Annotated in this window: 50 protein-coding genes and 1 pseudogene (1 of these 51 running past the window's edge); 35 read left to right on the top strand and 16 right to left on the bottom strand. The window is 71.6% G+C overall.

The window, feature by feature from the left end; genetic code table 11:
* The 5 genes from ACFXHB_RS12575 to ACFXHB_RS12555 form a co-directional block, all read left to right on the top strand.
* Positions 1-691 carry the 3' portion of a serine/threonine-protein kinase gene (locus ACFXHB_RS12575; protein ID WP_380573992.1) on the top strand. 1,085 nt of this gene lie to the left of the window's left edge, so only the last 691 of its 1,776 coding nucleotides appear in the window; its start codon lies off the left edge, out of view; it ends in the stop codon at positions 689-691.
* 153 nt (positions 692-844) lie between these two features.
* A complete protein-coding gene (gene mqnC / locus ACFXHB_RS12570; protein WP_380573991.1) occupies positions 845-2,068 on the top strand; it encodes a cyclic dehypoxanthinyl futalosine synthase in 1,224 nt (407 codons plus the stop codon).
* Positions 2,069-2,198: 130 nt separating this feature from the next.
* Entirely contained in the window at positions 2,199-2,951 is a 753-nt protein-coding gene (locus tag ACFXHB_RS12565; protein WP_380573989.1) for a hypothetical protein, read from the top strand.
* A 231-nt stretch (positions 2,952-3,182) separates the two neighbouring features.
* Positions 3,183-3,770, top strand: a complete 588-nt coding sequence (locus tag ACFXHB_RS12560; RefSeq protein WP_380573988.1) for a hypothetical protein — start codon at positions 3,183-3,185, stop codon at positions 3,768-3,770.
* Between the two features lie 214 nt (positions 3,771-3,984).
* Positions 3,985-4,680 (top strand): demethylmenaquinone methyltransferase, encoded by a 696-nt coding sequence (locus tag ACFXHB_RS12555; RefSeq protein ID WP_380573986.1) that lies wholly within the window; start codon positions 3,985-3,987, stop codon positions 4,678-4,680.
* A gap of 99 nt (positions 4,681-4,779) precedes the next feature.
* On the opposite strand, the gene ACFXHB_RS12550 is transcribed toward ACFXHB_RS12555, so the two are convergent.
* A complete protein-coding gene (locus ACFXHB_RS12550) occupies positions 4,780-5,190 on the bottom strand; it encodes a MarR family winged helix-turn-helix transcriptional regulator (RefSeq protein ID WP_380574005.1) in 411 nt (136 codons plus the stop codon).
* Between the two features lie 151 nt (positions 5,191-5,341).
* On the opposite strand from ACFXHB_RS12550, the gene ACFXHB_RS12545 reads away from it, so the two are divergent.
* On the top strand, positions 5,342-7,042 hold the full coding sequence (locus ACFXHB_RS12545; protein WP_380573985.1) for an MFS transporter: 1,701 nt from the start codon (positions 5,342-5,344) through the stop codon (positions 7,040-7,042).
* A 132-nt stretch (positions 7,043-7,174) separates the two neighbouring features.
* Positions 7,175-8,464, top strand: a complete 1,290-nt coding sequence (locus ACFXHB_RS12540) for a geranylgeranyl reductase family protein (protein ID WP_380574003.1) — start codon at positions 7,175-7,177, stop codon at positions 8,462-8,464.
* 141 nt (positions 8,465-8,605) lie between these two features.
* Here the strand turns inward: ACFXHB_RS12540 and ACFXHB_RS12535 are convergent, their stop codons facing one another.
* From ACFXHB_RS12535 to ACFXHB_RS12525, 3 genes are all read right to left on the bottom strand, one after another.
* Entirely contained in the window at positions 8,606-8,935 is a 330-nt protein-coding gene (locus ACFXHB_RS12535) for a MazG-like family protein (protein WP_380573984.1), read from the bottom strand.
* A gap of 61 nt (positions 8,936-8,996) precedes the next feature.
* Positions 8,997-9,713 (bottom strand): peptidylprolyl isomerase, encoded by a 717-nt coding sequence (locus ACFXHB_RS12530; protein ID WP_380573982.1) that lies wholly within the window; start codon positions 9,711-9,713, stop codon positions 8,997-8,999.
* Positions 9,714-9,954: 241 nt separating this feature from the next.
* On the bottom strand, positions 9,955-10,575 hold the full coding sequence (locus ACFXHB_RS12525) for a TetR/AcrR family transcriptional regulator (protein ID WP_380573981.1): 621 nt from the start codon (positions 10,573-10,575) through the stop codon (positions 9,955-9,957).
* Positions 10,576-10,830: 255 nt separating this feature from the next.
* Here ACFXHB_RS12525 and ACFXHB_RS12520 point away from each other — a divergent pair, with 255 nt between their 5' ends.
* The gene (locus ACFXHB_RS12520; RefSeq protein ID WP_380573980.1) at positions 10,831-11,766 is read left to right on the top strand and encodes a DMT family transporter; all 936 of its coding nucleotides are present in this window, start codon (positions 10,831-10,833) and stop codon (positions 11,764-11,766) included.
* A 13-nt stretch (positions 11,767-11,779) separates the two neighbouring features.
* Here the strand turns inward: ACFXHB_RS12520 and ACFXHB_RS12515 are convergent, their stop codons facing one another.
* On the bottom strand, positions 11,780-12,400 hold the full coding sequence (locus tag ACFXHB_RS12515; protein ID WP_380573978.1) for a hypothetical protein: 621 nt from the start codon (positions 12,398-12,400) through the stop codon (positions 11,780-11,782).
* Positions 12,401-12,588: 188 nt separating this feature from the next.
* Between ACFXHB_RS12515 and ACFXHB_RS12510 the strand changes: the two genes are divergently transcribed.
* The 20 genes and pseudogenes from ACFXHB_RS12510 to ACFXHB_RS12415 all read left to right on the top strand — a co-directional run bounded on the left by ACFXHB_RS12510 (position 12,589) and on the right by ACFXHB_RS12415 (position 37,141).
* Entirely contained in the window at positions 12,589-13,674 is a 1,086-nt protein-coding gene (locus ACFXHB_RS12510) for a sensor histidine kinase (RefSeq protein WP_380573976.1), read from the top strand.
* Positions 13,671-14,414, top strand: coding sequence for a response regulator (locus tag ACFXHB_RS12505; protein ID WP_380573974.1), 744 nt, complete (start codon positions 13,671-13,673; stop codon positions 14,412-14,414). The genes ACFXHB_RS12510 and ACFXHB_RS12505 overlap by 4 nt, the downstream gene beginning before the upstream one ends.
* A 731-nt stretch (positions 14,415-15,145) precedes the next feature.
* Positions 15,146-15,505 (top strand): NADH-quinone oxidoreductase subunit A, encoded by a 360-nt coding sequence (locus tag ACFXHB_RS12500; RefSeq protein WP_014137597.1) that lies wholly within the window; start codon positions 15,146-15,148, stop codon positions 15,503-15,505.
* A gap of 116 nt (positions 15,506-15,621) precedes the next feature.
* Entirely contained in the window at positions 15,622-16,176 is a 555-nt protein-coding gene (locus tag ACFXHB_RS12495; RefSeq protein ID WP_380573973.1) for a NuoB/complex I 20 kDa subunit family protein, read from the top strand.
* A complete protein-coding gene (locus ACFXHB_RS12490; RefSeq protein ID WP_380573972.1) occupies positions 16,173-16,892 on the top strand; it encodes an NADH-quinone oxidoreductase subunit C in 720 nt (239 codons plus the stop codon). The genes ACFXHB_RS12495 and ACFXHB_RS12490 overlap by 4 nt, the downstream gene beginning before the upstream one ends.
* Positions 16,892-18,247, top strand: coding sequence for an NADH-quinone oxidoreductase subunit D (locus tag ACFXHB_RS12485; RefSeq protein ID WP_380573971.1), 1,356 nt, complete (start codon positions 16,892-16,894; stop codon positions 18,245-18,247). The genes ACFXHB_RS12490 and ACFXHB_RS12485 overlap by 1 nt, the downstream gene beginning before the upstream one ends.
* A gap of 17 nt (positions 18,248-18,264) precedes the next feature.
* Positions 18,265-18,984: an NADH-quinone oxidoreductase subunit NuoE gene (gene nuoE, locus ACFXHB_RS12480; protein WP_380574002.1), complete on the top strand. Its 720-nt coding sequence runs from the start codon at positions 18,265-18,267 to the stop codon at positions 18,982-18,984.
* Positions 18,984-20,345 (top strand): NADH-quinone oxidoreductase subunit NuoF, encoded by a 1,362-nt coding sequence (gene nuoF, locus ACFXHB_RS12475; RefSeq protein ID WP_380573970.1) that lies wholly within the window; start codon positions 18,984-18,986, stop codon positions 20,343-20,345. The genes nuoE and nuoF overlap by 1 nt, the downstream gene beginning before the upstream one ends.
* Positions 20,342-22,972, top strand: a complete 2,631-nt coding sequence (locus ACFXHB_RS12470; protein WP_380573968.1) for an NADH-quinone oxidoreductase subunit G — start codon at positions 20,342-20,344, stop codon at positions 22,970-22,972. The genes nuoF and ACFXHB_RS12470 overlap by 4 nt, the downstream gene beginning before the upstream one ends.
* Entirely contained in the window at positions 22,969-24,312 is a 1,344-nt protein-coding gene (nuoH, locus tag ACFXHB_RS12465; protein WP_380573967.1) for an NADH-quinone oxidoreductase subunit NuoH, read from the top strand. Before ACFXHB_RS12470 ends, nuoH begins: the two co-directional genes overlap by 4 nt.
* Before the next feature lie 5 nt (positions 24,313-24,317).
* A complete protein-coding gene (nuoI, locus tag ACFXHB_RS12460) occupies positions 24,318-24,911 on the top strand; it encodes an NADH-quinone oxidoreductase subunit NuoI (RefSeq protein ID WP_380573966.1) in 594 nt (197 codons plus the stop codon).
* Positions 24,908-25,831: an NADH-quinone oxidoreductase subunit J gene (locus ACFXHB_RS12455; protein WP_380573964.1), complete on the top strand. Its 924-nt coding sequence runs from the start codon at positions 24,908-24,910 to the stop codon at positions 25,829-25,831. Before nuoI ends, ACFXHB_RS12455 begins: the two co-directional genes overlap by 4 nt.
* Positions 25,828-26,127, top strand: coding sequence for an NADH-quinone oxidoreductase subunit NuoK (nuoK, locus tag ACFXHB_RS12450; RefSeq protein ID WP_209412994.1), 300 nt, complete (start codon positions 25,828-25,830; stop codon positions 26,125-26,127). Before ACFXHB_RS12455 ends, nuoK begins: the two co-directional genes overlap by 4 nt.
* Positions 26,128-26,141: 14 nt before the next feature.
* Positions 26,142-28,055, top strand: coding sequence for an NADH-quinone oxidoreductase subunit L (gene nuoL / locus ACFXHB_RS12445; protein WP_380573962.1), 1,914 nt, complete (start codon positions 26,142-26,144; stop codon positions 28,053-28,055).
* Between the two features lie 37 nt (positions 28,056-28,092).
* Positions 28,093-29,775, top strand: coding sequence for an NADH-quinone oxidoreductase subunit M (locus tag ACFXHB_RS12440; RefSeq protein ID WP_380573961.1), 1,683 nt, complete (start codon positions 28,093-28,095; stop codon positions 29,773-29,775).
* A complete protein-coding gene (gene nuoN / locus ACFXHB_RS12435) occupies positions 29,772-31,409 on the top strand; it encodes an NADH-quinone oxidoreductase subunit NuoN (RefSeq protein ID WP_380573960.1) in 1,638 nt (545 codons plus the stop codon). Before ACFXHB_RS12440 ends, nuoN begins: the two co-directional genes overlap by 4 nt.
* A gap of 357 nt (positions 31,410-31,766) precedes the next feature.
* Positions 31,767-32,777, top strand: coding sequence for a polyprenyl synthetase family protein (locus ACFXHB_RS12430; RefSeq protein WP_380573959.1), 1,011 nt, complete (start codon positions 31,767-31,769; stop codon positions 32,775-32,777).
* 261 nt (positions 32,778-33,038) lie between these two features.
* Entirely contained in the window at positions 33,039-33,701 is a 663-nt protein-coding gene (locus tag ACFXHB_RS12425) for a LuxR C-terminal-related transcriptional regulator (RefSeq protein ID WP_380573958.1), read from the top strand.
* 279 nt (positions 33,702-33,980) lie between these two features.
* A pseudogene (locus ACFXHB_RS12420) lies at positions 33,981-35,930 on the top strand (2-oxoacid:acceptor oxidoreductase subunit alpha); the annotation flags it as partial.
* A 158-nt stretch (positions 35,931-36,088) separates the two neighbouring features.
* Positions 36,089-37,141, top strand: coding sequence for a 2-oxoacid:ferredoxin oxidoreductase subunit beta (locus ACFXHB_RS12415; RefSeq protein WP_380573957.1), 1,053 nt, complete (start codon positions 36,089-36,091; stop codon positions 37,139-37,141).
* 80 nt (positions 37,142-37,221) lie between these two features.
* On the opposite strand, the gene ACFXHB_RS12410 is transcribed toward ACFXHB_RS12415, so the two are convergent.
* On the bottom strand, positions 37,222-37,602 hold the full coding sequence (locus tag ACFXHB_RS12410; RefSeq protein WP_380573956.1) for a VOC family protein: 381 nt from the start codon (positions 37,600-37,602) through the stop codon (positions 37,222-37,224).
* Between the two features lie 278 nt (positions 37,603-37,880).
* Entirely contained in the window at positions 37,881-38,129 is a 249-nt protein-coding gene (locus tag ACFXHB_RS12405; protein WP_380573955.1) for a DUF6011 domain-containing protein, read from the bottom strand.
* Positions 38,130-38,172: 43 nt separating this feature from the next.
* Between ACFXHB_RS12405 and ACFXHB_RS12400 the strand changes: the two genes are divergently transcribed.
* A complete protein-coding gene (locus tag ACFXHB_RS12400; protein ID WP_380573954.1) occupies positions 38,173-38,946 on the top strand; it encodes a TetR/AcrR family transcriptional regulator C-terminal domain-containing protein in 774 nt (257 codons plus the stop codon).
* Between the two features lie 239 nt (positions 38,947-39,185).
* On the opposite strand, the gene ACFXHB_RS12395 is transcribed toward ACFXHB_RS12400, so the two are convergent.
* Entirely contained in the window at positions 39,186-39,521 is a 336-nt protein-coding gene (locus ACFXHB_RS12395) for a winged helix-turn-helix transcriptional regulator (RefSeq protein ID WP_380574001.1), read from the bottom strand.
* 207 nt (positions 39,522-39,728) lie between these two features.
* Between ACFXHB_RS12395 and ACFXHB_RS12390 the strand changes: the two genes are divergently transcribed.
* Positions 39,729-40,589: an SDR family oxidoreductase gene (locus ACFXHB_RS12390; protein WP_380573953.1), complete on the top strand. Its 861-nt coding sequence runs from the start codon at positions 39,729-39,731 to the stop codon at positions 40,587-40,589.
* Positions 40,590-40,756: 167 nt separating this feature from the next.
* Complete coding sequence (rarD, locus tag ACFXHB_RS12385; RefSeq protein WP_380573951.1) at positions 40,757-41,761, top strand: EamA family transporter RarD; 1,005 nt, start codon at positions 40,757-40,759, stop codon at positions 41,759-41,761.
* A gap of 165 nt (positions 41,762-41,926) precedes the next feature.
* On the opposite strand, the gene ACFXHB_RS12380 is transcribed toward rarD, so the two are convergent.
* From ACFXHB_RS12380 to ACFXHB_RS12365, 4 genes are all read right to left on the bottom strand, one after another.
* Positions 41,927-42,937: an ABC transporter permease gene (locus ACFXHB_RS12380; protein ID WP_380573950.1), complete on the bottom strand. Its 1,011-nt coding sequence runs from the start codon at positions 42,935-42,937 to the stop codon at positions 41,927-41,929.
* On the bottom strand, positions 42,924-43,883 hold the full coding sequence (locus ACFXHB_RS12375; protein WP_380574000.1) for an ABC transporter ATP-binding protein: 960 nt from the start codon (positions 43,881-43,883) through the stop codon (positions 42,924-42,926). The genes ACFXHB_RS12380 and ACFXHB_RS12375 overlap by 14 nt, the downstream gene beginning before the upstream one ends.
* Positions 43,853-44,008, bottom strand: a complete 156-nt coding sequence (locus ACFXHB_RS12370; RefSeq protein ID WP_380573949.1) for a hypothetical protein — start codon at positions 44,006-44,008, stop codon at positions 43,853-43,855. The genes ACFXHB_RS12375 and ACFXHB_RS12370 overlap by 31 nt, the downstream gene beginning before the upstream one ends.
* A gap of 118 nt (positions 44,009-44,126) precedes the next feature.
* Positions 44,127-45,485: an outer membrane lipoprotein carrier protein LolA gene (locus ACFXHB_RS12365; protein ID WP_380573948.1), complete on the bottom strand. Its 1,359-nt coding sequence runs from the start codon at positions 45,483-45,485 to the stop codon at positions 44,127-44,129.
* A 178-nt stretch (positions 45,486-45,663) separates the two neighbouring features.
* Between ACFXHB_RS12365 and ACFXHB_RS12360 the strand changes: the two genes are divergently transcribed.
* Positions 45,664-48,270 carry a bifunctional FO biosynthesis protein CofGH gene (locus tag ACFXHB_RS12360; RefSeq protein WP_380573947.1) on the top strand — a complete coding sequence of 869 codons (2,607 nt, stop codon included), beginning with the start codon at positions 45,664-45,666 and terminating at the stop codon, positions 48,268-48,270.
* Positions 48,271-48,405: 135 nt separating this feature from the next.
* Positions 48,406-48,822 carry a hypothetical protein gene (locus ACFXHB_RS12355; RefSeq protein WP_380573946.1) on the top strand — a complete coding sequence of 139 codons (417 nt, stop codon included), beginning with the start codon at positions 48,406-48,408 and terminating at the stop codon, positions 48,820-48,822.
* A 48-nt stretch (positions 48,823-48,870) separates the two neighbouring features.
* On the opposite strand, the gene ACFXHB_RS12350 is transcribed toward ACFXHB_RS12355, so the two are convergent.
* The gene (locus tag ACFXHB_RS12350) at positions 48,871-49,983 is read right to left on the bottom strand and encodes a tyrosine-protein phosphatase (protein WP_380573945.1); all 1,113 of its coding nucleotides are present in this window, start codon (positions 49,981-49,983) and stop codon (positions 48,871-48,873) included.
* 189 nt (positions 49,984-50,172) lie between these two features.
* Here ACFXHB_RS12350 and ACFXHB_RS12345 point away from each other — a divergent pair, with 189 nt between their 5' ends.
* Positions 50,173-51,288: an ADP-ribosylglycohydrolase family protein gene (locus ACFXHB_RS12345; protein WP_380573944.1), complete on the top strand. Its 1,116-nt coding sequence runs from the start codon at positions 50,173-50,175 to the stop codon at positions 51,286-51,288.
* 159 nt (positions 51,289-51,447) lie between these two features.
* On the opposite strand, the gene ACFXHB_RS12340 is transcribed toward ACFXHB_RS12345, so the two are convergent.
* The 3 genes from ACFXHB_RS12340 to ACFXHB_RS12330 all read right to left on the bottom strand — a co-directional run bounded on the left by ACFXHB_RS12340 (position 51,448) and on the right by ACFXHB_RS12330 (position 53,936).
* The gene (locus tag ACFXHB_RS12340) at positions 51,448-51,657 is read right to left on the bottom strand and encodes a DUF397 domain-containing protein (protein ID WP_380573943.1); all 210 of its coding nucleotides are present in this window, start codon (positions 51,655-51,657) and stop codon (positions 51,448-51,450) included.
* Positions 51,654-52,517 (bottom strand): helix-turn-helix transcriptional regulator, encoded by an 864-nt coding sequence (locus ACFXHB_RS12335; RefSeq protein ID WP_380573942.1) that lies wholly within the window; start codon positions 52,515-52,517, stop codon positions 51,654-51,656. Before ACFXHB_RS12335 ends, ACFXHB_RS12340 begins: the two co-directional genes overlap by 4 nt.
* Before the next feature lie 663 nt (positions 52,518-53,180).
* The gene (locus tag ACFXHB_RS12330; RefSeq protein ID WP_380573941.1) at positions 53,181-53,936 is read right to left on the bottom strand and encodes a GPP34 family phosphoprotein; all 756 of its coding nucleotides are present in this window, start codon (positions 53,934-53,936) and stop codon (positions 53,181-53,183) included.
* Between the two features lie 298 nt (positions 53,937-54,234).
* On the opposite strand from ACFXHB_RS12330, the gene ACFXHB_RS12325 reads away from it, so the two are divergent.
* Positions 54,235-56,631, top strand: coding sequence for a D-alanyl-D-alanine carboxypeptidase (locus ACFXHB_RS12325; RefSeq protein WP_380573940.1), 2,397 nt, complete (start codon positions 54,235-54,237; stop codon positions 56,629-56,631).
* Positions 56,632-56,773 lie beyond the last annotated feature (142 nt).

Here is a 56,773-nt window from a genome sequence, read left to right as displayed (position 1 = left end):
GCGCGATCACATGCCGCACGAAGGGCTGCCGCGTGACCAGGTCCCGCACGACCGGGTGCCGACGGAGGCGGCAGGGCGTCGGACCCGGACCGCGGTGGTGGTGGCGGTGCTGGTGGCGGCGGTGGTGTTCTCGGCCGGCGGCTACGGCCTCTACCGGGGGTTCCGGGGCGACGTGGTCCAGGAGCGCACGCCCAGCTCCGGACCGACCGTCACGGCGTCGTTCAGCTGGTCGGCGACCGCGAGCTCCACCACGTCCACGTCCACCACCACGTCGTCCACCACCCTGCCCGCCGGCCAGGCACCCCCGCCGGGCACCGCCGCCGGGCCGAGCGTCGTACCGCCCGCCTTCCTCGGCACCTGGCGCGGGGAGATGACCACCGACAAGGGGCTGCCCGCCGGTACGACCACGCTGGTGATCGGCCCGGCCACGATCGGGCAGGAGAACACCACCAGTCGCAACGCCGTCACCGGCCTGATCTCGGTCAGCTGCGAGGGCGCCTGGACGCTGGACTCGGTGTCGGAGGGGAAGCTGGTGTTCACCTCCCGGCTGGTTCGCTCCTCGCTGCCGGGAGCGTGCAGCAGCGGCTCCAACGCGGAGACGCTGACCCTGCAGAAGGACAGCACCATCCGGTTCGGCTCCGCCGATCCGGCGGCCGGGAACCCGACCGGGACGATGCGGAAAGTGGCCTGACGGCAGAGCGCGAAAGCGCTGGCGTAGGCTGGTTCGGCCGTACCAGGAACTACTGAAACACGCAGGAGTACCTGGGAACGCGCGGTAGTGCCCGAGAACACGCAGTAGTACCCGAGAACACGCAGTAGTACCCGAGAGAGAGAAGGCCGCCAGGTGTCCGAGCTCGCAGCGACCACCCTCGATGCGCCCAGCACCGACCTGCAGGCCGTGCTCGACCGGGCGGCCGGCGGTGGCCGGATCAGCCCCGAAGAGGCCCTGGAGCTGTACCGCTCGGCGCCGCTGCACGCGCTCGGTTCGGCGGCCGACGCGGTGCGCCGCCGCCGCTACGCCGGTACCGAGCACATCGCGACGTACATCATCGAGCGGAACATCAACTACACCAACGTCTGCGTGACGGCGTGCAAGTTCTGCGCCTTCTACGTGCCGCCGAAGAGTGACAAGGGCTGGTCCCGCGACCTCGACGAGATCCTGCGCCGCTGCGCGGAGACGGTCGAGCTGGGCGGCACCCAGATCATGTTCCAGGGCGGGCACCACCCGGACTACGGCGTGGAGTACTACGAGCGCGCCTTCTCGGCGATCAAGGCGGACTTCCCGCAGCTGGTGATCCACTCGCTGGGCGCGTCCGAGGTCGACCACATGGCCCGGATCTCGGGGGTGTCGATCGAGGAGGCCATCACCCGGATCCACAAGGCGGGCCTGGACTCGTTCGCCGGCGCCGGCGCCGAGCTGCTGCCGGCCCGCCCGCGCAAGGCGATCGCACCGCTCAAGGAGTCCGGCGAGCGCTGGCTGGAGATCATGGAGGCGGCCCACGGCCTCGGGGTGGAGTCCACCTCCACCATGCTGATGGGCACCGGCGAGACCAACGCCGAGCGGATCGAGCACCTGCGGATGATCCGCGACGTGCAGGACCGTACCGGCGGGTTCCGCGCCTTCATCCCGTACACCTACCAGCCGCAGAACAACAAGCTCCAGGGCTCGACCCAGGCGACCGTCTTCGAGTACCTGCGGATGATCGCGATCGCCCGCCTCTTCCTCGACAACGTCGCCCACATCCAGGGCTCCTGGCTGACCACCGGCAAGGAGGCCGGCCAGCTGTCGCTGCACTACGGTGCGGACGACCTCGGCTCGGTCATGCTGGAGGAGAACGTGGTCTCGGCGGCCGGCGCCAAGCACCGGTCCAACCTCACCGAGCTGATCCACCTGATCCGGGCCGCCGACCGCGTCCCGGCCCAGCGCTCGACCACCTACGAGCACCTGCGGGTGCTGGACGACCCGGCCAACGACCCGGTCGACCCGCGGGTCGCCTCGCACATCGCCTCCACGGCGATCGCGGGTGGCACGGCGCACCCCGAGCTGAAGATCCTCGACAACGGCTGACGGCTGACGGCTGACGGCAGTCGGTTGACGGCAGTCGGTTGGGGGCGGCCGGTGGCCGGCGCCGGCCGACGCCGTCTCCGGCCGGCCGTGCCCGTCTGACCGGTGCCGACCCCGTTTTGGTGACCTCGCGATGCTGACACTGCACCGGGCCGCCCTCGTGCTGCCCGACCCGGCCGACCCCACCGCCCCGTCCGTCGCCGACGGGGCGGTGCTGGTGCACGGCGAACTGATCGCCGCTCTCGGCCCGTACGCGGAGCTGGCCGCCGCCCACCCCCGCGCCCGGCTGCGCGACTGGGGCGACGGCCTGCTCACCCCCGGTCTGCGCAACCCGTACGGGCACTGGTTGCTGGAGTGCGCGTACCACCCGGACCCGCGCGAGGAGATCGGGGACGCTCCGGTGGCCGGGGGCCTGTTGACGCCGGCGGGACCGGTGGACGAGGCGCGCTGCGGGGCGAGCGCCCGGCGCGGGTTGCAGCGGATGCTCGGCTTCGGCGTGACCGCGGTGGCCGGCCCGTTCGAGCGCGCCGCGGTGCGTACGGCGGTGGCCCGGTCGGGGCTGACCGCGCTGCCCGGTCCGGTGGGGCTCCCCGGTTGGGCGGGGCTCCCCGGGGGCGAAAGGTCCCCGGCGGCGGAGGGGCCGTTGGATCCGCTCGCCGTGCTGCCGCTCGCGGCGGCGGTGCACGGGCGGCTGGCCGTCGGCGGGCGGGCCGACTTCGCCGTCTTCGCTGTGCTCGGTGCCGCCGGTGCTTCCGGTTCGGCCGGTTCGGCCGGTGCTTCCGGGCCCGGAGGTCGTGCCGATGCCGCAGGGTCCGGAGTGGGTCGGCGACCGGCCGGCTGTCTGGCGACGGTACTGGCCGGGCGGTTGGTGTACCGCCGACGCTGAGCGTCACCTACTCGGGGGTGGCCGACTTCCGTATGACATGCGGAAGTTCCTTCGTGTGCCGTCGAACTGTGGTGTCGGCCATATTGTCTGATTCACCCTTCGCCGTGACCTGAGGGCCCGCCAGCGGATACGATCCCGGTCAGCTCAGTCCGTACCCTCACCGCGCACCGCCCGCCCCCGCGGGTGGCGGGGCCCCGTCCCAGGCCCCGAAGGCTAGCCAGGACAGGAACCATGCGATCCGCGACCGTCCCCCCGCCGCGTTCCCTGCGGTTGGGCCGTGGCTGGTACCTCACCGCCGTACTCAGTGCCGTGCTGGCCGTTGGCATGTGCCTTCTTGGCTGGCGCCAGGCCGAGCAGGCCGACCGGATCGGCGCGAACCCGGTGAGAGTGGACGGCGTCGTCACCCAGATGCCCACCGGTGGCGGCTCCTACAGCACCGTCAGCTACCGGGCCGCCGGCCAGCAGCACACCGCCGCCGCGCTGCCCTTGGCGGACGGAGCCAAGGTCGGTGACGCGGTCTGCCTGGAACACGCCGCCGACGACCCCGGCGCGGTCCGGATCTGCGGCGCCACCTATCCGCAGCCGGTCGGTGTCGGGCTGGCCTGGTTCAGCGTGCCGGTGGCCGTACTGCTCTTCCTCGTCTGCGTGCTGCGGATCCGCCGGCACCACCGGGCGGTCGCCATTCGCAGCGGCAACGGACGGTTCGCCACCACCGTTGCGCTGGCCACCGGTGCGCTGGCCGAGGGGATGCCCGCGATAACGCAGGGCAAGCGCTCACGCCGTAGGCGGCGCTCGGGCGGGCGACGCGGCCTGCACTGAGGCGGCACGCCGTCGTGCACGCCGTTGTGCGCGCCGTTGTGCACGCCGTCATGAACGCCGTCCCACGGGTGCCGTCGAGGTGCAGTCCCGTGCGCCCCGGACGGATCCGCCGGCGGCCGTGTCGGGGCGGGTGCCGGGGTCGCGAAGGGCTGGTGGCGTGCGGGCGGCGTGCCCCCTTGCCGAACTCGTCGGTGCCAGGGTGAACAATGGGGGCGTGACCCGAGCCTCTCTGGACAAGCAGCCGCACGAAGTCGCCGCCATGTTCGACGACGTCGCGGCCAAGTACGACCGGACCAACGACGTGCTTTCCCTCGGCCAGGCCCGTGCCTGGCGCCGGGCGGTGGCCGAGGCGGTGGCCGCCGGACCGGGCGATGTCGTGCTCGACCTCGGGGCCGGCACCGGCACCTCCTCGCTGCCCTTCGCCGAGGCGGGCGCCACGGTCGTCCCGTGCGACTTCTCGGTCGGCATGCTCGCGGAGGGCAAGCGCCGGCACCCCGAGCTGCCGCTCACCGCCGGTGACGCGACCAGGCTGCCGTTCGCCGACGGCACCTTCGACTCGGTGACGATCTCCTTCGCGCTGCGCAACGTGCAGGACACCGACGCCGCGCTGAGCGAGATGTTCCGCGTCACCAAGCCCGGCGGCAAGCTGGTGATCTGCGAGTTCTCGACGCCGACCTGGACGCCGTTCCGGACGGTCTACACCGAGTACCTGATGCGGGCGCTGCCGCCGGTCGCCACCGCGGTCAGTAGCAACCCGGATGCCTACGTCTACCTCGCCGAGTCCATCCGCGAGTGGCCGGACCAGCCCGCGCTGGCCGCCAAGCTGCAGGACGCCGGCTGGTCCAAGGTGGCCTGGCGCAACCTCACGGGTGGGATCGTCGCCCTGCACCGGGCGTACAAGGTCTCGTAGCGCGCGGGGGCGGGCCGGGGGTGGTTCGGCCCGCCGGGTGCGACCCCCGGCCTGGGAGGGCGGCGGGACGTCGAGGGGTGAGCGGCGCGCGAGGCCCGTTCAGCCGCGCGGCCAGACCACGCCCTGCAGGTCCTCGATCGAGCGGTTGAGCCGGGTCAGTGCCGTCGCCAGCCCGGCCACCTCGGCCTCCGACCACCCCTTCAGGACCCGGCCGAGCCCCTCCTGGTGGCGTCGGCGGTCGTCCGTGAGGGCCTCGCTGCCGACGGCGGTGATGGCGAACTTGCGGGCCACCCCGCCGTCCGGGTCGGGGATCCGTTCCACCACGCCGGCCCGGAGCATCGCCGCCGCCTGGCGGTTCACGGTGGAGGCGTCCAGCTGGAACGCCTCCGCGAGCTGTCCGATCGACATCGGTCCCTGCGCCTCGATCCGGGAGAGCAGCAGATAGGCCGAGCGCTCCAGGGAGCCGGCAGTGCGCCCGCCGGCCATCGCGTGATGGCGCCCGATGAGCATCAGCTCCCGTTCGATGTCGTTCAGGTGGTCCCTCACGTGTGCCTCCGGGCGGCCGTACTCCCTGCGTCGTTCGCGTTCATGGTAACCACGAGGATCTGATGTGCATGGTGCATGCAATATGTATAGTGCACATGACGAGAGGAATGGGCCCATGAAGAGTGCCGAGAACAACGCCGTGGGCGGTGCCGTGCCACCGACCGGCCGAAATGACCGTCGTTCGGTCGGCGCGGGGTCGGTGGGTGCGCGGTCGGCCGGCGAGGCGTCGGTTGGTGCCGGTGCCGGTGCCGGTGCCGGGAGCGGCGCGATCGTCGCGGCACTGGCCTTCGCCGGCATCACGGTCGCCGTGATGCAGACGATCGTCATTCCGATCATCCCCGCCCTGCCGGGGCTGCTCCACACCTCGGCGTCCAACGCTTCCTGGGCACTCACCGCGACCCTGCTCGCGGGCGCCGTCGCTACCCCGGTCAGCGGCCGGCTCGGCGACCTCTTCGGCAAGCGCCGGATGCTGCTCGCCAGCCTGGTGCTGATGATCGTCGGCTCGGTGGTGGCGGCGCTCGGCTCCTCGCTGGTCCCGGTGGTCGTCGGCCGCGCGCTCCAGGGCGCCGCCGCCGGCGTCATCCCGCTGGGCATCAGCATCATGCGGGACGTCCTGCCGCGGGAGCGGCTCGGTTCCGCGATGGGCCTGATGAGTTCCTCGCTCGGCATCGGCGGCGCACTGGGACTGCCCGCCGCGGCCGTCGTCGCCCAGCGCGCCGACTGGCACTGGTTGTTCTGGGGCTCGGCCGGGCTGGGGGTGCTCGCGGCCGCCCTGGTCCTGACGATCGTCCCGGAGTCGCCGGACCGCACGGGTGGCCGCTTCGACGCGATCGGCGCCGCCGGACTCTCGGCGGGGTTGGTCTGCCTGCTGCTCGCCATCTCCAAGGGCGGCGACTGGGGCTGGCTCAGCGGCCTCACCCTCGGCCTGTTCGCCGCCGCCGTGCTGATCCTGCTGCTCTGGGGGCTGTTCGAACTGCGCAGCGACCAGCCGCTGGTCGACCTTCGGGCCACCGCCCGACGGCAGGTGCTGCTCACCAACGGGGCCTCGGTGGCGCTCGGCTTCGCGATGTACGCGCAGTCGCTCGCCCTGCCCCAGCTGCTGCAACTGCCCGAGGCGACCGGCTACGGTCTCGGCCGCTCGATGGTGGTGGCCGGGCTCTGCATGGCCCCCGGTGGACTGATCATGATGCTGGTCTCCCCGTTCTCGGCGAAGCTCTCCGCCGCCAAGGGGCCGCGGACCTCGCTCCTGGTCGGCGCGGTCGTCCTCGCCGTCGGGTACCTGTTGGGCCTCGTCCTGCTGCACGAGGTCTGGCAGCTGGTCCTGGTCGGCTGCATCCTCGGCACCGGCATCGCCTTCGCCTACGCGGCCATCCCGGCGCTCATCATGGGGGCCGTCCCGCCCGGTGAGACCGCTGCCGCCAACGGGTTCAACGCGCTGATGCGCTCGATCGGCACCTCGTTCGCCAGCGCGGTGATCGGCGCGGTGCTCGCCCACACGGCCGTCTCCTTCGGGCCGGCGCAGGTGCCCTCGCTGGGCGGTTTCCGGGCGACCTTCGCGATCGGTGCCGGGGCGGCCGCGCTCGGGGTGCTGATCATCGCCTTCATTCCGCGCCGGCGCCGGGAGGTGGCACCGGTTCCCCTCGTGGTGCTGCCGGGCGGAGCCGGTGACGCGGTCGACGGCGCGGTCGGTGGCGGGGTCGGTGGCGGGGACGGGGTCTCCGACAGGGTCGACGGCGCGGTCGGTGGTGCGGGCCGGGCTGAGGTCGCGCCCGGGGGCGAGCCCAGGGGTGGGGCCGAGGCCGGGGCTCGCGTCTAGCCGCGGAGTGCGTCGTGGGTGCCGCCCTCGGATCCTGGCCCGGGGGCGGCAACTAGACTGCCGGGGACAACGCCTCCGTCCCCCAGCCGTAGCTCCAGGAGAGTGCCCACCGTGTCCGAGACCGCAGCCGACCTGACGAAGCCGGACAGCACCGTGGAGAGCACCGCGGACGTCATCGTGGTCGGTGCGGGCCCGGCCGGCGCCACCACCGCGTACTACCTCGCCCAGGCCGGTCTCGACGTGCTGCTGCTGGAGAAGACCTCGTTCCCCCGGGAGAAGGTCTGCGGCGACGGCCTGACGCCCCGTGCCACCAAGCAGCTGGTCGACATGGGGATCGACGTGTCGATCGAGAACGGCTGGCTGCACAACAAGGGCCTGCGGATCATCGGCGGCGGCGTCCGGCTGGAGCTGGACTGGCCGGAGCTGTCCGCGTTCCCCGACTACGGACTGGTCCGCAAGCGCGCCGACTTCGACGAGCTGCTCGCCCGTCAGGCGGAGAAGGCCGGCGCCCGCCTGTACGAGCGGTGCAACGTCAGCGGCCCGGTACTGGACGACCGGACCGGCCGGATCGTCGGCGTCACCGCCCGGCTCGGTGACGAGAAGCGCGCGGTGACCTTCCGCGCGCCGCTGGTCGTCGCGGCCGACGGCAACTCCACCCGGCTCTCGCTGGCGATGGGCCTGCACCGCCGTGAGGACCGTCCGATGGGTGTCGCCTACCGGACGTACTTCAACTCCCCGCGCCATGACGACGACTACCTGGAGTCCTGGCTGGAGCTGTGGGACACCCGCGCGGGGGACCGCAAGCTGCTGCCCGGCTACGGCTGGATCTTCGGCATGGGTGACGGCACCTCCAACGTCGGTCTCGGCATCCTCAACTCCTCGCCCGCCTTCGGCGAGCTGGACTGGCGTGACGTGCTCAAGGCCTGGTGTGCCAGCATGCCGGCGGAGTGGGGCTACACCCCCGAGAACATGACCGACCCGATCCGCGGCGCCGCCCTGCCGATGGCCTTCAACCGTCAGCCGCACTACACCCGCGGGCTACTGCTCGTCGGTGACGCCGGTGGCATGGTCAACCCGTTCAACGGCGAGGGCATCGCCTATGCGATGGAATCCGGCCAGATCGCGGCCGGCGTCATCGTCCAGGCCAACGCCCGGGTGACGGACGCCGGCCGCGAGCGGGCTCTACAGGCCTACCCGCGCATCCTGAAGGATGTCTACGGCGGCTACTACACCCTCGGCCGCGCGTTCGTGAAGCTCATCGGCAACCCCAAGGTGATGCAGCTCGCCACCCAGCGCGGCCTGACCCACCCGATGCTGATGAAGTTCGTCCTCAAGATGCTCGCCAACCTGACGGACCCGCAGGGCGGCGACGCCATGGACCGCATCATCAACGGCCTCACCCGCGTCGCCCCGAACGCCTGACGGGTGGTGCCTGACGGATGGTGCCTGACGGGCCGTGCCGCCTGCCGGGCGGCGTCCGTCAGGCGGTGCGAGGTGGGCGGCGCCCCGGTGGGCGGCTCAGGGCCGTGGGTGCAGGGCCGGTGGGTGCAGGGCCGAGGGCCGTTACTGCTCCCGGCGGCCGGCGGTGGAGCGCTGCTCGACGTAGGCGAGGCGGTCCGCGAAGACCTGGGCGGCGTCCGGCGTGAGTGTGCGCAGGGCGACGAGGGCGCTGAAGACGACGTCGCAGAGCTCGTGCTGCACGTCCTCCCAGGTGTGGGTCACGCCCTTGCGGGGATTCTGCCCGGTGACGCCGACCACGGCGGCGCCGACCTCGCCCACCTCCTCGGAGAGTTTGAGAATGCGGAGCAGGCGCTCCTCCTGAGGGGAGAGCTTGCTCTCCCTGTCCAGCCATGCGACCAGCTGGTCGACGCTCTCCCAGATCCTGCTGTCCATCGGCGTTGCTCCCGTACGGCATCGGTGACGTCGACCACCGTACGGGAGCGGTGCGCTGGGTTCAGCGGGAGCTGATCTTCACGTTCCGGATGTTCACCGGCAGGGTCGGAAAGCCGTCGCCGGGGTTGTTCTGGTCGTCCTCGCCGCCGGCGGCGATCTTCTGGAGGACGTCCAGGCCGGCGGTCACCCGGCCGAACGGGGTGTAGGCGGGGGAGAGCTTGGTGTCCTTCCAGACGAAGAAGAACTGGCTGCCGTTGGTGTTCGGCCCGGCGTTGGCCATGGCCACGGTGCCGGCGGGATAGGTGGCGCCGGTGAGGTTCTCGTCGGGGAAGGAGTAGCCCGGGCCGCCGCTTCCGGTACCGGTCGGGTCACCGCACTGCAGGACAAAGATCCGCTGGGTGGTCAGCCGGTGGCAGTGGCTCCGGTCGAAGTAGTCGCGTTCGGCGAGAAAGCGGAAGGAGAAGGTCGTGCAGGGTGCCTCGGCGGTCAGGGCCTGGAAGGTGATCGCGCCCTGGCTGGTCTTCAAGGTCGCGCTGTAGGGCTTGGCGGCCTTCTTGGCGTCGAAGACCGGGATGCCCTTGAAGTTGTCGGCGGGCACCGCCGGGGTGTAGGCGCAGGTGGCGGCCGCGGGTGTGGGGGGCGCGGTCGGCAGGGCGTCCGCCGCGGCGGTGCCGGTGCTCGTGGCGAGCAGCAGGACGGTGGCGGCGGCGGGCAACGCCCAGTGCTTGCGATTCACGTGACGGGCCTTCCGAGGGGTGGTGGACGGCTGGATTGTCATGGCGACATCATCCACGCCCGGGCGGGGATCCGGTAGACGCCGGGGGCAGGAGGTGGGTGGTGTGCGGCAGTGGCGGGTGTCGTGCGGTGCTTCGGGCGTCGTGGCGGGGTGGTCGACGAGGGATGCCTGCTCGGCGTCGGCATTGGCTGAGGCGTGGCGTTCGCGTGGCGCACGCTGTGGTGACCGGGTGGGTATCCGGGGGCGTTGTGTCGTCGACAGCGGCTGTGGGTGGTGGTGGGGATCAGGCGTCGGCGGGTGTGGTGAACAGGCCGGCGCGGGCGGCGAGGCCGGCGGCGTCGGCGGCTTGCTCGGCGGTGCGGGCGTCCAGGGGCTCGCCGGTGACGAACAGGCGGTAGTAGAGCGGGGCCGTCGCCGCCCGGACCACTTCGGCGCCGTCCGTTCCTCCGGGCAGCTCGCCCCGTTCGACGGCCCGCGCGGCCACTGCGGCGGCCTGGCGGTGGCGAGCGGTGAAGAAGGCGCGCAGGGCGGTGGTCCCGATGTCGGACCGCTGGGCGGCGGTGATCAGCGCGGTCGGGATCGGGCCCAGTTCGGGGTCGGTGAAGACAGCGAAGACCTCGTGGGTGATCCGACGCAGGTCAGTGGCGAGGTCGCCGGTGTCGGGGGCCGACCAGGGCTGGTCGGCGGAGGCGGTGAGCGCGTCCGCGACCAGTCCGTCCACCCCACCCCATCGGCGGTACAGGGTGGCCTTGTGGACGCCTGACCGGGCCGCGATCGCGTCGACGGTCAGCCCGTCGTACGCCTTCTCGGCCACCTCGGCGAGCGTCGCGGCGACCACGTCCGCTCGCACCCGGGCGCTGCGTCCGCCGGGGCGGGGGATAGGGGTCCGAGCTTCCTCGCTCACGGTGGTCTCCAGTCGTTTCGGCACACGGTGTGACGACGGTGCCATGCCTCCCTCACTTTAATGCGACGGGAGTCGTATTTTGCTTCGCACTGAGGCGCTCGAAGCCGAAAACCGTTGATCGCGGGCGGTGCGGTGCGCGAAGATGGCGGGCCTTTGGTGCAGGCCCTTAGAGAAGGCCTGCGGTGCTCCGAGATCCGTCCGATGTCGTACGGGAATCTCCTCGTCGGTTCCATTCGCTTCGGAGGGGTCCTGTCCATGCGCACTTCGTCGTCCTTTCTTCGTGATGTACCGGTCTTGCTGGTGGCCGTGGTGTGGGGGTCGAGCTTCCTCGCGGTGCAGCAGGTGGCGGAGTCGGGGACGGTGGTGGCCATGCTGGTGCTGCGGTTCGGGCTGGTGCTGCCCGTACTGGGTCTACTCGCGCACCGGGCACTGCGCGCGATGAGCCGGGCCGAGTGGCTGGGAGGAGCCCTCCTGGGGCTGGTGCTCGCCGGGGTCTTTCTGCTGGAGACCTATGGCGCGGTGCATACCTCCGCGACCAATGCCGGCCTGATCATCAGCCTCACGATGGTGTTCACCCCGCTCGCGGAGAGCGTGCTCACCCGTACGGCGTTGCCGCGAACGTTCCTCGCGGCGGCCGGGCTCGCTGTGGTGGGTGTCGCCCTGCTCACCGGCGACGGCGGGCTGAAGGCGCCGACGCCTGGTGATCTGCTGATGCTCGGTGCCGCTGTGGTGAGGACCGCGCATGTGCTCGCCATGGCCCGCGTCCGGGCCATTCGGTCCACCGATTCCTTGGGCCTCACCTGGGTCCAACTCGCGACCGCCACGGTGGTGTTCGCCGCGGCCGCGCCGTTCGCCGGACCGCTGCCCTGGACGGTCGCCGCGTCGTACGGCCCGGCCGAGTGGGCCTGGTTGTTGCATCTGGCGCTGCTCTGCACGTTGTTCGCCTTCTTCGTACAGATGTGGGCCGTCCGGGCCACATCGCCCTCCCGGGTCAGTCTGCTGCTGGGCACCGAGCCGGTCTGGGCCGCCGTGTTCGGGATCACCCTCGCCGGCAACCATCTGGGCCCGCTGGCACTCGTCGGAGGCGCTCTCGTCCTGGGCGCCACCGAATGGGGGCGCCGTACCGCGGTCGGAACGGAACGGGACGAAACCAAGCCGGTGGAGGCAGCCTCGGAGCCGGCACCGGCCTGACCGGGCGCGGTCGTCATCGGCGCCGTCCCAGGGTGCGGCGGGCGTAGGCCACGGTGACGACGGCGACCAGTGGACCCCAGGCGACCAGCGGGAGGTAGCACAGGGTCATGATCAGACCGGCGGTGCCATGGGGAGCTTCCGGACTGCTCATCGCGGACGCCCATCCGCCGAACAAGGACGACATGCCCGCCCAGACGAGAACGCCGGAGCCCAGGGCGGCCGGGACGATCGCGGCGAGTGGATGGACGGCGCGGCCGCCGATCAAGGGGACCCAGCGGGGCACCACCTCGCCCCAGGGGCGGACCAGACCGAGGGTGAGGAGGGCCAGGGCCTCGGCCAGAGCGCTCAACAGCAGGACGTAGGCGGTGCCCCAACCCGGGATGTAGCGATCGGTCGTCGCGGCGAGCTCCCCGGTGAAACCGACCGGAACGCCCAGCCCGAGGGCGACCCGCCAGAGCCCGGACGGCACGGTGGTCCAGACCGTGGCCCTTGCGGCGCGATCGGCCCAGCGAGGGACGCCGGCCGCGGTGTCGTGGCGGCGGCGGACCGCGCCGACGCCCGGTGCCACGGTCGTGGGGCCGCCGAGGCCGGGGTGTGCGGGCACTGGCACGACTGCGGTCACGGTGTCTGCCATGACGGTGAACTCCTTTCGTGGCCGGCCGCGGTGGCCGATCCGACGGGTCAAGCCTGGCCGCTGGGCGGGGGCGGCAACAGATGCCGATCGGGCTGTTCCGGCCGTTCAGAACGGGTGCGGGAATGTGCCGATCGGCAGAGGCGCCACCCGTCGGGGGCTCATAGGCTGACCGTCGAAGGGAGGCGATGATGAGTCAGATCCTGGCGTTGGTAATCCCCGTCGCTGTGCTGCTCGGCTGGGTGGTGCGGCTGCGGGCACGGTGGGGCGTGGCGGTCCTCGCCGGTACGGCCGGGGCAGGTTCGCTCGCGGTCACCGCGGGGATCTGGGCCGCCAGCCGCTGGACCGAGTCGGACCGGTGGTGCGGGCTGGCCGGTCTGCTTGAAATCGCCTCGCTTCTGGTCCTGTTGGTCTCGACGCTGCGGACCGAGACCGGGAGGCGGTCTGCGGTGGTCACGTGGACGATCGCGGGCGCGGTCGCACTCCAGCCGTCCCGCTTCCAGGGCATCGTCGGGCCGGAGGACACCTTGACGCTCTTCGGCTTCGGTTCGGTGCTCGCGGTGCCGGCGGTGCTGATGGGGTTGTACCTGCGGGGATTGGACGACACCCGGCTCCGTTCGGTGGCCGCCGCCCGTCGGACCCAGCGGCTCGAACTGGCTCATGATCTGCACGACTTCGTCGCGCACGACGTCAGCGCCATGGTCGCTCAGGCACAGGCGGGCATGGTTCTGGCCGCCTCGGATCCGGCTAGGGCGGTGGCGCTGTTCGAGCGGATAGAACGGGCCGGGCAACAGGCGCTGGCCTCGCTCGACCGGACCGTCCACCTGCTGCGCAGTGAGGAGACGGAGACTTCGGAGCGCGGTCCGCAGCCGGGCCTGGCCGAGCTCGTCGAGCTCACCGATCGGTTCGCGGAGTCCGGGGGCGTCACCGTGCTGTTGGACGCTCCGGCTGACCAGCCCGGGGTGCCCCGAGAGGTGGCGGCGACGGCCTACCGGGTCGTGGTCGAGGCATTGACCAACGTACGCCGGCACGCGCCCACCGCGCGCGTGATCGACATCAGGGTCCGGCGTGAGGGGCGGTGGCTGGAGGTCACAGTGCAGGACGACGGCAGTGCTCCGCAGCAGTCCGGTACGCGCTTCGGCGAGGCCCGCCGCGGCGGCAGCGGGCTTGCCGGGCTGGCGGCCCGGGTGGAGGCACTGGGCGGGGCGCTCGCCGCGGGGCGCGAGGGCTCCGGTGGCTGGTCGGTCACAGCGACGATGCCGTTGGAGGCGCGATGAGCATCCGGGTCCTTCTCGCGGACGACGACGAGGCGATTCGCAGTGCGTACCGGATCATTCTGGATGCCCAGCCGGACATCGAGGTGGTGGGTGAGGCGGAGGACGGCGAGTCGGCGGTCGAGCAGGCCCACCGGTTGCGGCCGGACGTGATCCTCGCGGACATCAGGATGCCGAGGCTGGACGGGCTGGAGCTGACCCGGCGGTTGGGCGAAGAGTTCCGGGTCGTCGTGGTGACGACCTTCGACCTCGACGAGTACGTGCAGGCGGCGATCCGCGCCGGCGCCGCCGGATTCCTGCTGAAGCGTTCCGGGCCGGCGCTGATCACCGAGGCGGTGCGGGCAGCCGTAGCGGGGGACGCCTTGATCAGCCCGCAGGTCACGGTGCGCCTGCTGCGCCAGCTGTCGCAGCAGGATCCGAGACCGCCGCTCGATGCGCGCTCCGAACGGCAGACCGCGCATCGCGCGAGGCAGCCACAGGAGCGGGGAAGGGGAGTAGGAGCCGCGCGCCGGGAGGCGCGGGGCACACCGGAGCGGCCGAGGCCGGAGTTCGTCGAGGAGCTCACCGCGAGGGAAAGGGAGATCGCTCAGCTCGTCGCCAATGGCTCGACCAACGCGGAGATCGGCTCGCAGTTGTTCATCACCGCCGGAACGGTGAAGAACCACTTGGCCACGATTCAGCGCAAGATCGGAGCCCGCAACCGCGTCGGCGTCGCGGCGTGGGTGTGGGAGAGCGGCGCCTGAGCGGCGCCTAGGCTGCGCCTGACCTCGGACAGCGCGGGGTACCGGCCCGCCGCACGCTGCCCGCCTCGGCAGCGTGCCACCCCGCCACCCCGGTCAACCCAGCCGCCGGCCCCGCCGGCCGGCCCGCCGAACCCACCCGGCCCGTCGGCGTCTCCCCGGAACTCGGCCGACCCTCGACGCCACCTGCGACGACACCCCCAACAGCACCCTCGGCAGCGCCTTCGCGGGCACCCTCGGCACCCTCGGTAGTGCCCCCGAATACGACGGAGCCGGCTCCGGGCCGGTCTTGGAAAGCGGACGCTCGCGCGCTTGTGAACGAAGGGTCAAGCGGACGTTCGGAGGGCCGCCACCCCTGCGAGTGAGGCGCTATAACACGTCAACATGACGCCTGGAAATTTGCCCCGAGCGACGCATAGTTGATATAGAAGCGAGGCTCTGACCTGCCGCTTCGCAGATGAATACGACTAACTGTGACCATTTGACTGCTTTGCGTTGACAACTCTGGTCATGTTCACTTTCGCCACCATTCCAAGGGTGGCGTAGATCACAAAGATCGCCGTGAACTGCGTGTCGCAGATCACAAGCCGACGGGCATAGGATGCGCTCGTTCCAGGCTTTGTGAACTGCCTCACATGAGGTGGATCTCGGGAACTGGGACGCGGGTCCACCACAGCGTGACCCGTCGGTTCCGATCTGCAGTCAAGGACGACTGGACGGAGGGAGCGGGCGCTATGAATGCCTACGCGCCGATCCTCGTACTCGGTGCCATCGCGGCGGCGTTCGCGGTCGGTTCCGTCGTGATGGCCTCACTGACCGGGCCCAAGCGTTACAACCGGGCCAAGTTGGAGGCGTACGAGTGCGGCATCGAGCCGACCCCGCAGCCCGTGGGCGGCGGTCGGTTCCCGATCAAGTACTACCTGACGGCGATGCTCTTCATCGTCTTCGACATCGAGATCGTCTTCCTTTATCCGTGGGCGGTGAGCTTCGACGCCCTGGGGATCTTCGGGCTGGTCGAGATGCTCCTGTTCATCGCCACCGTCTTCGTCGCGTACGCCTACGTCTGGCGCCGCGGCGGCCTGGAGTGGGACTGAGTGCGGGGCGGCCGCTGACTTTGTGAACGGGCGGACAAGCCCGGGCGGGTGCAGAGGCCCGAACCAGCGCACAGACCACAGCACTTGAGGGCACTGAGGGCATTGAGAGGGATCTGATGGGAATCGAGGAGAAGCTGCCGAGCGGCTTTCTGCTCACGAGTGTGGAGACAGCCGCGGGCTGGGTGCGCAAGGCGTCGCTCTTCCCGGCCACCTTCGGACTCGCTTGCTGCGCGATCGAGATGATGACCACCGGGGCCGGTCGCTACGACCTGGCCCGGTTCGGGATGGAGGTCTTCCGGGGCTCCCCCCGGCAGGCCGATCTGATGATCGTGGCCGGTCGGGTGAGCCAGAAGATGGCGCCGGTCCTGCGCCAGGTGTACGACCAGATGCCCAATCCGAAGTGGGTCATCTCGATGGGGGTCTGCGCCTCCTCGGGCGGGATGTTCAACAACTACGCGATCGTGCAGGGCGTCGACCACATCGTCCCGGTGGACATCTACCTTCCCGGGTGTCCGCCCCGCCCGGAGATGCTGATGGACGCCATCCTGAAGTTGCACGACAAGATCCAGCACGAGCCGCTGGGGGCGAACCGGCGCCGGGCCGAGGAGTTGGGCGAGGCGCTGGCCCTGCAGGCCACCCCGGTGAGTGAGATGCGGGGGCAGCTGCGATGAACGACCAGGTACCGGGGACCCGCCGCGACCAGGAGCAGCCGCGTCGCGAGATCCCCGTCGAGGTGGTCGGCCGCCGGCAGGGCATGTTCGGCGGTCAGGGCAGCGGGGACACGTCCGGATTCGGCGGGCTCAGTGCCCCGATCGCGCTGCCGCCCGCCACCGAACGCCCCTACGGCGGCTGGTTCGACGAGGTCGCGGACGAGCTGGAGGGCGCCCTGGAGGAGCAGGGCATCGAACCGGCGGACGTGATCGAGAAGACGGTCGTCGACCGCGCCGAACTCACCTTCCACATCGCGCGGGAGCACCTGCTCCGGACCGCGCGCGTCCTTCGGGACGACCCCGCGCTCCGCTTCGAACTCTGCCTCGGCGTGAGCGGTGTGCACTACCCGGGTGACCAGGGGCGTGAGCTGCACGCGGTCTACCACCTGCGTTCGATCACCCACGGCCGGCTGATCAGGCTGGAGGTCAGCGCACCCGACGCCGACCCGCGCATCCCGTCGGTGGTCACGGTCTACCCGACCAACGACTGGCACGAGCGAGAGACCTACGACTTCTTCGGTCTGATCTTCGAAGGCCACCCGGCGCTCACCCGGATCATGATGCCGGACGACTGGCTCGGTCACCCCCAGCGCAAGGACTACCCGCTCGGCGGTGTCCCCGTCGAGTACAAGGGTGCCCAGATCCCGGCTCCTGACCAGCGGAGGTCGTACAGCTGATGAGTACTCAGCACTACGAAGAGGCGGCGGCCGGAGGGGCCGCCCGGGCCGACGCCCGCGAGACCACCGAGGGCCGGGTCTTCACCGTCACCGGGGGCGACTGGGGTGAGGTGGTCGAAGCCGTCGGCCGGGCCGACGACGAGCGCATCATCGTCAACATGGGCCCCCAACACCCTTCCACCCACGGCGTGTTGCGGCTGATCCTGGAGATCGACGGCGAGACGGTGAAGCAGGCCCGCTGCGGCATCGGTTACCTGCACACCGGCATCGAGAAGAACATGGAGTTCCGCAACTGGGTCCAGGGCACCACCTTCGTGACCCGGATGGACTACCTGACTCCACTGTTCAACGAGACCGCCTACTGCCTCGCGGTCGAGAAGCTGCTCGGCATCACCGACGACATCCCGGACCGGGCCAGCGTCATCCGCGTGATGATGATGGAGCTCAATCGGGTCTCCTCGCACCTGGTCTGCCTGGCCACCGGCGGTATGGAGATCGGCGGCATCACGCTGATGACCTACGGGTTCCGTGACCGCGAGACCGTCCTGGACGTCTTCGAGCTGGTCACCGGCCTCCGGATGAACCACGCGTACGTCCGCCCCGGCGGCCTCGCCCAGGATCTCCCGCCCGGTGCGGTCGACCAGATCCACGAGGCGGTGAAGACTCTCCGCTCCAGGATGCACGAGTACGACAAACTCGCCACCGGCAACCCGGTGTTCAAGGCCCGCCTGGTCGACGTCGGCTTCCTCGACCTGCCCGGCTGCCTGGCCCTCGGAGCGACCGGGCCGGTGCTCCGCTCCACCGGCCTGCCGCACGACCTGCGCAAGACGGACCCGTACTGCGGCTACGAGAACTACGACTTCGAGGTCGCGATCGCCGACAGTGCCGACTCCTACGGCCGCTTCCTGATCCGTCTGGAGGAGATGAAGCAGTCGCTGCGGATCGTCGAGCAGTGCCTGGAACGCTTGCGCCCCGGTCCGGTCATGGTGGCCGACAAGAAGATCGCCTGGCCCGCCCAGCTGGCCGTCGGCCCGGACGGCATGGGCAACTCGCTCGACCACATCCGCAAGATCATGGGTACGTCGATGGAGGCCCTGATCCACCACTTCAAGCTGGTCACCGAGGGCTTCCGGGTCCCGGTCGGCCAGGCGTACGCGGCGGTCGAGTCGCCCAAGGGCGAGCTGGGCGTGCACGTGGTCAGCGACGGCGGGACGCGCCCGTACCGGGTCCACTTCCGGGATCCGTCGTTCACCAATCTGCAGTCGATGGCGGCGATGTGCGAGGGCGGCCAGGTCGCCGACGTGATCGTCGCGGTGGCCGGGCTCGACCCGGTGATGGGAGGCGTGGACCGGTGACAGACGTCCAGTTGGGGATGCCGGCGCTGCCGGCCAGGCCGTACTCCGAGGAGGTGTACGCCCGCCTGGCCGACGACGCGAAGGAGCTGATCGGCCGCTATCCGGTGGCCCGGTCCGCGCTGCTTCCGCTGCTGCACCTGGTGCAGGCCGAAGAGGGTTTCGTCAGCCCGACCGGCATCCGGTTCTGCGCCGAGCAGTTGGACCTCACCACCGCCGAGGTCACCGCCGTCGCCACGTTCTACACCATGTACCGACGGCGGCCGGCCGGGAAGTACCACGTCGGCGTCTGCACCAACACGCTGTGCGCGGTGCTCGGCGGCGACCAGATCTTCGAGGAGCTCCAGCAGCACCTCGGGATCAAGAACAACGAGACCACCGGGGACGGCGAGATCTCGATCGAGCACATCGAGTGCAACGCCGCCTGCGACTACGCCCCCGTCGTGATGGTCAACTGGGAGTTCTTCGACGACCAGACCCCGGAGAGCGCACGGCGCTTGGTCGACGACCTGCGGGCCGGCCGGGAGGTCCACCCCACGCGTGGCGCGCGGCTCTGCAGCTTCAAGGAGTCCTCCCGGATCCTGGCCGGGTTCCCGGACGAGCGCCCCGGCGCCGTCGACGAGTCCGGTGCCGGCGGCGCGCCCTCACTGGCCGGCCTCCGGCTGGCCAAGGGCGAGGCGCTGCCCGGTACCGGCGGCACCCGGGTCGTCTCGCCCCGTCACGAAGGGACCGAAGCGTGATGACCTCCGCCGAGCCGGCCGAGAAGCTGCTCACCCCGGTGCTGTCAGCGTCCTGGGACGACAGCCGCCCCTGGACGCTCGCCACCTACCGCCGCCACGCCGGGTACGAGGGCCTGAAGGCCGCCCTCGCGATGCCCCCGGACGACGTGATCGCGCTGGTGAAGGACTCCGGTCTGCGCGGCCGCGGCGGCGCGGGCTTCCCCACCGGCATGAAGTGGCAGTTCATCCCGCAGAACGACGGCAAGCCGCACTACCTGGTGGTCAACGCGGACGAGTCCGAGCCGGGCACCTGCAAGGACATCCCGCTGCTCTTCGCCAACCCGCACGCGCTGATCGAGGGCATGATCATCGCCTCCTACGCGATCCGCTGCGACCACGCGTTCATCTACCTGCGCGGCGAGGTCGTCCCGGTACTGCGCCGTCTGCAGGCCGCGGTGGCCGAGGCCTACCAGGCCGGACTGCTCGGCAAGAACATCCTGGGGTCCGGCACCGATCTCGACATCACCGTGCACGCCGGCGCCGGCGCCTACATCTGCGGCGAGGAGACGGCACTGCTGGACTCGCTGGAGGGGCGCCGGGGCCAGCCCCGGCTGCGTCCGCCGTTCCCGGCGATCGCCGGCCTCTACGCCTGCCCGACGGTGGTCAACAACGTCGAGTCGATCGCCTCGGTGCCGCCGATCCTGGCGCGCGGCAAGGAGTGGTTCAAGGGTCTGGGCACCGAGAAGTCCCCCGGCTTCACGCTCTACTCGCTCTCCGGCCACGTCACCAACCCGGGCCAGTACGAGGCGCCGCTCGGCGTCACGCTGCGCCAGTTGCTGGACATCAGCGGCGGCGTCCGGGCCGGGCACCGGCTCAAGTTCTGGACCCCGGGGGGTTCCTCCACCCCGATGTTCACCGACGAGCACCTCGACGTCCCGCTCGACTACGAGGGTGTCGGCGCGGCCGGTTCGATGCTCGGTACCAAGGCCCTGCAGATCTTCGACGAGACCACCTGCGTGGTCCGGGCCGTCACCCGTTGGACGGAGTTCTACGCCCACGAGTCCTGCGGCAAGTGCACGCCCTGCCGCGAGGGGACGTACTGGCTCGTCCAGCTGCTCAAGCGGGTCGAGGCCGGCGAGGGCGTCGAGGGCGACCTGGAGAAGCTCCTCGACATCGCCGACAACATCAACGGCAAGTCCTTCTGCGCGCTGGGCGACGGTGCGGCCAGTCCGATCGTCTCCTCGCTCCAGCACTTCCGGGCCGAGTACGAGCAGCACCTCACCGAGCGCCGCTGCCCGTTCGACCCGGCCGCCTCCACCGTCTGGGCCGACGGCCCCCGCCCCGGCCACCAGTCCGCCACCGAAAGGGAGGTGCACGCGTGACGATCACAGAACCAGCCACCTCCAAGGCCGCGGTCGACCTGGTCACGCTCACCATCGACGGCATCGAAGTGCAGGTCCCCAAGGGGACGCTGGTGATCCGGGCCGCCGAGCAGATCGGCACCCAGATCCCGCGCTTCTGCGACCACCCGTTGCTCGACCCGGCCGGCGCCTGCCGGCAGTGCATCGTCGAGATCGAGGGGCAGCGCAAGCCGGTCGCCTCCTGCACGATTCCGGTCGCCGAAGGCATGGTGGTCCGGACGCAGGTCAGTTCGCCGGTCGCGGAGAAGGCCCAGCGCGGCGTGATGGAGCTGCTGCTGATCAACCACCCGCTGGACTGCCCGGTCTGCGACAAGGGCGGCGAGTGCCCGCTGCAGAACCAGGCGATGTCCACCGGGGACACCGACTCCCGCTTCGAGGGGATGAAGCGGACCTACGAGAAGCCGGTGCCGATCAGCACCCAGGTGCTGCTGGACCGCGAGCGCTGTGTGCTCTGCGCCCGCTGCACCCGCTTCTCGCAGCAGATCGCCGGAGACCCGTTCATCGACCTGGTCGAGCGCGGCGCGCTCCAGCAGGTCGGCACCGGCCAGGGTGACGACTTCGAGTCGTACTTCTCCGGGAACACCATCCAGATCTGCCCGGTCGGCGCGCTCACCTCGGCGGCTTATCGTTTCCGCTCCCGTCCGTTCGACCTGGTCTCCTCGCCCAGCGTCTGCGAGCACTGCTCCTCCGGCTGCGCGCAGCGCACCGACCACCGGCGCGGCAAGGTGCTGAGGCGCCTCGCGGGCGAGGACCCGGCGGTCAACGAGGAGTGGAACTGCGACAAGGGCCGGTTCGCCTTCCGCTACGCGCAGCAGCGCGACCGGCTGGCGACCCCGCTGGTCCGTGACGCCGAGACGGGCGAACTCGTCGCGGCCTCCTGGCCGGAGGCACTGGCCAGGGCCGCCGAGGGACTGCGCGGAGCCCGTGCCGGGGTGCTCACCGGAGGCCGCGTCACGGTCGAGGACGCCTACGCCTACGCCAAGTTCGCCCGGGTGGTCCTCGGCACCAACGACGTGGACTTCCGGGCCCGTCCCCACAGCGGCGAGGAGGCGGACTTCCTGGCCGCCGCCGTCGCCGGCCGGGGTACCGACCTCGGGGGCGCCGGCGTCGACTACGAGCGGTTGGAGGCCGCCCCGGCCGTGCTGCTCGCGGGCTTCGAGCCCGAGGAGGAGTCGCCGATCGTCTTCCTGCGGCTGCGCAAGGCCACCCGGGCCGCCGGCCTCAAGGTGTTCTCGATCGCCTCCCACAGCTCCCGGGGCCTGGCCAAGCTGCGCGGCGCCCTGCTGCCCGCGGCACCCGGCACCGAGGCGGAGTGGCTCTCCGCCCTCGCCGCCGACGAGCCGCTGAACGACGACGCCGGCCGCGCCGCCGAGCTGCTCCGCACACCCGGGGCCGTCATCCTGGCCGGCGAGCGGCTGGCCGCCGTTCCGGGCGCGCTGACTGCCGCGCTGCGCCTCGCACACGCCACCGGTGCCGGGCTCGCCTGGATCCCGCGCCGGGCCGGTGAACGCGGCGCCGTCGAGGCGGGCGCGCTGCCCGGGCTGCTGCCCGGCGGGCGTCCGGTCACCGCTCCGGCCGCCCGGGCCGAGACCGCGGCCGCCTGGGGAGTGACCGAACTCCCGGCCCGGCTCGGCCGGGACACCGACCAGATCCTCGCGGCCGCCGCCCACGGCGGGCTGGACGCGTTGCTGGTCGGCGGCGTCGACCCGGACGACCTGCCGGATCCGGCGCTGGTCGACGAGGCGCTGGCCGCCGTGCCGTTCATGGTGTCGCTGGAGCTGCGTCCGTCCGCGGTCACCGCGCGCGCCGACGTGGTGCTCCCGGTCGCCGCGGTGGCCGAGAAGGCCGGAACGTTCCTGGACTGGGAGGGCAGGGTGCGGATGTTCGAGGCCGCGCTCAAGCCCGACCAGCAGATGAGCCGGCACCTGTACTCGGATCTCCGGGTGCTGAACATGCTGGCGGACGCGCTGGGCCACCGGCTGGGCCTGCCCGACGTCCGGGCCGCCCGGCTGGAGCTGGACCGGTTCGAGCCGTGGACCGGCGACCACCCCGCCGTTCCCGCCGCCCATCCCGCGGTGCTGCCCCGGCCGGCCACCGGCCAGGCGGTGCTCGCGGGGTGGCGTCAGCTGCTGGACAACGGCTCGCTCCAGCAGGGCGATCCGCACCTGGCCGGCACGCGGCATCCGGCCGTCGCCCGGATCTCACCGGCCACCGCCGAGGAGATCGGGGCCACCTCGGTGCCCGCCGCCGCCTCCACGGGGTCGGTCGCCGAGGCCGTTCGGTCGGCGTTGCGGCTGACCGGTCCGGCCGGATCGCTCACCCTGCCGCTGGAGATCACCAAGGACATCCCGGACCGTACGGTCTGGATCCCGCTCAACTCCACCCCGGGCGGGGCCCACCGCGCGCTGGGTACCACCGTGGGCCACCTGGTCACCATCGCCGCCGACACCATCGCCGCCGACACGGGCACTGTCGACACGGGTACTGCCGACGAGGGCACCGCGGACGCGGTCGCCGGCACCGCTACCGGCAGCGCGGAGCGCGCCGGACAGGCCGCCGCCCCGACCGCCGAGGGGGAGCACCGATGAACCTCGCCGCGTACGAGACCCTGGGCTTCTTCGGCCGCGACCCCTGGTGGCTGGTCCTGCTCAAGGCCGTCTTCTGCTTCGTGTTCCTGGTCGGCACCGTGCTGATCTCGATCGTCTGGGAGCGCAAGGTGGTGGCCTGGATGCAGTTGCGCATCGGCCCCAACCGGAACGGCCCGTGGGGCCTGCTGCAGTCGCTCGCCGACGGCGTGAAGCTGGCGCTCAAGGAAGACCTGGTGGTCAAGGGCGCCGACAAGGCGGTCTACATCCTGGCCCCGATCGTCTGCGCGATCCCCGCCTTCATGGCCTTCGCGGTGATCCCCTTCGGCCCGGCCGGCGACGAGGTGTCGATCTTCGGCACCCGGACCCCGCTGCAGCTGACGGACTTCCCGGTGGCGCTGTTGTACATCCTGGCCACCGCCTCGGTCGGGATCTACGGCATCGTGCTGGCCGGCTGGTCGTCCGGCTCGACCTATCCGCTGCTCGGCGGGCTGCGCTCCTCGGCGCAGATGATCAGCTACGAGATCGCGATGGGCCTGTCCTTCGCGGCGGTGTTCATCTACTCCGGCTCGATGTCCACCTCGGAGATCGTCTCCTCGCAGCAGCCGACCTGGTTCGCGGTGTTGCTACCGGTCTCCTTCATCGTCTACATCATCGCCATGGTCGGCGAGACCAACCGGGCACCGTTCGACCTCCCGGAGGCCGAGGGCGAGCTGGTCGGCGGCTTCAACACCGAGTACTCCTCGCTGAAGTTCGCGATGTTCATGCTGGCCGAGTACGTCAACATGGTCACCGTCTCGGCGGTCGCCTCCACGCTCTTCCTCGGCGGCTGGCGGGCGCCCTGGCCGGTCTCCACCTTCTGGGAGGGGGCCAACCACGGCTGGTGGCCGATGCTCTGGATCACGCTGAAGATCCAGCTGCTGATCTTCTTCTTCATCTGGTTGCGCGGTACCCTGCCCCGGCTGCGCTACGACCAGTTCATGAAGCTCGGCTGGAAGGTCCTGATCCCGGTCTCGCTGGTCTGGCTGGTCATGGTGGCCAGCGTCCGGGCCCTGCGGAACGAGGGCTACGACTTCGGCGAGGTGGTGCTGTACGTCGGAGCGCCGGCCGGCGCGATCCTGCTGCTCGTCCTGTTGCGGGACGCCCTGCGGCGCAAGCCGGAACCGGCCGGACCGGATGCCGAAGGCGCGCCGCCCGGTGGCGAGTTCGACCCGATGGCCGGCGGCTATCCGGTGCCTCCGTTGCCGGGTCAGCAGCTCCCGCCGGTCCCGCGCCGGCCCAGCCGCGCCCCGAAGCAACTCCAGGACGCCCTCAACGGGGCCGACCAATCCGAAGGGAGCTGACCGAGATGTCGTCCGACGAGAACGACAGGACCGACAAGCCATCCGTCCTCGGGCCGGCCGCCGGCTTCGGCGTGACCTTCAAGGCCATGTTCAAGAAGCGGATCACCGAGCAGTACCCGGAGCTGAAGAAGCCCACCGCTCCGCGCTTCCACGGCCGCCACCAGCTGAACCGGCACCCGGACGGCCTGGAGAAGTGCGTCGGTTGCGAGCTCTGCGCCTGGGCCTGCCCGGCCGACGCGATCTACGTGGAAGGGGCCGACAACCGCGAGGAGGAGCGCTACTCGCCGGGCGAGCGCTACGGGGCGGTCTACCAGATCAACTACGCCCGCTGCATCCTCTGCGGTCTCTGCATCGAGGCCTGCCCGACCCGTGCGCTCACCATGACCAACGAGTACGAACTCGCGGACTCCTCGCGCAAGGACCTCATCTTCACCAAGGAGCAACTGCTGGTCGGCCTCTCCGAAGGCATGGTCGACAGCCCGCACTCGATCTTCCCGGGCGCCGACGAGGGCGCCTACTACCGGGGCGAGATCACCGCGGCGGCGCCCGGCACGGTCCAGCAGGAGCGCACCGACCGGGAGAAGGAGGCCCAGCAGTGACCGCCCTGAATCTCGCGGAGCGCGGCGCGGCCCTCGCCGCCACCGGGACGACCTCCACCGGTGAGGCCGTCCAGTTCTGGGTGCTCGCGGTGATCGCCGTCGGCGGAGCGCTCGGCATGCTGGCGATGAAGAAGGCCGTGCACAGCGCGCTCTGCCTGGCCGCCACCATGCTCGCCCTGGCGGTCTGTTACATGGCCCAGGGCGCGGTCTTCCTGGGCGTGGTGCAGATCGTCGTCTACACCGGCGCGATCATGATGCTGTTCCTGTTCGTGGTGATGCTGGTCGGAGTCACCAGCGCGGACTCGCTGAAGGAGCAGCTGAAGGGCCAGCGGTTCGCCGCCGTCCTCTGCGGGATCGGGTTCGGTGTGCTGCTGATCGCCGGCATCGCCAACGCCAAGCTCGACACCTTCACCGGTCTCGCCGAGGCCAACGCCGAGGGCAATGTCCAGGGTCTGGCCCGGCTGATCTTCACCAAGTACGTCTGGGCCTTCGAGGTCACCGGCGCACTGCTGATCACCGCCGCGATCGGCGCCATGGTGCTGACCCACCGGGAGCACGTGACGGCCCCCAAGACGCAGCGCGAGCTCGCCGCCCAGCGGGTCAAGGACAACATCCAGCTGCCGCCGCTGCCCGCGCCCGGCGTCTACGCCCGGCACAACGCGGTCGACATCCCGGCCCTGCTGCCGGACGGCACCGTCGCCGAGGACTCGGTGATGGAGACCCTGCGCGAGCGCGGCCAGATCCGCGACGTCAGCCAGGAGATGCTGCGACGGATGGCCGAGCTGGAGTCGACCACCGCCGACTGGCTGGGCCGTCCGCCCTCCGAGCGCCCGCCGGTCACCGGCCCGCGCAAGGCGCTGGAGCCGGTGCCGAACAACCGGCCGGCGTCGGCCGGCCACGACGAGGAGGGCGCGGAGTGAATCCGGTCAACTACCTCTATCTCTCCGCCCTGTTGTTCACCATCGGCGCCTCCGGCGTGCTGATCCGGAGGAACGCGATCGTGCTGTTCATGTGCGTGGAGCTGATGCTCAACGCCTCGAACCTGGCACTGGTCACCTTCTCCCGACTGCACGGCAACCTGGACGGCCAGATCATCGCGTTCTTCACCATGGTGGTCGCGGCGGCCGAGGTCGTGGTCGGGCTCGCCATCATCGTGTCCATCTTCCGTACCAGGCACTCGGCTTCGGTCGATGACAGCAACCTGATGAAGCTGTAGGCGGAGGGCCTTCGGTGAACTCTCTCATTCCGCTGCTGGTGGCGGCCCCGCTGGCCGGTGCCGCCCTGCTGCTCCTCGGTGGTCGCCGCTTCGACCGGTTCGGCCACTGGCTGGCCACCGGACTGGCCGCGCTCTCGTTCGGCTTCGGGCTCACGCTGTTCTCGGACCTGCTGGGCCGCGAGGCCGAGGACCGCTCGATCACCGAGCACCTGTACAGCTGGATCCCGGTGAACGGGTTCCAGGCCGACATCGCGTTCCAACTCGACCAGCTCTCGATGACGTTCGTCCTGCTGATCACCGGGGTGGGCACGCTGATCCACCTCTACTCGGTGGGCTACATGGCGCACGACGAGCGCCGGCGACGCTTCTTCGCGTACCTGAACCTCTTCCTGGCGGCCATGCTGCTGCTGGTGCTCGCCGACAACTACCTCCTGCTGTACGTCGGCTGGGAGGGTGTCGGCCTCGCCTCGTACCTGCTGATCGGCTTCTGGCAGCACAAGCCGAGCGCCGCGACGGCCGCCAAGAAGGCGTTCATCGTCAACCGCGTCGGCGACATGGGCCTGTCCATCGCGATCATGCTGATGTTCGTGGAGTTCGGCTCCTTCGCCTTCGGCCCGATCCTCGGCTCGGAGGGGACGGTCGGCGCGGCCGGCCAGGCCAGTGAGGGCAAGCTGACCGCCATCGGGCTGATGCTGCTGCTGGCGGCCTGCGGCAAGTCCGCCCAGGTCCCGCTGCAGTCCTGGCTCGGGGACGCCATGGAGGGTCCGACCCCGGTCTCGGCCCTGATCCACGCGGCCACCATGGTGACCGCCGGCGTCTACCTGATCACCCGGTCCGGGGCCGTCTTCAACCTGGCGCCGGACGCCCAGACCGCCGTGGTGGTGGTCGGCGCGGTCACCCTGCTGTTCGGGGCGATCGTCGGTTGCGCCAAGGACGACATCAAGAAGGCGCTGGCCGGCTCGACCATGTCGCAGATCGGCTACATGATCCTGGCGGCGGGCCTCGGCCCGATCGGCTACGCCTTCGCGATCATGCACCTGGTGACCCACGGCTTCTTCAAGGCCGGGCTCTTCCTCGGCGCCGGGTCGGTCATGCACGGCATGAACGACGAGGTGAACATGCGTCACTACGGCGGACTGCGCAAGTACATGCCGATCACCTTCGTCACCTTCGGCCTCGGCTACCTGGCCATCATCGGGTTCCCCGGCCTGTCGGGCTTCTTCTCCAAGGACAAGATCATCGAAGCGGCGTTCGCCAAGGGCGGCACGGAGGGCTGGATCCTCGGCCTCTGCACCCTGGTCGGCGCCGCGATCACCGCGTTCTACATGACCCGCGTGATGATCCTGACCTTCTTCGGCGAGAAGCGCTGGCAGCCGGACGCGGACGGCAACGACCCGCACCCGCACGAGTCGCCGAGCACCATGACCATCCCGATGATCGTGCTCGCCTTCGGCTCGGTCTTCGCCGGTGGGCTCTTCGTCCTGAACGACTCCTTCGTCACCTGGCTGGAGCCGGTCACCGGACACTCCGAGGGCAACTCGCCGCTCAGCCCGCTGGTGGTCACCCTGCTCACCACGGTCTGCATGCTGGTCGGTGTCGCGATCTCCTACCTGATGTACGGCCGCTCCACCGTCCCCGTGGTGCCACCGGTCGGCTCCCCGCTCACCCGGGCGGCCCGCCGCGACCTCCTCCAGGACGACTTCAACCACGCCGTCCTGGTCCGCCCCGGCTCGGCGCTCACCGCGGCGCTGGTCTACTTCGACAGCCGCGGCCTGGACGGCTTCGTCAACGGTCTGGCCGCCACCATCGGCGGGATCTCCAGCCGGTTGCGGCGGATCCAGAACGGCTACGTCCGCACGTACGCGCTCTCCATGTTCGGCGGCACGCTGGTGCTGGTCGCCACGACTCTCCTGATGAGGTCCGTCTGATGGATTGGGATAACACAGACCGTCGGGGAGGCGCGGCATGAGTGCCCTGCTGACCGCCACCTGCGCCGTCCCGGCGGCCGGCGCGGTGCTCACCGCCGCGCTGCCCGCCGGGACGACCGGGCCCCGGCGGCGGACCACCAAACTCGTCGCCCTGGGCATCTCGGCCGTGACGCTGGCCCTGGCGGCCACCGCGGTCGCCCGCTTCGATCCCGACGGGGCCCGCTACCAGCTGACCGAGTCCTACAGCTGGATCCGCTCCTTCGGCATCACCTTCTCGCTCGGCGTGGACGGCATCGGTGCCGTGCTGGCCCTGCTCACGGCCGTCCTCGTGCCGGTCGTGATGCTGGCCTCCTGGCACGATGCCGATCCCCCCTCCCCGCCCGCCACCGGGCCGGAGGGGCCCGGCTCCCCGCCCGCCACCGGGAAGGAGAGGTCCGCCGGCGCGCCGGACGGGACGTTCGAGAACAGGCGTCGTACCCAGGGCTTCTTCGCCCTGATCCTGGCGGTGGAGGCGATGGTGATCGTCTCCTTCTACGCCACCGACGTCTTCCTCTTCTACGTGTTCTTCGAAGCCATGCTGATCCCGATGTACTTCCTGATCGGCGGCTTCGGCGACAGGGCGGGCGGCCCGGAGTCGGCCCGTCAGCGGTCCTACGCGGCGGTGAAGTTCCTGCTGTACAACCTGCTCGGCGGGCTGGTCATGCTGGCCGCCGTGATCGGGTTGTACGTCATCGCGCAGGACCAGGGGTTCGGCACCTTCGACCTCCGGACGCTGACCACCGCGATCGCCGACGGCCAACTGGTCCTCAGCGGTACCGCCGAGAAGGCGCTGTTCCTCGGTTTCTTCTTCGCCTTCGCGGTGAAGGCACCGCTCTGGCCGCTGCACACCTGGCTGCCCAACGCGATGGGCGAGTCCACCGCCGGAACGGCCGTGCTGATCACCGCGGTGGTCGACAAGGTCGGCACCTTCGCGATGCTCCGGTTCTGCCTCGGGCTCTTCCCGGACGCCTCGAAGACCTTCGCCCCGGCGATCCTCGTCCTCTCGGTGATCGGGATCATCTACGGCGCGCTGCTGGCCATCGGCCAGAAGGACATCAAGCGGCTGGTCGCGTACGCCTCCATCTCGCACTTCGGTTTCATCATCATGGGCATCTTCGCGCTGACCAGCCAGGGCCAGAGCGGAGCCACCCTCTACATGGTCAACCACGGCATCTCCACCGCGGCGTGGATGCTGGTGGCGGGCTTCCTGATCTCCCGCCGCGGCTCGCGCCTGATCGCCGACTACGGCGGTGTGCAGAAGGTCGCCCCGGTGCTCGCCGGAACGTTCCTGATCGGCGGCCTGGCCACGCTGTCACTGCCGGGGCTGGCACCCTTCGTCAGCGAGTTCCTGGTGCTGGTCGGCACGTTCGCCCGGTACCCGGCGATCGGCATCGTCGCCACCTTCGGCATCGTGCTCGCCGCGCTCTACGCCCTGCTGCTCTACCAGCGCACCATGACCGGCCCGGTCAAGGCCGAGGTGCGCGGCATGCCCGACCTCAAGGCGCGCGAGCTCGCGGTCGTCGCCCCGCTGGTGGCCCTGACCATCCTGCTCGGCGTCTACCCGAAGCCGCTCACCGACATCGTCAACCCGTCGGTGGACGCGACCCTCTCACAGGTCCACGAGACCGACCCGGCACCGGTCCACCCGGTCGCCGCCACCTCAGGAGGTGAGCACAAGTGAGCACCACCGGTTGGCTCGCCGCCGCCGGCGGCAACACGTCGAGCATTCCGGCGCCGCACGTCGAGTACGGTCAGCTCTCCCCGATGCTGGTGGTGTTCGGCGCCGCCGTGACCGGCATTCTGCTGGAGGCCTTCCTGCCCCGCCGCCACCGGCACTGGGCTCAGGTCTCGGTGGCCCTGCTCGGCCTGGCCGGTGCCTTCACCGCCGTGGTGGTGCTCGCCGCCCAGGGGTACGGGTCCACCAAGGTCGACCTGCTCGCCATGGGCTCGGTCGCGCTCGACGGGCCCGCACTGTTCCTGCAGGGCGTCATCCTGCTGGCCTCGGTGGTCGCGGTGCTCACCTACGCCGAGCGGAAGTTGGAGCCGAAGGCCGGGGGTGAGCCGGCCGACGCGTTCGCCGCGCAGGCCGCCGCCACGCCCGGCGGCGAGCAGGAGCGCGCCGCGATCCGCTCCGGGTTCGCCACCAGCGAGGTCTTCCCGCTCACGATGTTCGCGGTCGGCGGCATGCTGCTGTTCCCCGCCGCCAACGACCTGCTGACCATGTTCGTGGCGCTGGAGGTCTTCTCCCTCCCGCTCTACCTGCTCTGCGCGCTGGCCCGCCGCCGTCGGCTGCTCTCCCAGGAGGCGGCGGTCAAGTACTTCCTGCTCGGCGCCTTCGCCTCGGCCTTCTTCCTGTTCGGCACCGCCCTGCTGTACGGGTACGCGGGCAGTGTCCGGCTCGGCGAGATCTCCGACGTCATCTCCGGCAAGGCCCTGGCCACCCCGGCGCTGCTGTCCACCACGCAGAACGACGCCCTGCTCCTGGTGGGTCTGGCGATGCTCGCGGTCGGCCTGCTCTTCAAGGTCGGCGCGGTGCCGTTCCACTCCTGGACCCCGGACGTCTACCAGGGCGCCCCGACCCCCGTGACCGGGTTCATGGCCGCGGCGACCAAGGTGGCCGCGTTCGGCGCCATGCTGCGGCTGTTCTACGTGGCCTTCCCCGGTCTGCGGTTGGACTGGCGGCCGGTGATGTGGGGCGTCGCCATCCTGACCATGGTGGTCGGCGCGGTCCTGGCCGTCACCCAGCAGGACGTGAAGCGGCTCCTCGCCTACTCCTCCGTCGCCCACGCCGGGTTCATCCTCACCGGCGTGATCGCCACCAACAAGCAGGGCCTCAGCTCGGTGCTGTTCTACCTGCTGGCGTACTCCTTCGTGACGCTCGGCGCGTTCGCCGTGGTCACGCTGGTGCGCGACTCCAAGGGCGAGGCCACCCACCTGTCCAGCTGGGCGGGGCTGGGCAGGAGGTCGCCGCTGGTGGCGGCGGTCTTCGCGCTCTTCCTGCTGGCCTTCGCCGGGATCCCGCTGACCTCCGGTTTCACCGGGAAGTTCGCGGTGTTCCAGGCCGCGGCGGCCGGCGGCGCGACCCCGTTGGTGATCGTGGGTGTGCTCAGCTCGGCGGTGGCGGCGTTCTTCTACATCAGGGTCATCGTCCTGATGTTCTTCTCCGACCCGCAGCCCGGCGGCCCGACCGTGGCCATCCCGAGCGCCTTCACGGCCACCGCGATCGGCATCGGCGTCGTGGTCACCGTCGGCCTCGGGGTGCTGCCGCAGTACTTCCTGGACCTGGCGTCGAAGGCCTCGCTCTTCGTCCGCTGAGTGCCGGTGTCCGGACGGTGCCGCACCGTCCGGGCGCCCGGCCGGTCCTCCGAGCCCGCGGCCCGTCTTCGGACACCGGGCCGGTCCTCCGGGCCCGGCCCGGCGGCTGCGCCGGCGAGGAACCGCGGCGCGTTCCCGGCGCCGCTCCACCGCCCGAAGTCCGGGCCGCGTGCTCGTCCGCGCGGCCCGGACGTGTCGTCCCCGGACCGGCTCCCACCAGCGGGTCCGGCCCGATCATGACAGGATCCGCACGCCCGTGCAGTGATCCACTCGCGACCGGATACCCTGCCTGTATGGCCAGCGGCGGCACTCAGGGACCAGGCCGCTAGATCGACCAGGGACAGAGGAGTGGTCTTCGTGACCGTCGTGGGACCCTTTGGGCTCAGCGTGCAGGACCGCGATCTGACCCGCGATGTCCAGTCCGGGATGGACGCGGTCGAGATCGCGCTCACCGAGGCCGTGAAGAGTGACGTCCCGTTCATCACCGTCACCGCCAGCCACCTGATCGAGGCCGGCGGCAAGCGCTTCCGGCCGCTGCTGGTGATGCTGGCCGCCCAGTTCGGCGACACCAACGCCCCGGGTGTGGTCCCGGCGGCCGTGGTGGTCGAGCTGACCCACCTCGCGACGCTCTACCACGACGACGTCATGGACGAGGCCCTGGTGCGCCGGGGCGCCCCGAGCGCCAACTCGCGCTGGGACAACTCGGTCGCCATCCTCACCGGCGACTTCCTCTTCTCCCGCGCCTCCCAGGTGCTCGCGGACCTCGGCCCGGAGGCCGTCCGGCTGCAGGCCGACGCGTTCGAGCGGCTGGTCACCGGCCAGATCCTGGAGACCGCCGGCCCCGGCCCGGAGGACGACCCGCTCCACCACTACCTCGATGTGCTGGCCGGCAAGACCGGCTCCCTGATCGCCGTCTCCTGCCGGCTCGGCGCCCTCATGGCCGGCGCCGAGCCGTGGGTGACCGACATCCTCAGCGCGTACGGCGAGCGGATCGGCATCGCCTTCCAGCTGGCCGACGACGTGCTCGACATCGCCAGCGACGGCCACGAGTCCGGCAAGACCCCCGGCACCGACCTGCGCGAGGGCGTGCAGACGCTGCCCACCCTGCTGCTCCAGCAGATGCCGGCGGACGAGTCCGACCCGGCGGACCTGCGACTGCGCGAGCTGCTCGGCACCGACCTCAGCGACGACGAGCCGCATGGCGAGGCGCTGCGCCTGCTGCGTCGCCACCCGGCACTGGAGCACGCTCGCCGGGAGACCCTGCGGCATGCGGAGGAGGCCCGCGCGCTGCTCGACCCGCTGCCCGACGGTGCGGCGAAGGCGGCTCTCCAGGGCCTGTGCGACGCGGTGGCCATCCGCACCATGTGACCGGCCCGCCGGGTACACCCGCCCGGCGGTGCTCCGAGGCCCGGCGAGCCGGCCGCCCCGCGGGCCGACGGGTCGAGCGGCGGCCGTACGGCGGCTGGAGCCGGCCGGGCGAAGGCGTGGTGACAGCCGTTCGGTGCCTTCCGCGGGCCCAGGCGGCGGCAGCCGGTGCGATGGACGGCCCGGCGGCCCGGGGCGTCCGCCGGATAGGGAAGACTGGCAGCGTCAGCACCGCCCGCAGCGCCGCCAACCCGGAAGGCCACCATGCTTCGCGTCGTCATCGCCGAAGACTCCGTCCTGCTTCGGGAGGGCCTGACCAGGCTGCTGACCGACCGCGGTCTGGAGGTCGTGGCGGGTGTCGGCGACGGCGAGTCCCTCCTGAAGGCCGTCCACGAGCTGGCCGCCGCCGACGCCCTGCCCGACGTGGTGGTGGCCGATGTCCGGATGCCGCCGACCCACACCGACGAGGGTGTGCGGGCCTGCGTCACGCTGCGCGGCCTCTACCCCGAAGTCGGGGTCCTGGTGCTGTCGCAGTACGTGGAGGAGCGCTACGCCTCCGAACTGTTGGCCGGTTCCACCCGAGGCGTGGGGTACCTGCTCAAGGACCGGGTCGCCGAAGTCCGCGAGTTCGTCGACGCCGTGGTCCGGGTCGCCGGGGGCGGTACCGCGCTGGACCCCGAGGTCGTCCAGCAGCTGCTCAGCCGCAGTCGCAAGGGCGACGTGCTGGCCGGGCTGACGCCGCGTGAGCGCGAGGTGCTCGGGCTGATGGCGGAGGGCCGGACCAACGCGGCGGTGGCCAAGCAGCTGGTGGTCTCGGACGGCGCGGTGGAGAAGCACGTCAGCAACATCTTCCTCAAGCTGGGCCTGGCCCAGAGCTCCGAGGACCACCGCCGGGTGCTCGCGGTGCTCACCTACCTGAACTCCTAGCCGGCCCGCCGGTCGCCGGTCCACCGCTGAGCGATGACGGGCTCGCGGTCGACGTGGAACCGGCGCGCGCACCCTGATGTGCGCCTGAACTGGTCCGTACACGCTCGGTGTGAGTTCGGTCGCGCACCGTGTTGCCGTGACATCCGATGGTGATTTCCCGCCGCATTGGGTAGTTCCGTCCCAGGCAACCCTTACCCGCATAGGATGCGAGAGGTGCACCAGGCGGACGGGGCACACGGCTCACGCCCGCGGCTGGTGCCCACGAGGAGGTCCGCGGCAGTGACCAGTCAGGTCGATCAGTCAGAAGCGGTGGACGGCCCGGACGGCGGCGAGGGCCGCTCCGGGTCCGGTGAGGGCCGCTCCGGCCCCGCCGTGCCGGCCGGTCCGCAGCCCAGGCGCGCCAAGCCGATCCGCAGATTGGACCGGGTGATCATTCGGTTCGCCGGGGATTCCGGTGACGGCATGCAGCTCACCGGTGACCGTTTCACCTCGGAGACGGCTTCCTTCGGTAACGACCTCTCCACTCTGCCCAACTTCCCGGCCGAGATCCGGGCGCCCGCCGGGACGCTTCCGGGGGTCTCCTCGTTCCAGTTGCATTTCGCCGATCACGACATCCTGACTCCGGGGGACGCGCCGAACGTTCTGGTGGCGATGAATCCGGCGGCGTTGAAGGCGAATGTGCCGGATCTACCGCGGGGTGCGGAGATCATCGTGAATACCGATGAGTTCACGAAGCGGGCGTTGGCAAAGGTGGGGTATGCGGCTGATCCTCTGGGCGACGGCTCGTTGGAGGCGTATCACCTGCACAGGGTGCCGCTGACCACGCTGACGCTGGAGGCGTTGAAGGACAGTGGGTTGGCCCGCAAGGACGCGGAGCGGGCGAAGAACATGTTCGCGTTGGGTCTGTTGTCCTGGATGTATCACCGGCCGACGCGGGGGACGGAGGCGTTCCTGCGGGGGAAGTTCGCGAAGAAGCCGTTGATCGCGGAGGCCAATGTCGCGGCGTTCCGCGCGGGTTGGAACTTCGGTGAGACGACGGAGTCGTTCGCGGTGTCGTACGAGGTGGCGCCGGCGCGGTTGCCGGCGGGTCGTTACCGCAACATCTCGGGGAATCTGGCGTTGTCGTACGGTCTGGTGGCGGCGGCGGAGCGTTCGGGGTTGCCGTTGTTCCTGGGGTCGTATCCGATCACTCCGGCGTCGGACATTCTGCACGAGTTGAGTCGGCACAAGGACTTCGGTGTGCGGACGTTCCAGGCGGAGGACGAGATCGCGGGGATCGGCGCGGCGTTGGGCGCGGCGTTCGGTGGCGCGTTGGGTGTGACGACGACGTCGGGTCCGGGTGTGGCGTTGAAGAGCGAGACGATCGGTCTGGCGGTGTCGTTGGAGTTGCCGTTGTTGGTGGTGGACATCCAGCGTGGTGGTCCGTCGACGGGGTTGCCGACGAAGACCGAGCAGGCGGATCTGTTGCAGGCGATGTTCGGGCGCAATGGTGAGGCCCCGGTGCCGATCGTGGCTCCGGCGACTCCGGCGGAGTGTTTCGACGCGGCGTTGGAGGCGGCGCGGATCGCGGTGACGTACCGGACTCCGGTGTTCCTGCTGTCGGACGGGTATCTCGCGAACGGGTCGGAGCCGTGGCGGATCCCGGAGGTGGATGACCTGCCGGTGATCGCGGCGGACTTCGCGACGGGTCCGAATCGTGAGGACGGTTCGTTCTGGCCGTACCAGCGTGATCCGCGGACGTTGGCGCGGCCGTGGGCGGTGCCGGGTACGCCGGGTCTGGAGCACCGGATCGGGGGGATCGAGAAGCAGGACGGTACGGGGAACATCTCCTACGATCCGGCCAACCACGATTTCATGGTCCGTACCCGGCAGGCCAAGGTCGACGGGATCGCGGTGCCCGAGGTCGAGGTCGACGATCCCAGTGGCGAGGCCCGCGTCCTGGTCCTCGGCTGGGGCTCGACCTACGGACCGATCACCGCGGCCGTGCGCCGGGTCCGGGCCGACGGTGAGCGCATCGCGCAGGCGCACCTGCGGAACCTGAATCCCTTCCCGGCCAACCTCGGCGCGGTGCTGAAGAGCTATGACAAGGTCATCGTGCCGGAGATGAACCTGGGGCAGTTGGCGCTGTTGTTGCGCGCCAAGTACCTGGTGGACGCGGAGTCCTACAACCAGGTGCGCGGACTGCCCTTCAAGGCGGCCCAGTTGGCGGATGTGCTGGGGGCGGCGATCGGGAGCCTGGAGGCATCGGCGAGCGGTTCGGGTGGCGGCCGGGAAGACGGTCCGGCGCGTGCTCCGGGCAGCGAGTCGGTGAGTGGTTCGGTGGGTGGCTCGGCGAGTGGTTCGGTGGGCGGCTCGGCGATCGGTGCCGTGGACGAGGAGGACAACCGATGAGTGAGCAGTTCCCCTCCTTGAAGTTGGTGCCGAAGGCCGAGGCGCCGCAGAGCGCCAAAGAGTTCAAGACCGATCAGGAGGTGCGGTGGTGCCCCGGGTGCGGGGACTACGCGATCCTGGCGGCGGTGCAGTCGTTCATGCCGGAGTTGGGGATCAGGCGGGAGAACACCGTCTTCGTCTCGGGCATCGGGTGTTCCTCGCGCTTCCCGTACTACATGAACACCTATGGTGTGCACTCGATCCACGGGCGTGCGCCGGCCATCGCGACGGGGTTGGCCTCCACGCGGCAGGACCTGAGCGTCTGGGTGGTGACGGGGGACGGTGACGCCCTCTCGATCGGCGGCAATCACCTGATCCACGCGCTGCGGCGGAACGTCAACCTGAAGATCCTGCTGTTCAACAACCGGATCTACGGTCTGACCAAGGGTCAGTACTCGCCGACCAGTGAGGTCGGGAAGATCACCAAGTCCACGCCGATGGGCTCGTTGGACGCGCCGTTCAACCCGCTGTCGCTGGCGATCGGCGCGGAGGCCTCCTTCGTCGCCCGGACCATCGACTCCGACCGTCAGCACCTCCAGTCCGTGCTGCGAGCGGCGGCGGAGCACGAGGGCACGGCGCTGGTGGAGATCTACCAGAACTGCAACATCTTCAATGACGGGGCCTTCGAGGTCCTGAAGGACCCGGGAACCCGGGAGGAGGCCCTGGTCCGTCTGGAGCACGGGCGGCCGGTCCGGTTCGGCGCGGACCTGTCCCGGGGCGTCTTCCGGGCCGCGGACGGCGAGTTGTACGTCGGCGCGGTGACCGCCGACAACGCGGCCTCGGTGGTCGTGCACGACGCCCACGCGGCCGGCCCGGCGGGGGCGTTCGCGCTCTCCCGGATCGCCGACGCGGACACCCTGCACCACACCCCGATCGGCGTGCTCCGCAGCGTCCGCCGCCCGGTGTACGACGAACTGATGGCCGAGCAGCTGACGGCGGCGGTGGCGCAGCGTGGCCCGGGGGACCTCGGCGCACTGCTCGCGGGCAGTGACACCTGGACGGTGGACTGACCGGACCGACCTCCCCGGCAGCCCCGGCTCGACGGAAGCGACGGTGTCCCCCGGCTCTGCCGGGGGACACCGTCGTCCTGTTACTGCTGCACCCACTCGACCAGTTGGATCACCACGCCGTTCGGGTCGGTGACCTGGAAGAGGTTCTCGCCCCACGGCTCCTCGCGCAGCGGCATGGTGATCCTGACGCCCTCGCTCCGGAGCCGGGCCTCCTCGCCGGCCAGGTCGGTGACGACGAAGGCCAGGATCAGCCCGGCCGCGCACTGGTCCCGGACGTCCTCGGGCAGTACCTCGATACCGCGCCGCAGGTAGACGACGTTCATCCCGGCGTCCTCACGGCCGAGTGAGACGAAACCGTCGGCTGCCATCTGCTCGGTGAAGCCGAAGTGCTTCTGAAGGAAGTCGGCGGAGGCGGCGACGTCTGTGACGGTGAGCGAAACAGCGGAGCCGGTGATCTGCATCAGGGGGTGCCCTTTCGTCGGCGATTATCCCGTACGCAGTACACTGTACAACGTATGGAGAATTGCGGTAGGGCTGTTTCCGGTCATGCCGGTGGCTGGAAACCCGCGAGAGCCCGGCGGCCGATCGGCGTCGGCGACTTGCTGCCTGCTGCCTGCTGCCTGCGACCAGAAGCCTGCCAACCGGCTTTGCGCGAGGAAGTGTCGCGGGGGCGGTCCGGCCTGGGCTGCCGTGGGGGCGCGATGGTGGATCGGCGCTCCTCCTGGAACGTCGGGAGGGCTCAGCCGATGCCGGGGAGGGGGTCCTGGTCGACCTCGTGACGGGGGACGCGTTCGGCGGGATCGCGGCACTCCGGGCCGAGTCGGAGAATCCGCGACTCGGGGTCGTGGAGCGGTCGGTGGCAGCGGCGGCAGGTGACCCGGGGGCGTACGACCTCGGGCGAAGCGGTGCCGGGAAGTGGTTCGGGCCGGGGTTCGGGCCGGGGTTCGGGGTGGGCGTCGGGCCGAGGGCCGGGGGCGGTATTGGTCATGGGGCCGACGGTAGCCGGGCGGGCGTCGTGAAAGGATCTCCCCATGCCCAGCGACCGCAGCAGCGCAGGAGATCCGGCGCGTACCCTCGCCCTGCTCTGGGGGCTGACGGCGGAGGAGAAGCCGGGGCGGCGCGGGCCTCGGCAGGCACGGTCCACGGCCGAGATCGCCGCGGCGGCGATCGCGCTCGCGGACGCCGACGGCGTCGATTCCGTGACGATGCGGCGCGTCGCCCAGGAGCTCGGGCTCTCCCCGATGGCGCTCTACACCTACGTCCCCGGCAAGGCCGAGCTGCTCGACCTGATGCTGGACACCGTCTACGCGACCATGCCGCGCAGCACCCCGGTCGACGAGGGCTGGCGGGCCGGGGCCGCCGCGGTCGCGGACGACAACCGTGCGCTCTATCGTGCTCACCCCTGGGTGGCGAGCGTCTCGACCAGTCGTCCGCCGCTGGGGCCGGGGCTGATGGGGAAGTACGAGTACGAGTTGCGCGCCCTGGAGGGCACCGGCCTGCCGGACGTGGAACTGGACGCCGCGCTCACCCATCTGCTGGGCTTCGTCCAGACCTGTGCCCGGATGGGCGCCGACGAGCGTGCCGCGCAGCAGGACAGCGCGATGACCGATGAGCAGTGGTGGGTGGCGAACGCGGATCTGCTGGCCCGGGTGTTCGACCCCGAGCGGTTCCCGGTCGCGGCCCGTGTCGGTGCGGCCGCCGGCGAGGTCCACGGCGGCGCGTACAGCGCGGATCACGCGTACGCCTTCGGTCTGGCGCGGGTGCTGGACGGGCTCGCGCTGCTGATCGAGGAGCTGCGGCGCTGACGACGCACGAATCTGTAGACCGGTCGGTCCGTTTTGGGCTCTTTAAGTAGACCGATCTGCATATTCGAGTGCGCGGTACCAGGATCCGGCGTCCCGGCACGGTGAACTCTGTAGACCGGTCGACATATTCACCCCGGGAACGTCACCGAAGGCACCCTTGGTCGCCTGCTCTCTGTAGACCGATCTGCATATGTAGACCGACCGACATAAAAAGTGCCCCGGGCGGGCGCCATCAGGGCTCAGCGCGGGCGGGTGTCGTACGCGGCGCGGGCGGTCTGCACGGCGGGGACGCGGCTCTCCGACCAGTGGGCGAGGGCCGTCACCAGCTCGGCGGCCTCCCGGCCGAGCGGGGTGAGGCTGTAGTCCACGCGCGGCGGGATCACCGGGTGGGCCTCGCGAAGGACGAAGCCGTCGCGCTCCAGGGTCTGGAGGGTCTGCGCCAGCATCTTCTCGCTCACCCCCGAGACCCGGCGCCGCAGCTCGCTGAAGCGGTAGCCGCGCTCGTTCAGCGCCGCCAGCACCAGGACGCCCCAACGGCTGGTGACGTGCTCCAGCACTCCGCGCGATGGACACATCCGGTCGTAGACGTCCGGCGGGGGCAGCTCGCCGAGAGGCGTGGTCGAAGGGGGCGCGGCTCGGGTGGCTTCGTCCTGGATCATTACCTGCATGTCAGTACCCTACTTTGAAGTGCGTACTTTCGATAGGTTAGTGCCACCCCTAGGGTGAGTGTCGAAGCGAAAGCCCAACGGGCAGCGGCCCGACCCGATCGAGGGAGCAGCACCATGTATGTCGTCACCGGAGCCACCGGACAGCTCGGCCGGCTGGTCGTCGAGGGCCTGCTGGCCAAGGTTCCCGCCCAGGAGGTGGCGGTCGCGGTCCGTTCCGCCGAGAAGGCCGCGGACCTCGCCGCGCGCGGTGTGACCGTCCGCGTGGTCGACTACGACCGGCCGGAGACCCTGGCGGGTGCCTTCGCGGCAGGCGACCGGGTGCTGCTGATCTCGGGCAGCGAGGTCGGCCGCCGGATCCCGCAGCACACCGCGGTGATCGAGGCGGCGCGCGCTGCCGGTGTCGCGCTGCTCGCGTACACCAGTGCGCCCGGTGCGGCCACCTTCCGGCTGGCCGACGAGCACAAGGTCACCGAGGCGGCGATCCGGGAGTCCGGTCTGCCCTTCTCCTTCCTGCGCAACGGCTGGTACACCGAGAACTACCTGGGTGACGCGGCCGGCACGGCGGCGCGTGGCGCGGTGGTCGGCAGCGCTGGGCAGGGCCGGGTGGCCAGTGCCCCGCGCCGGGACTACGCCGACGCGGCGGTCGCGGTGCTGGTCGGCGAGGGCCGGGGGAGCGGTCACGAGAACACGGTGTACGAGCTCAGTGGCGACGTCGCGTGGAGCCTTCCGGAGCTGGCCGCCGAGTTGGCGCAGGCCTCGGGCCAGCCCGTCGAGCACCGCGAGGTGACCCCGGCCGAGCACCGTGCGGTCCTGGTCGGTGCCGGCCTTCCGGAAGGCTTCGCCGAGATCCTGGTGGACGTGGACGCGGGCATCGCGCGCGGCGAGCTGGCCGGTACTTCGGGCGACCTGGCCCGGCTGATCGGTCGCCCGACCGTCCCGCTGGCGGAGAGCGTGCGGACGGCGTTCGGCGCCTGACGCTCGCCGGGGGAGGCGCCGAGTGCCGGAGGGTCCGCGCCCGCGTGTCCTCCGGAGCGGCCCGGCCGTCCCATGTCATGAGCAAAAAGCAAATACGGAGATGACAGGCTGCCCCCGCGCCCGCTACCGTCGGCTCGACATACGCGCGCGCGGAGGGCAGGCCGTCCATGGCAGAGAACACCCAGCAGGAGGCCGGCCGGGGCCTTTGGTACGGCCTGGCCGCCTACGGGATGTGGGGGCTCTTCCCGTTGTTCTGGCCCTTGCTGGAGCCGGGGGCCGCGGACGACATCCTGGCCAACCGGATGGTCTGGTCGCTGGTCGCGGTGGTGCTGCTGCTGGTCGCGCAACGGCACTGGGGCTGGATACGCCCGCTGCTGCGCCAGCCCCGTCGGCTCGCCATGCTGGGCGGAGCCGCCGCGGTGATCTCGATCAACTGGGGCGTCTACATCTGGGGGGTCAACGCCGGTCACGTCGTCGAGACCAGCCTCGGGTACTTCATCAACCCGCTGGTCACCATCGCCTTCGGCGTGCTGGTGCTCAAGGAGCGGCTGCGGGGGGCGCAGTGGGCGGCCGTCGGCATCGGCGCCCTCGCGGTGGCGGTGCTGACCATCGGCTACGGGCGGCTGCCCTGGATCGCGCTGACCCTGGCGTTCTCGTTCGCCACCTACGGGCTGCTGAAGAAGAAGGTCGGGCTGAGCGGGCTGGAGAGCCTGGCCGCCGAGAGCGCCTTCATGTTCCCGTTCGCGCTCGGTTACCTGATCTACCTGGAGGTCTCCGGTCGCGGCACCTTCGGGCACACCGTGGCCGGTTCGTACGGCTGGGGGCATTCGGGGCTGCTGCTGCTCAGTGGGGTGATCACCGCCGTCCCGCTGCTCTGCTTCGGTGCGGCGGCGGTCCGGGTGCCGCTCACCGTGCTCGGGTTGCTGCAGTACCTGGCGCCGGTGTTCCAGTTCCTGATCGGTGTCGCGGTGTTCCACGAGTCCATGCCGCCCGCCCGCTGGGCCGGCTTCTCGCTGGTCTGGGCCGCGCTGGCCGTGCTGACCTGGGACGCGCTGCGGCGGGTGCGGATCGACCGGGCGCAGCGGGCGGCCGCCCTGACCCGGCCGGTGGCCGCCGCGCCGGCCGACGGCATCCCGGTGGCCGACGCCCCGGCCCCGGCAGCCACCCGCTGACCGGAGCCCTACCTACCGACGCCGACCAACCGCCGCCGGATGCCGGCCGACCAGGGCAACCCCGCCCCAGGCCGGCCCCAGGCCGGCCCCAGCCCAGCCCGGCCCGCGCCCGGCCCGCGCCCGGCGGCCCGGGACCGTCCGGCGGCCCCGGCGGCCCCGGCCCCGCTACGCGGTGATGTCCCGGCTGGTGAAGCGGGACCAGGCGGCCGAGCCGAAGACGGCGACGTACGCGGCCTGCAGCCCGAGGTTGTTCAGAACGCCGTCCCAGTACATCGGTTCACGCAGCAGGTCGCCGAAGCTCAGCCAGTGGTGGGTGAAGAGGAACGGCTGGATCGCGTGCAGCTGCGGGAAGCTGTCGAGGATCTGGACGGTGATCACCAGCCCGACGGTGGCGGCCATCGCCGCGATGCCGCTGCCGGTGAGCGTCGAGATGAAGAGCCCGATCGCGACGAGCCCGGCCAGCGAGGCGGCCACGACCAGCGCCACCAGTGCCGCCCGCAGCAGCGCCTCGCCCAGCCCGATCGTCTCCCCGGAGATCAGCGTGACCTCCCCGAGCGGGAAGAGCGCGGCGCCGGTCGCGAGCGCGGCCAGTGCGACCGTCGCCGTCGCCGCCAGGCAGAACACCAGACCGGCCGTGAACTTGGCGGCCAGCAACCTGGTCCGCCCGGCCGGGGCGACCAGCAGGTAGCGCAGGGTGCCGCCGGCCGCTTCGCCGGCCACCGAGTCGCCGGCGACCACACCGACCGTCATCGGCAGGAAGATCGGCAGGGCCACGGCCAGGGCGGTGAAGACCAGGAAGAGACCGTTCTGCGTCACCTGAGCGATGAAGGCCGGGCCCCCGCCACCGCTCGGCCCGTCCGTCTCGATCTTGATCACCACGCCGATCAGGATCGGCAGCACCGCCAGAATCCCCAGGAGCACGATCGTTCGCACCCGGCGGAAGGTCAGCAGCAACTCGCTGCGGAACAGGGCCAGGAACCCGGCCACCGTCTGCGGCCGACGCCCGGTCACGCGTGCCGTCGGCACGTCCGCGGCCCGCGGGGCGAAGGGTTCGACGGGCACGCCAGCCCCACCGGCCCTGCCCGCGCCACCCGTCCCGCCCGCGCCACCCGTCCCACCGGTCCCGCCCGCGCCGGTCGTCGTACCCGTCACGTCCGGAGCCTCAGCCCGCGACATCGAAGCCCTCCCCCGTCAGCGCCACGAAGGCGTCCTCCAACGTGCCCCGCTCCACTCCGAAGCCGCGCACCCGTACCCCGGCCGCGACCAGTGCCGCGCAGAGTTCCGGCAGGTGGTCCTCGGCCAGCGTGCCCAGCTCGCCGTCCACCCGGTCCTCACCCGGTAGTACGGCGGAGACCCGGTGGGCCGTCAGCACCTCGGCGGCCAGTGCCACGTCGGGGGTGCGGACCACCAGCCGGCCCTGGGCCCGGGCGGCCAGCTCGGCGACGGTGCCCTGCACCACCAGCCGGCCGCGCGACATCACCGCCGCGTGCGTGCAGACCTGCTCGATCTCGTCCAGCAGGTGCGAGGAGAGGAATACCGTCGTGCCCTCGGCCGCGACCTCCCGGATCAACGCCCGGATCTCCCGCATGCCCTGCGGGTCCAGGCCGTTGGTCGGCTCGTCCAGGACCAGCAGCTCGCGCGGCTGGAGGAGCGCCGAGGCCAGACCGAGGCGCTGCTTCATACCCAGCGAGTAGGCCCGGGCCTTCTTGCCGGCGGCGGCGGACAGTCCCACCCGGTCCAGCGCTTCGACGACCCGCTTCCGGCGGGTGCGCGGATCGGCGGTCGGATCGGCCGCGTCGAACCGGGCCAGGTTGTCCCGGCCGGACAGGAACCCGTACAGCGCCGGGCCCTCGATCAACGCGCCGACCCGCGGCAGCACGGTGGCGACGGATTGCGGCATCGACGCGCCGAGCACGGTGGCCACGCCGGAGGTGGGCGCGATCAGGCCCATCAGCATGCGGATGGTGGTGGTCTTGCCGGAGCCGTTGGGCCCGAGGAAGCCGAAGACCGAACCGCGGGGAACCGCCAGGTCGAGTCCGTCGACGGCGAGCTGGCCGCCGCGGAAGCGTTTGGTCAACCCCTGGGTCCTGATCACCTCATCGGTCGTGACGGCACCGGACAGGCCGGAGACCGCGACAGCGGCAGCAGCGGCAGCCACGGCGGCACCAGCAGAACCAACGGCACCAGCAGAACCAACGGCACCAGCAGAACCAACGGCACCAGCAGAACCAACAGCACCAGCAGCACCGACCGGAGCGGCAGAGACATCGGGAACGACGGGAACGGCCACGGGGGCCGGGCGCGCCGCGGCGCCCCGGCCCCCGGCCGGCTCCCTAACGTCCCCCGTTACGGGAGCCTGGGTCACTTACTTCACCCCGGCCGCACTCTGCAGCACCGGCAGCGTCACCGCGCCCGCGAAGACCCGGCCGTCGTCGGTGACCAGCACGTTCAGCACCTTGGTGCTGATCAGCGAGCCGCCCGCGACCGGCTTGCCGAGGGTCTTCGCCAGCGCCGCCGGGTCCTGCGGCCCGGCGGGGCCGCCCTCGCCGTGCCGGCCCTGCTTGCCCTTGGTCGGCACCGTGATGTCGCCGGTGGGCAGCTTGGCGGTCAGTACCGCGGTCCAGCCCTCGCCGATCACGTTGAGACCGTCGACGGCCCCCGGCGCGCCCTTCCGGCCCGCAGCGCCCGCCGCGTCCTTCGCGGCCTCCTCCGACAGGGCCGGCGCCGTTCCGTCGGCCTTGCCCTCCGTCACCTTGGCACCCTTGGGTGCCACGAACTCGAAGGTCTTGGCGGCCGGCTTCGCGAACGACACCTCGGTGAAGTGGACGTCCAGCACGGTGCCCCCGTCGGAGCCCTTGACCACGACCGCGAGCGGTACGCCGTTGTCGGCGGCGACCGCGATCCGCACCTCGCCGATGGTCGAACCGGACTGGGTGGGCTTCACGCTGAGCCGGTACGCCTTCTGCCCGGCCACGGTGGCCGTGCCGTCGACGGTGACGGCGGTGGTGCCCGCGCCCGCCGCGAGGAACTGCCGCGCGGCCTCCTGCGGGGTGGTCGGCACACCGGTCAGCGGGGCCTTGCCGGGGTGGCCCCCGGGCCGCGCGCCCTGAGGGCCGGTCAGGTGGAGCGCCTCGTTGGTGGCGCTGTCCCAGGCCCAGAACTGGTCGCCGTTGTGGACCAGCTCGTACCCGGCCAGGTTCTCGATCAGGCCGACCCGCTGGCGGTCCGGGCCGTCCACCGAGACCCGCAGGGTGTGCTCGCCGTCGAGCAGCGCGGCCAGCTTGGCCTCCGGCGTCGCCGCCGACGACCCACCGGAGCCGGAGCCCCCGGCCGAGGCGCCCGAGCCCGAACCCGAGGAGCCCGAACCCGAGGAGCCCTCCCCCGGAGCGCCCGACCCCGCCCCCGGAGCGGACCGCGCCCCGCCGCCGATCCCGCCGCCGGCCGCCGCGAGCAGCTGGCTCGGGACCCCGAGGTCGGCGGAGACCGACACCGTCCCGGACAGCGTCTGGGCCTGCGAGCCGAGCGCCTTCGCGACGACCTGCTCCGCCGTCAGCGTCGGCAGGTCGGGCGCGGAGTCGTCGGCGAGCGCCGGCACCAGGCCGACCCCGGCGGCGATCACCGCCGCCACCGTCACCGGTACCGCCACCCGCACCGCGGTCCGCCGCCCCGAGCGGTAGGGCACGCCACCGCCCTGCTGTCGTTCAGTCGTCGTGTCGTCCGTCATAGCGTCCAACCCCTCCGTAACCGTGAGCGACTGCTGTCCACTCCATTACAAGCCCCAAGGACGTCCGGGGCATCGCTCTGTAGGGCCAGATCCGGCTCGGCCTCCTGGCGCAGGTGACCCTGATACGGCCTCAGGGTCACCTCCTCCGGACGTACCGGAACTGGCGTAGTGTCGCGCCATGGACGCAACCTTCACCCCGACTGCGAACGCGATGCGGCGCGCCCTGCGCCGTGCCCGGGACGGTGTCGCGCTGGACGCGACAGAGGCTGCGGTGCTGCTCCAGGCCAGAGGCGCGGACCTGGTGGACCTTTGTGCGAGTGCCGCCCGGGTGCGCGACGCCGGCCTCGCCACGGCCGGCCAGCCGGGTGTCATCACGTACTCCAAGAGCGTCTTCATCCCGCTCACCCGGCTCTGCCGCGACAAGTGCCACTACTGCACCTTCGCCACCGTGCCCGGCAAGCTGCGGCGGGCCGCGCAGGGCACCGCGGGCGCGCTTCCCGGGCGGAGCCACGGGATGTTCATGTCGCCGGACGAGGTGTTGGAGGTGGCCCGGCGCGGTGCCGAACTGGGCTGCAAGGAAGCCCTGATCACGCTCGGGGACAAGCCGGAGGACCGCTGGCCCGAGGCCCGTGAGTGGTTGGACGCCCACGGCTACGACGACACCATCGCCTACGTCAGGGCGATGTCCATCCGGATCCTGGAGGAGACCGGTCTGCTGCCGCACCTCAACCCCGGGGTGCTGAGCTGGACGGACTTCCAACGGCTCAAGCCGGTCTCGGCCTCCATGGGCATGATGCTGGAGACCACCGCGACCAGGCTCTGGAGTGAGCCGGGCGGCCCGCACTACGGCTCGCCCGACAAGGAACCGGCCGTCCGGCTCCGGGTGCTGGAGGACGCCGGGCGCAGCTCGGTGCCGTTCACCAGCGGGCTGCTGATCGGCATCGGCGAGACGTACGAGGAGCGTGCGGAGTCGCTGTTCGCGCTGCGCCGGGTCTCCCGGGCGTACCACGGCATCCAGGAGCTGATCCTGCAGAACTTCCGCGCCAAGCCGGACACGGCGATGCGCGGCATGCCCGACGCCGAGCTGGACGAGCTGGTCGCCACCGTCGCGGTGGCCCGGCACATCATGGGCCCGGCCGCCTGCCTGCAGGCGCCGCCGAACCTGGTGGACGGCGAGTACGAGCGGCTCATCGGCGCGGGGATCGACGACTGGGGCGGCGTCTCGCCGCTGACGCCCGACCACGTGAACCCCGAGCGCCCCTGGCCGCAGATCGACCGGCTCGCGGAGCGGTCGGCGGCGGCCGGGTTCGAACTGCGGGAGCGGCTCGCGATCTACCCCGAGTACGTTCGGCACGGCGAGCCCTGGCTGGATCCGCGGGTGCTGCCGCACGTCCGGGCGCTGTCCGACCCGCAGACCGGTCTGGCCCGCCCGGACGCGGTGGTCCAGGGGCACCCCTGGCAGGAGCCGGAGGACCTGCCCGCCTCCTACGGGCGGACGGACCTGCACACCGCCATCGACACCGAGGGCCGCACCGGCGATCGTCGGGCCGACTTCGAGGACGTGTACGGGGACTGGCAGGTGCTGCGCGAGCAGATGCTCGCCAAGGGCGCTCCCGAGCGGCTGGCCGGCGATCTGCGCGGGGCACTGGCGGTCGCGGCCGACGACCCGACGCGGTTGACGGACGACCAGGCGCTGGCGCTGTTCCACGCGGACGGCCCGGCGCTGGACGCGCTCTGCCGGATCGCCGACGACGTGCGCCGCGCGGCGGTCGGCGAGGACGTCACCTACTGCGTCACCCGGAACATCAACTTCACCAACGTCTGCTACACCGGCTGCCGGTTCTGCGCCTTCGCCCAGCGCCGCACCGACGCGGACGCCTACACGCTCTCCCTGGAGCAGGTGGCCGACCGGGCCGCGCAGGCCTGGGAGGTCGGTGCCACCGAGGTCTGCATGCAGGGCGGGATCCACCCCGACCTGCCCGGCACCGCCTACTTCGACATCGCGCGCGCGGTCAAGGAGCGGGTGCCCGGCATCCATGTGCACGCCTTCTCGCCGATGGAGGTGGTCAACGGCGCGACCCGGACCGGACTCTCCGTCCGCGACTGGCTGCAGGAGGCCAAGGCGGCCGGGCTGGACACCATCCCGGGCACGGCCGCCGAGATCCTGGACGACGACGTCCGCTGGGTGCTCACCAAGGGCAAGCTGCCCGCCGCGACCTGGGTGGAGGTCGTCACCACCGCGCACGAGCTGGGCATCCGTTCCTCGTCCACGATGATGTACGGGCACGTGGACACGCCGGGGCACTGGCTCGGGCACCTGCGGCTGCTGGCGGAGATCCAGCAGCGCACCGGCGGGTTCACCGAGTTCGTGACGCTGCCGTTCATCCACACCAATGCCCCGGTCTACCTGGCCGGCATCGCCCGGCCCGGGCCGACCGCGCGGGACAACCGGGCGGTGGTCGCGATGGCACGCCTGCTGCTGCACCCGCACATTCCCAACATCCAGACCAGCTGGGTGAAGCTGGGGGCCGAGGGCGCGGCCGAGATGCTCCGCTCGGGCGCCAACGATCTGGGCGGCACGCTGATGGAGGAGACCATCTCGCGCATGGCCGGTTCGGCGTACGGCAGTTACAAGTCGGTCCGGGACCTCCGGGCGATCGCCGAGGCGGCCGGGCGTCCCCACCGTCAGCGCACCACCACCTACGGCGAGGTGCCCGCCGAGCGACAGGCGGCCGCCCTGGCCTCGGACGGTCACCTGCCGAAGCTGCTGCCGGTCCTGGACTGAGCGCCGCGGTCGCCGGGTTCGCCGGCCGCCGGGCCCCGGGAACCCGGCGGCCCGGTGGAGGCGTCCACGTCGTGACGGTCCGAGGAGCCGACCGCCACGACGGACGACGGACGACGGACGACGAACGGGGTCACGGTGGAGGCGACGGACGGCGGCACGGGGCTTCGGGGCCAGTGGTGGGTGGCCGGCCCGGGCGCCCGCGAAGGAGTGCGCTGGGCCGTGCTCGGCCTGTCGCTGGTGGTGGCCGTGGCCGGCTGGGGGCTGGAGGTCTACGCGCAGGAGACCCACCGGCAGCTGGTCTGGGGGTTGTGCCGTCCGAACGATCCGCTGCCCGCCCGGGTCCGGGTCGCGGCCGTCGCGGCGCCCCTGCTGAGCCTGTCGGCCTCGGCGGTCGCCGGCCTGATCGCGGCCTGGGCCCGGCGGCGTCCCGTCCTGCTGGTGGCCGCGGCCGTGGTCGCCGTGGTGCTGGGACTGCTCGGCGCGCTGGAGGCCTACGCCACTGTCGACCTGCTGGTCGGCGACCACGACAACGGGAACGGCTGCGCGCTCTGAGCGGCCGCGGGGCGGTGCGCCCCACGACCGCTCGGAGGACCGGCCGGCTCAGCCGACGAGCAACTGGCCGCGCAGGTCGCGCAGGTCCCGCGCGTCCAGGCCCAGACCGGACTTCAGGTAGCCGTCGAAGGTGCCGTACTTCTTCTGCGCCTCGTCGAAGCCGGCGGCGAGGTACTCCGCCCGGACCTCCAGCAGCGGCTTGTAGACGGCCTGGTAGGCCGGCGGCAGCTGGGCCAGGGTGGCGGCGTTCTCGGCGGCCCGGTAGGTGTTGCTGGCCAGGTAGTCGGCCTCGACGGTCGCGCGCGGCACGCCGAGGGCGGTGAGCAGCGCGGCGGAGGCCCAGCCGGTGCGGTCCTTGCCGGCGGTGCAGTGGAAGAGGACGTTCTCGTCGTCGCGCTCGACCAGGGAGTTGAGCACCGAGTGGTACGCGGTCCGGGCGCTGTCGGCGGAGACCATGGTGCGCTCGGCGTCGATCATCGCCTGGACGGCGGCCTGCGGGGTGGTGACGTTGAAGGCGCCGGTGTCGGCCACGCCGAGCACGTTGGCGTTCACGGCGGTGGCGCCGGCCGGGAGGCGGTCCGGGGCGGTCTTCTGCTCGGCGGGCGTGCGCAGGTCGAAGACGGTCCGGATGCCGAGCCGGCGCAGCTTGGCGAGGTCCGGCTCGGTGAGCTTGGAGAGGTCGCTGGAGCGGTACACGACGCCCATCCGGACCCACTGGCCGTCGGCGGTGCGGTAGCCGCCCGCGTCGCGGAAGTTGGGCGCGGAGGCGAGGTGCAGCGAGCGGTCGGCGACGACCAGCGGCGCGCCGCGGTCCGGGACCAGCTCGAAGTACCAGCGGTCGGCGGCGGCGAGGCCGGACACCGTCACGGTGGCGGTGCCGGCACCCTTGGCGACCGCCTTGCGGTGGCGGATGTCGTCCGGGTCCGTGCCGGCGTAGACGGTGACGCCGAGGGCGCCGGGGGCGGTCCAGGTCAGCGTGAAGCCGCCGTCGGCCTGCTGGGTGACGGTGGCGGCGGTGAAGGGGATGGCGTGTGCCGAGTGCCGGGCGGCGGCCGGGGCGGGGGAGCCGGCCGGTGCGGCGACGGCGAGCGCCGGGGTGCCGAGGGCCAGGGCGCCGGTGAGCGCGAGTGCGGTGGCCAGGCGGGTGCGGGAGATGGTCATGGCCCGGGACGGTAGGCAGTCCGGGGTGGTCGGCCGTGGCCTGCGCATGGCGGAACAGCAACATTTTGTTGAAGTGCTGGTGTTCGAGGGAATCGCTCGACTTGTTCAGCCATTCGAATACAGTGCGAGGGCGCGCGACCGGCCGTGCGTCGCGCGGCCCGATCCCCGGACGAAAGGCACCCCGGCGTGATGCCACTGTGGTCACGAGCCCAGCAGCAGGACTTCCGCAGCCGGGTGCGGGGCTGTCTGCTCGGCGGCGCGATCGGCGACGCGCTCGGTGCGGGCATCGAGTTCGAGTCGCTGGAGAAGATCCGCGCGGTGCACGGTCCGCACGGGGTGACCGGCTACATCCCCGCCTACGGGCGGCTCGGGGCGGTCACCGACGACACCCAGATGGTCCTCTTCACGGTGGACGGGCTGATCCGCGCCCACATCCGGCGGGACACCGGCAGCTGGCACCCGCCCACCGACCTCCACCTCGCCTACCTGCGCTGGGCCGCCACACAGCGGGACTGGGGTCCGGACGAGCGACGCGCCGACCTCGGCTGGCTCGGCCGCGAGGAGTGGCTGTACGCGCAGCGCGCCCCCGGCCAGGCCTGCCTGTCCGGCCTCTCCGGCCCGGACGCGGACCGCCTCGGCACGCTGGAGGTACCCAAGAACCCGCACTCCAAGGGCTGCGGCACGGTGATGCGGGCCGCTCCGTTCGGGCTGCTCACCACCTGGGAGCCCGGCCTGGTCTTCCAGCTGGCGGTGGAGTGCTCGGTGCTGACGCACGGCCACCCCACCGGCTACCTCTCCGCCGGTGCGCTGGCGGTGATCGTCCAGACGGTGGCCCGCGGCGGCACCCTGGAGGAAGGCGTCCACCTGGCGCTGGCGCTGCTCTCCGAGCGGCCGGCGCACGAGGAGACCACGGCGGCACTGCGGGCGGCACTGGACGCGGTGCGGGCCGGGGAGCCGTCGGCCGAGCGGGTCGAGGCGCTGGGGGAGGGCTGGGTCGCGGAGGAGGCGCTGGCGATCGGGGTGTACTGCGCACTGGTCGCCCATGACGTGCGCTCGGGCCTGCTGCTCGCGGTGAACCACTCGGGGGACAGCGACTCCACCGGGGCGATCTGCGGCAACCTGCTCGGGGTGCTGCACGGGGACACCGCCCTGCCGCCCGGTCTGGTGGCCGGCCTGGAGGGGCGCGGCGCGCTGCTCGAACTGGCCGACGACTTCGTGCTGGAGCTGATGCACGGGCCGGAGCTGCACGGCCGGGACACCCCGGAGGGCGCCGCCTGGGCGACCCGCTACCCGGTGCTGGGCTGACGGTCCGCGCCGTCCGGCGGCGGGTCCTCCGCGCGCGGGCCGTCTCCGTCCGGGCCGTCTCCGTCCCCGGACACGTAGGTGCCCGCAGCGGTGCCCGCGGCCCCGGGGGAGGGCGGCGGACACCGCTACGGGCAACTGCGCCGAGAACGGTGCGACGGCTCAGAAGCCGCCGAACACCCCTGCTCCGGCATCGATGGCGAACGCCTTCCAGGCCTCGGCCGAGAAATGCAGCTGCGGGCCCTGCGGATCCTTGGAGTCCCGTACCGCGACGGCGTCCGCCACCGGCGTGGCGATCTCCACACAGGCGCCGTTGCCGCCGCTGTGGGTGCTCTTCCGCCAGGTCGTCCCGTTCTCGAAGGTGGTGCTCATGCGTGGTATCCCTCTTCAATCGTGGCTATCAGTGACCGGCTCTCGACCACCCCGAGCGCCGCCGCCCGCAAGTGGTCGTAGAGACTGGTATAGCGGCGCACGTCGGCTTCCTTCTCCAGGTAGAGATCGCTCGTCACCCCTTCGAAGTAGACAACCGTGGAATCGGCTGACTCGGGGAACTCCAACAGGGAGAATGTCCCGGTCATGCCGGGGTGGGCGCCGTGCGAGAACGGGATCACCTGGATCGTGATGTTCGGGCGTTGGCTCAGCTCCAGCATGTGCTTCAGCTGGTCGGCCATCACCGCCCGGTTGCCCACCTCGCGGCGCAGCACCGCCTCGTCTATGACGGTCCAGAGACTGCCCAGCTGGTTCTCGCCGTTGACGCGGTCCTGGCGCTTCATCCGGACCTGCACCCGCCGCTGGACGGAGAGCGCGTCGGTGTCCGGCTGGGTGCCCTCGACCACCGCCTGGGCGTACAGGTCGGTCTGCAGCAGCCCGGGGACGAACGAGGACTCGTAGGCGCGGATCGAGGAGGCCTCGGCCTCCAGTCCGATGTAGACGCTGTACGGGGTCGGCATGTCGTTGAAGTCGTGCCACCAGCCGCGCTGCCGGGACTCCCGGGCCATCTCCATCAGGCTGGCCCGCATGGAATCGTCGGTCACGTTGTAGACGTCGCAGAGGTCGCGCACGTCGCGCTGGCTGATGCTGCGGCGCCCGTTCTCCAGTCTGCTGATCTTCGACTGGGAGACCATCAGGCGGCCGGCCACCTCCTCCGCCGTCATCGCCAGGCCCTCGCGCAGCTTGCGGAGTTCGGAGCCCAGGCGCCTGCGGCGCACGGTGGGGTTGATGTTCGCGGACACGTCGACCTCCGGCCGGACCTCTGGTGATCGTTGGAACGGCAGTCCTCGGAACACAGTGGAAATTGGGACCAACCCCCCTGACTTTGAGCAGCATGTCACCTTGGATCAGGTCGCCGCCGGGGAATCGCAGGAGCGCAGTAGAACACATCATCGGAAAAGCGCTTTGGCGAGACAGCGGGCGTCCCCGAGTGGTAGGGCGGCGGTGCGGCTCGATCGGTGGTGCTGCGGTGGCGGTGCGGTGGTCGTACGGGACGCGGTGTGCGCCCGTACACGTGCTGGTGGCACATGCTCGGGCCGACGGGACAGGGCCTCGCGGAGATGCCCCGGGCCCGCCCACCGGGACGGCGGAGGGGCGGTCGCCGGCGACTTCCGTCGCGGGCGACCGCCCCTTCTTCCTGCTGGTTGCTCACCGTCGGACGGCGGCGCGGATGGTGTGGCGTGCGCCGTCCCGCACGCTGCCCCGGATCGGCCCGGGCGGTGCTCCGGTCGCACCCGGGTGCCCGACGCGGTCGAGCGGCGGACAGTGCGGTGGTTCGGGTGGTTCGGGTGGTGCCGTGGTTCGGGTGGTGCCGTGGTTCGTCGGTGCGGTCGTGCGGTGGGCGCTGTACGGAAGGTGCGGGTGGGTCGGGGCGCTGCCGTGCGCCCGCCGCTGGCGGCGACGTGTCAGCGCACGCCGACGCGAGGCGCCACGACCCGGCCGCCGCTGCCAGTGCTGCGGCCCGCCGCACGCGGACCGGGCCGGTCCGCGCCGATCGGTGTGCCGCCGCCGCCCTGGGGTGAACGGTTCTGCTGCGAGGGCAAGCCGTTCTGCACGTCCATCACGGCGTGCGCGACCATCCCGCCCAGTGGGTCGTAACGGATCAGGTCCCGCAGCCGTGACCGCGAGGACCGTCCTTCGTTGCCCGGGTACAGGTGCTTGCCCAGACCCACCGAATGAGCCAGCGCGGCCAGCGCGGCCGTCCGCGGGTCCGGCGGTACGCCGGTGCGGATCGCCGTGTCCAGCCGCTGCTTGATCGCGGCGTTGGTGCAGTCGTCGGACGCCTGATAGCGCGTCGTCGGCAGCACGCCGCACATCTGGCCAGGCACGGCCGTGACCATGCCGCACCGTTCGAGGTGCGCCAGATACGTCTGCCTGAGCCCCAGCCGGGGCCCACCGATCCAGTGCGCCGCGCGAACCGGACTGCCGCGTCGGCGCAGCAGTTCCAGTGCGTGGTCCAGGGTCGGGTCGCCTGTCGGCCGTGGCAGTACCACGGCGATCCGATCGCCTTCCGGGACGATCCGTCCGGCCAGGGACAGCTCGACGAGCTGGGCCCCGGCGAGTCCGAGGTCGAGGGTCTGCGGCTGCGCCGTGGTACCCGTGGTCGGGTCCAAGGCGAGCAGCAAGAGTTCCTCGGGAACAGTTCTGCGGCTCTTGCCCATCCAAGCCTCCCCGCGTGGATGAATGACAGCGTGACGCCTCTCACACGGGCTTGTCGAGTACGCCTCCGAATCGTGACCTTGCGAGGGCGACGGGGAACCGACGGAGGCAGGCCCGGCGTCTGACCGGTGAACGGACCGCGGTGCGGCCGTGCGGCGGCAATAAGCGCCGGTCGGGCGGGGTGTGGGCGGCCGGAACGGTCGCCGGTGGCGGAGACTGTACAAGTACACGGGGCGGGGCGTCGGCTTCCCGAAATCGGGTCTGCCGGTGCCCCGCCGGTCGTTGAGGAGGCTGGGTTACGTGGGCGAGTCCCCCGACAGGGTGCTGCGGGACGGCGAGCGGAGCCGTGAGCGGGACGAGGAACGGGGCGGTGTCGTCGCCGGCGCCTCGGTGCCGGCGACGACCGCGGAACCGGCCGTGCCGGAGGACGCCGACGCCGCGACGGGCACCGATGCCGCGACGGACACCGAGGCGGTCGGCGCGGACGCGCCCGGGGGTCCGGGGCCCGACCCGGAGGCCGGTGCCGATGCCGCGTCGGGCGCTGGTTCGGACGCTCCGGCCACCGCGTCGGGCGCCGCTTCGGACGTCGCTGCCGTCGCCGCCGTTGAGCCGACCAGGTCCACGGGCGGGGCCACGGGCGGGGCCGCGGGCCAGGCCGGGCCGGGCTCCACGGTCCAGCTCCGTGTCCGGGATGTGGACAGCAAGACCACCGTGCTCCGCCTTCCCGTGGACAACGCGACCACCGCGCTCCGCCTCCCCGTTGACAACGCGACCACCGCGCTGCGGCTCCCCGACGAGCTCCGTTCTCCGGTGGGAACCGACGCCGGCCAGGTGGATCCGGCGGTGAAGCCGTCGGCCGACGCGCCCGCCGGCAAGCCCGGGCGCCCGACCGGTCCCGACCCGCGTCTCGCGATGCGGACGGGAGCCGCCGGCTCGGGCAAGCCCGCGGCCGCGCCCGCCGGACCTGCCGAGCCCGCCGCGCCCGCCGAATCCACCGACCCCGCCGAGCCCGCCGAGGAACCGAAGGCCGCCGCAGAGTCGAAGACTCCTGAGCAGCCGGCGGCCGCCGAGCAGCCGAAGCCTCCGCGGCCGACGGGCCGGGCCGGCCAGGTCGGGCAGACCGAGAAGTTGGAGAAGCCCCGGTCCCCGCGGGCCACCGGCCCCGGCGCGGGCACCGTGCCCGAGCCGGTCCCCGAGCCGCACCCGGCGCCCCGGCCCGTCCCCGAACCGGAGCCGGTACCCGAACCGGAGCCCGCGCCGACGCCGGCGCCGAAGCCGACCCCCGCGCCGGCCCCGAGGCCCGCCCCCGAGCCGCTCCCCACCCCCGACCCCCGGCCGCTGCCGCCCGCGCCGCCGCTGCCGAGGCCCGAGCCGCTGCCCGCCCCCGAGCCGCTGCCGGCCCCGGAGCCGTCGCCCCGTCCGGAAACGACGGCCGAGGCGATGGAGGTGCTGGCGGCGCTCAACGCGCGACCCGTCTCACCGCTACGCCGCGCGCTCAAGCGGATCACCATCTGGACCGTCTTCCTGGCCGTCGTCCTCGGTGCGGTGGTGCTCGCCCAGCTGCTCCGCCCGCTGCCGGACGCCAGGGTGAAGCTGACCGCCCCGGGCAGCTTCGGCTTCGGCGGCGACCCGCTCGACCTGGCCTGGCCGGCCAAGGGACAGTCGGCCGCCGAGGTGGTCGGTGTCGGCAGCCTCGGCAACTCCGGCCCGGAGACGCCGGCGTCGATCGCCAGTGTCACCAAGGTCATGAACGCCTACTTGATCCTCCAGTCGCACCCGCTCAAGAAGGGGGAGAGCGGCCCGAAGATCACCGTCGACAAGCAGGCGGCCCAGGAGTCCGGCAACGTCGACGAGTCCCGGGTCACCCTCACCGAGGGCCAGCAGCTCACCCAGTACGAGGCGCTGGAGCTGCTGATGCTGCCGTCGGCCAACAACGTGGCCCGGCTGCTGGCCCGCTGGGACGCCGGCTCGGAGGACGCGTTCGTCAAGAAGATGAACGACACCGCCGCCAAGTTCGGCATGGGCAACACCACGTACACCGACCCGGCCGGCTTCAGCCCGGACACCAAGAGCACCGCCAAGGACCAGCTGAAGCTGGCCGAGCAGGTGATGCAGGACGCGATCTTCCGGCAGATCGTCTCGACCCCGGACACCACCTTCAACAACCAGAAGATCTCCAACACCAACACCCTGATCTCCCCGAAGAACGGCATCATCGGCGTCAAGACCGGTTCCAGCACCCCGGCCGGCGGCTGCCTGATGTGGGCCGCCTACAAGGAGATCGGCGGGGTGAAGCGGCTCATCCTCGGCGTCACCCTGGGCCAGCCGGCGACCAGCGCCGAGCCCAGCATCCTCAAGATCGTCCAGAACGTCAGCGCCAAGCAGATCCAGGCCGCCCAGAACGGACTGACCGGCCAGACCCTCGCGAAGCAGGGTGACGTCGTCGGCCGGGTCGACGACGGGCTCGGCGGCACGGTCCCGGTCGTCGCCGCCAAGGACCTCACCGTCGCCGGGTTCCCCGGCGTCAGCGGCACGCTCACCCTCGACCCGGCGAAGATCGGCCACACGGCCAAGGCGGGAGCCCAGGTCGGCGTGCTGAGCGTGGGCGCGGGTGACGACAAGGTCGAGGTCCCGGTGGTCCTGCAGGCCGATCTGGCCCCACCGTCCATCCTGTCCCGGCTGACCCGGACGCTCTGACTCTCCGCACGGACCGCAGGACACCCCTCGGCGGGGGGGCCCGGGGGCCCCGGGACCCCCCCCGGCCCCGGGGGCGGGGGCGGGGCCCGCGGGGCGGGGGCCCCCCCCCCCGCCCCCCCCCGGCCCGCCCCCCCCGGCCCCA

Origin of the sequence: Kitasatospora sp. NPDC059327 (assembly GCF_042752535.1) — a bacterium.
Lineage (GTDB): Bacteria > Actinomycetota > Actinomycetes > Streptomycetales > Streptomycetaceae > Kitasatospora.
This window is presented reverse-complemented; position numbering and strand designations above follow the sequence as displayed.

What these genes read in the sequence shown, in the direction of transcription:
- ACFXHB_RS12425 (WP_380573958.1), top strand. Translation starts at nt 33,039, where the DNA reads ATGCTTCGCGTCGTCATCGCCGAAGACTCCGTCCTGCTTCGGGAGGGC.
- ACFXHB_RS12365 (WP_380573948.1), bottom strand. Translation starts at nt 45,485, where the DNA reads ATGACGGACGACACGACGACTGAACGACAGCAGGGCGGTGGCGTGCCC.
- ACFXHB_RS12405 (WP_380573955.1), bottom strand. Translation starts at nt 38,129, where the DNA reads ATGACCAATACCGCCCCCGGCCCTCGGCCCGACGCCCACCCCGAACCC.
- ACFXHB_RS12535 (WP_380573984.1), bottom strand. Translation starts at nt 8,935, where the DNA reads ATGGACAGCAGGATCTGGGAGAGCGTCGACCAGCTGGTCGCATGGCTG.
- ACFXHB_RS12490 (WP_380573972.1), top strand. Translation starts at nt 16,173, where the DNA reads ATGAACGACCAGGTACCGGGGACCCGCCGCGACCAGGAGCAGCCGCGT.
- ACFXHB_RS12395 (WP_380574001.1), bottom strand. Translation starts at nt 39,521, where the DNA reads ATGTGTCCATCGCGCGGAGTGCTGGAGCACGTCACCAGCCGTTGGGGC.
- ACFXHB_RS12530 (WP_380573982.1), bottom strand. Translation starts at nt 9,713, where the DNA reads ATGACAATCCAGCCGTCCACCACCCCTCGGAAGGCCCGTCACGTGAAT.
- ACFXHB_RS12340 (WP_380573943.1), bottom strand. Translation starts at nt 51,657, where the DNA reads ATGAGCACCACCTTCGAGAACGGGACGACCTGGCGGAAGAGCACCCAC.
- rarD (WP_380573951.1), top strand. Translation starts at nt 40,757, where the DNA reads ATGGCAGAGAACACCCAGCAGGAGGCCGGCCGGGGCCTTTGGTACGGC.
- ACFXHB_RS12410 (WP_380573956.1), bottom strand. Translation starts at nt 37,602, where the DNA reads ATGCAGATCACCGGCTCCGCTGTTTCGCTCACCGTCACAGACGTCGCC.
- nuoF (WP_380573970.1), top strand. Translation starts at nt 18,984, where the DNA reads ATGACCTCCGCCGAGCCGGCCGAGAAGCTGCTCACCCCGGTGCTGTCA.
- nuoH (WP_380573967.1), top strand. Translation starts at nt 22,969, where the DNA reads ATGAACCTCGCCGCGTACGAGACCCTGGGCTTCTTCGGCCGCGACCCC.
- ACFXHB_RS12545 (WP_380573985.1), top strand. Translation starts at nt 5,342, where the DNA reads ATGAAGAGTGCCGAGAACAACGCCGTGGGCGGTGCCGTGCCACCGACC.
- nuoE (WP_380574002.1), top strand. Translation starts at nt 18,265, where the DNA reads ATGCCGGCGCTGCCGGCCAGGCCGTACTCCGAGGAGGTGTACGCCCGC.
- ACFXHB_RS12495 (WP_380573973.1), top strand. Translation starts at nt 15,622, where the DNA reads ATGGGAATCGAGGAGAAGCTGCCGAGCGGCTTTCTGCTCACGAGTGTG.
- ACFXHB_RS12360 (WP_380573947.1), top strand. Translation starts at nt 45,664, where the DNA reads ATGGACGCAACCTTCACCCCGACTGCGAACGCGATGCGGCGCGCCCTG.
- ACFXHB_RS12440 (WP_380573961.1), top strand. Translation starts at nt 28,093, where the DNA reads ATGAGTGCCCTGCTGACCGCCACCTGCGCCGTCCCGGCGGCCGGCGCG.
- ACFXHB_RS12485 (WP_380573971.1), top strand. Translation starts at nt 16,892, where the DNA reads ATGAGTACTCAGCACTACGAAGAGGCGGCGGCCGGAGGGGCCGCCCGG.
- ACFXHB_RS12350 (WP_380573945.1), bottom strand. Translation starts at nt 49,983, where the DNA reads ATGACCATCTCCCGCACCCGCCTGGCCACCGCACTCGCGCTCACCGGC.
- nuoI (WP_380573966.1), top strand. Translation starts at nt 24,318, where the DNA reads ATGTCGTCCGACGAGAACGACAGGACCGACAAGCCATCCGTCCTCGGG.
- ACFXHB_RS12550 (WP_380574005.1), bottom strand. Translation starts at nt 5,190, where the DNA reads ATGCTCATCGGGCGCCATCACGCGATGGCCGGCGGGCGCACTGCCGGC.
- ACFXHB_RS12510 (WP_380573976.1), top strand. Translation starts at nt 12,589, where the DNA reads ATGAGTCAGATCCTGGCGTTGGTAATCCCCGTCGCTGTGCTGCTCGGC.
- ACFXHB_RS12330 (WP_380573941.1), bottom strand. Translation starts at nt 53,936, where the DNA reads ATGGGCAAGAGCCGCAGAACTGTTCCCGAGGAACTCTTGCTGCTCGCC.
- ACFXHB_RS12505 (WP_380573974.1), top strand. Translation starts at nt 13,671, where the DNA reads ATGAGCATCCGGGTCCTTCTCGCGGACGACGACGAGGCGATTCGCAGT.
- ACFXHB_RS12400 (WP_380573954.1), top strand. Translation starts at nt 38,173, where the DNA reads ATGCCCAGCGACCGCAGCAGCGCAGGAGATCCGGCGCGTACCCTCGCC.
- ACFXHB_RS12380 (WP_380573950.1), bottom strand. Translation starts at nt 42,937, where the DNA reads ATGTCGCGGGCTGAGGCTCCGGACGTGACGGGTACGACGACCGGCGCG.
- ACFXHB_RS12415 (WP_380573957.1), top strand. Translation starts at nt 36,089, where the DNA reads ATGAGTGAGCAGTTCCCCTCCTTGAAGTTGGTGCCGAAGGCCGAGGCG.
- ACFXHB_RS12520 (WP_380573980.1), top strand. Translation starts at nt 10,831, where the DNA reads ATGCGCACTTCGTCGTCCTTTCTTCGTGATGTACCGGTCTTGCTGGTG.
- ACFXHB_RS12565 (WP_380573989.1), top strand. Translation starts at nt 2,199, where the DNA reads ATGCTGACACTGCACCGGGCCGCCCTCGTGCTGCCCGACCCGGCCGAC.
- ACFXHB_RS12515 (WP_380573978.1), bottom strand. Translation starts at nt 12,400, where the DNA reads ATGGCAGACACCGTGACCGCAGTCGTGCCAGTGCCCGCACACCCCGGC.
- ACFXHB_RS12560 (WP_380573988.1), top strand. Translation starts at nt 3,183, where the DNA reads ATGCGATCCGCGACCGTCCCCCCGCCGCGTTCCCTGCGGTTGGGCCGT.
- ACFXHB_RS12345 (WP_380573944.1), top strand. Translation starts at nt 50,173, where the DNA reads ATGCCACTGTGGTCACGAGCCCAGCAGCAGGACTTCCGCAGCCGGGTG.
- ACFXHB_RS12390 (WP_380573953.1), top strand. Translation starts at nt 39,729, where the DNA reads ATGTATGTCGTCACCGGAGCCACCGGACAGCTCGGCCGGCTGGTCGTC.
- ACFXHB_RS12500 (WP_014137597.1), top strand. Translation starts at nt 15,146, where the DNA reads ATGAATGCCTACGCGCCGATCCTCGTACTCGGTGCCATCGCGGCGGCG.